Annotated in this window: 52 protein-coding genes (2 of these 52 cut by a window edge); 11 read left to right on the forward strand and 41 right to left on the reverse strand. The window is 47.2% G+C overall.

Going from position 1 to position 57,671, the window contains the following annotated elements; genetic code table 11:
* The 6 genes from KME12_09460 to KME12_09485 form a co-directional block, all read right to left on the reverse strand.
* A protein-coding gene (locus tag KME12_09460) for an NAD(+) kinase (GenBank protein ID MBW4488004.1) crosses the window boundary here: on the reverse strand, positions 1 to 390 show its beginning. It extends 531 nt beyond the left edge of the window; only the first 390 of its 921 coding nucleotides appear in the window; its start codon is at positions 388 to 390; its stop codon lies beyond the left edge, outside the window.
* A 59-nt stretch (positions 391 to 449) separates the two neighbouring features.
* The gene (locus KME12_09465) at positions 450 to 1,187 is read right to left on the reverse strand and encodes a 4'-phosphopantetheinyl transferase superfamily protein (protein ID MBW4488005.1); all 738 of its coding nucleotides are present in this window, start codon (positions 1,185 to 1,187) and stop codon (positions 450 to 452) included.
* A 141-nt stretch (positions 1,188 to 1,328) separates the two neighbouring features.
* A complete protein-coding gene (locus KME12_09470) occupies positions 1,329 to 2,096 on the reverse strand; it encodes an alpha/beta fold hydrolase (protein ID MBW4488006.1) in 768 nt (255 codons plus the stop codon).
* A gap of 33 nt (positions 2,097 to 2,129) precedes the next feature.
* The gene (locus tag KME12_09475; GenBank protein ID MBW4488007.1) at positions 2,130 to 2,819 is read right to left on the reverse strand and encodes a response regulator transcription factor; all 690 of its coding nucleotides are present in this window, start codon (positions 2,817 to 2,819) and stop codon (positions 2,130 to 2,132) included.
* Positions 2,819 to 3,880 (reverse strand): sensor histidine kinase, encoded by a 1,062-nt coding sequence (locus KME12_09480; GenBank protein MBW4488008.1) that lies wholly within the window; start codon positions 3,878 to 3,880, stop codon positions 2,819 to 2,821. Before KME12_09480 ends, KME12_09475 begins: the two co-directional genes overlap by 1 nt.
* A 282-nt stretch (positions 3,881 to 4,162) precedes the next feature.
* On the reverse strand, positions 4,163 to 4,612 hold the full coding sequence (locus KME12_09485) for an SRPBCC family protein (protein MBW4488009.1): 450 nt from the start codon (positions 4,610 to 4,612) through the stop codon (positions 4,163 to 4,165).
* A gap of 226 nt (positions 4,613 to 4,838) precedes the next feature.
* Here KME12_09485 and KME12_09490 point away from each other — a divergent pair, with 226 nt between their 5' ends.
* Positions 4,839 to 5,372: a hypothetical protein gene (locus KME12_09490; GenBank protein MBW4488010.1), complete on the forward strand. Its 534-nt coding sequence runs from the start codon at positions 4,839 to 4,841 to the stop codon at positions 5,370 to 5,372.
* A 133-nt stretch (positions 5,373 to 5,505) separates the two neighbouring features.
* Positions 5,506 to 5,844 (forward strand): ubiquinone biosynthesis protein COQ4, encoded by a 339-nt coding sequence (locus KME12_09495; protein MBW4488011.1) that lies wholly within the window; start codon positions 5,506 to 5,508, stop codon positions 5,842 to 5,844.
* Between the two features lie 120 nt (positions 5,845 to 5,964).
* On the opposite strand, the gene KME12_09500 is transcribed toward KME12_09495, so the two are convergent.
* Positions 5,965 to 6,201, reverse strand: coding sequence for a hypothetical protein (locus tag KME12_09500; protein MBW4488012.1), 237 nt, complete (start codon positions 6,199 to 6,201; stop codon positions 5,965 to 5,967).
* Between the two features lie 258 nt (positions 6,202 to 6,459).
* On the opposite strand from KME12_09500, the gene KME12_09505 reads away from it, so the two are divergent.
* The gene (locus KME12_09505; protein ID MBW4488013.1) at positions 6,460 to 8,040 is read left to right on the forward strand and encodes a phospholipid carrier-dependent glycosyltransferase; all 1,581 of its coding nucleotides are present in this window, start codon (positions 6,460 to 6,462) and stop codon (positions 8,038 to 8,040) included.
* A 235-nt stretch (positions 8,041 to 8,275) separates the two neighbouring features.
* Here the strand turns inward: KME12_09505 and trmB are convergent, their stop codons facing one another.
* Positions 8,276 to 8,908, reverse strand: coding sequence for a tRNA (guanosine(46)-N7)-methyltransferase TrmB (trmB, locus tag KME12_09510; protein MBW4488014.1), 633 nt, complete (start codon positions 8,906 to 8,908; stop codon positions 8,276 to 8,278).
* A 181-nt stretch (positions 8,909 to 9,089) separates the two neighbouring features.
* On the opposite strand from trmB, the gene KME12_09515 reads away from it, so the two are divergent.
* Positions 9,090 to 10,208, forward strand: coding sequence for a metallophosphoesterase (locus KME12_09515; protein MBW4488015.1), 1,119 nt, complete (start codon positions 9,090 to 9,092; stop codon positions 10,206 to 10,208).
* Between the two features lie 7 nt (positions 10,209 to 10,215).
* Here KME12_09515 and KME12_09520 read toward each other — a convergent pair whose 3' ends face one another.
* The 8 genes from KME12_09520 to KME12_09555 form a co-directional block, all read right to left on the reverse strand.
* Entirely contained in the window at positions 10,216 to 11,253 is a 1,038-nt protein-coding gene (locus tag KME12_09520) for a chemotaxis response regulator protein-glutamate methylesterase (GenBank protein ID MBW4488016.1), read from the reverse strand.
* Positions 11,250 to 13,598 carry a hybrid sensor histidine kinase/response regulator gene (locus KME12_09525; GenBank protein ID MBW4488017.1) on the reverse strand — a complete coding sequence of 783 codons (2,349 nt, stop codon included), beginning with the start codon at positions 13,596 to 13,598 and terminating at the stop codon, positions 11,250 to 11,252. Before KME12_09525 ends, KME12_09520 begins: the two co-directional genes overlap by 4 nt.
* A gap of 32 nt (positions 13,599 to 13,630) precedes the next feature.
* A complete protein-coding gene (locus KME12_09530; protein ID MBW4488018.1) occupies positions 13,631 to 14,308 on the reverse strand; it encodes a chemotaxis protein CheW in 678 nt (225 codons plus the stop codon).
* A gap of 432 nt (positions 14,309 to 14,740) precedes the next feature.
* Positions 14,741 to 16,357, reverse strand: coding sequence for a methyl-accepting chemotaxis protein (locus KME12_09535; protein ID MBW4488019.1), 1,617 nt, complete (start codon positions 16,355 to 16,357; stop codon positions 14,741 to 14,743).
* A 22-nt stretch (positions 16,358 to 16,379) separates the two neighbouring features.
* Positions 16,380 to 18,023, reverse strand: a complete 1,644-nt coding sequence (locus KME12_09540) for a methyl-accepting chemotaxis protein (GenBank protein MBW4488020.1) — start codon at positions 18,021 to 18,023, stop codon at positions 16,380 to 16,382.
* A gap of 570 nt (positions 18,024 to 18,593) precedes the next feature.
* Positions 18,594 to 20,303: a methyl-accepting chemotaxis protein gene (locus KME12_09545; GenBank protein ID MBW4488021.1), complete on the reverse strand. Its 1,710-nt coding sequence runs from the start codon at positions 20,301 to 20,303 to the stop codon at positions 18,594 to 18,596.
* Between the two features lie 346 nt (positions 20,304 to 20,649).
* Positions 20,650 to 22,017 carry a hypothetical protein gene (locus KME12_09550; GenBank protein ID MBW4488022.1) on the reverse strand — a complete coding sequence of 456 codons (1,368 nt, stop codon included), beginning with the start codon at positions 22,015 to 22,017 and terminating at the stop codon, positions 20,650 to 20,652.
* Between the two features lie 11 nt (positions 22,018 to 22,028).
* A complete protein-coding gene (locus tag KME12_09555) occupies positions 22,029 to 22,475 on the reverse strand; it encodes a chemotaxis protein CheW (GenBank protein ID MBW4488023.1) in 447 nt (148 codons plus the stop codon).
* A gap of 455 nt (positions 22,476 to 22,930) precedes the next feature.
* Between KME12_09555 and KME12_09560 the strand changes: the two genes are divergently transcribed.
* On the forward strand, positions 22,931 to 24,253 hold the full coding sequence (locus KME12_09560; GenBank protein ID MBW4488024.1) for a response regulator: 1,323 nt from the start codon (positions 22,931 to 22,933) through the stop codon (positions 24,251 to 24,253).
* A 2-nt stretch (positions 24,254 to 24,255) separates the two neighbouring features.
* Here the strand turns inward: KME12_09560 and KME12_09565 are convergent, their stop codons facing one another.
* The 15 genes from KME12_09565 to KME12_09635 all read right to left on the reverse strand — a co-directional run bounded on the left by KME12_09565 (position 24,256) and on the right by KME12_09635 (position 39,671).
* Entirely contained in the window at positions 24,256 to 25,446 is a 1,191-nt protein-coding gene (locus KME12_09565) for a glycosyltransferase (protein ID MBW4488025.1), read from the reverse strand.
* Complete coding sequence (locus KME12_09570; GenBank protein ID MBW4488026.1) at positions 25,443 to 26,606, reverse strand: glycosyltransferase; 1,164 nt, start codon at positions 26,604 to 26,606, stop codon at positions 25,443 to 25,445. Before KME12_09570 ends, KME12_09565 begins: the two co-directional genes overlap by 4 nt.
* A 29-nt stretch (positions 26,607 to 26,635) precedes the next feature.
* Positions 26,636 to 27,892 carry a glycosyltransferase family 4 protein gene (locus KME12_09575; protein ID MBW4488027.1) on the reverse strand — a complete coding sequence of 419 codons (1,257 nt, stop codon included), beginning with the start codon at positions 27,890 to 27,892 and terminating at the stop codon, positions 26,636 to 26,638.
* Complete coding sequence (locus tag KME12_09580) at positions 27,852 to 28,550, reverse strand: hypothetical protein (GenBank protein MBW4488028.1); 699 nt, start codon at positions 28,548 to 28,550, stop codon at positions 27,852 to 27,854. Before KME12_09580 ends, KME12_09575 begins: the two co-directional genes overlap by 41 nt.
* A 695-nt stretch (positions 28,551 to 29,245) precedes the next feature.
* Positions 29,246 to 30,256, reverse strand: a complete 1,011-nt coding sequence (locus KME12_09585; GenBank protein MBW4488029.1) for a glycosyltransferase family 4 protein — start codon at positions 30,254 to 30,256, stop codon at positions 29,246 to 29,248.
* Positions 30,257 to 30,308: 52 nt separating this feature from the next.
* Positions 30,309 to 31,220, reverse strand: a complete 912-nt coding sequence (locus KME12_09590; GenBank protein MBW4488030.1) for an FkbM family methyltransferase — start codon at positions 31,218 to 31,220, stop codon at positions 30,309 to 30,311.
* Between the two features lie 15 nt (positions 31,221 to 31,235).
* Positions 31,236 to 31,928, reverse strand: a complete 693-nt coding sequence (locus KME12_09595) for a methyltransferase domain-containing protein (protein MBW4488031.1) — start codon at positions 31,926 to 31,928, stop codon at positions 31,236 to 31,238.
* On the reverse strand, positions 31,925 to 33,046 hold the full coding sequence (locus KME12_09600) for a glycosyltransferase family 1 protein (GenBank protein MBW4488032.1): 1,122 nt from the start codon (positions 33,044 to 33,046) through the stop codon (positions 31,925 to 31,927). The genes KME12_09595 and KME12_09600 overlap by 4 nt, the downstream gene beginning before the upstream one ends.
* Positions 33,043 to 34,014 carry a glycosyltransferase gene (locus KME12_09605; GenBank protein MBW4488033.1) on the reverse strand — a complete coding sequence of 324 codons (972 nt, stop codon included), beginning with the start codon at positions 34,012 to 34,014 and terminating at the stop codon, positions 33,043 to 33,045. The genes KME12_09600 and KME12_09605 overlap by 4 nt, the downstream gene beginning before the upstream one ends.
* A gap of 10 nt (positions 34,015 to 34,024) precedes the next feature.
* Positions 34,025 to 34,666, reverse strand: a complete 642-nt coding sequence (locus KME12_09610) for a methyltransferase domain-containing protein (protein ID MBW4488034.1) — start codon at positions 34,664 to 34,666, stop codon at positions 34,025 to 34,027.
* 17 nt (positions 34,667 to 34,683) lie between these two features.
* The gene (locus KME12_09615; protein MBW4488035.1) at positions 34,684 to 35,538 is read right to left on the reverse strand and encodes a glycosyltransferase; all 855 of its coding nucleotides are present in this window, start codon (positions 35,536 to 35,538) and stop codon (positions 34,684 to 34,686) included.
* 69 nt (positions 35,539 to 35,607) lie between these two features.
* Entirely contained in the window at positions 35,608 to 36,705 is a 1,098-nt protein-coding gene (locus KME12_09620) for a hypothetical protein (protein ID MBW4488036.1), read from the reverse strand.
* Positions 36,695 to 37,468 (reverse strand): class I SAM-dependent methyltransferase, encoded by a 774-nt coding sequence (locus KME12_09625; protein MBW4488037.1) that lies wholly within the window; start codon positions 37,466 to 37,468, stop codon positions 36,695 to 36,697. The genes KME12_09620 and KME12_09625 overlap by 11 nt, the downstream gene beginning before the upstream one ends.
* A 195-nt stretch (positions 37,469 to 37,663) precedes the next feature.
* A complete protein-coding gene (locus KME12_09630) occupies positions 37,664 to 38,386 on the reverse strand; it encodes an FkbM family methyltransferase (GenBank protein ID MBW4488038.1) in 723 nt (240 codons plus the stop codon).
* Positions 38,387 to 38,432: 46 nt separating this feature from the next.
* Positions 38,433 to 39,671 (reverse strand): hypothetical protein, encoded by a 1,239-nt coding sequence (locus tag KME12_09635; GenBank protein ID MBW4488039.1) that lies wholly within the window; start codon positions 39,669 to 39,671, stop codon positions 38,433 to 38,435.
* Positions 39,672 to 40,157: 486 nt separating this feature from the next.
* On the opposite strand from KME12_09635, the gene KME12_09640 reads away from it, so the two are divergent.
* Complete coding sequence (locus KME12_09640) at positions 40,158 to 40,577, forward strand: hypothetical protein (GenBank protein ID MBW4488040.1); 420 nt, start codon at positions 40,158 to 40,160, stop codon at positions 40,575 to 40,577.
* 57 nt (positions 40,578 to 40,634) lie between these two features.
* Here KME12_09640 and KME12_09645 read toward each other — a convergent pair whose 3' ends face one another.
* The 4 genes from KME12_09645 to gcvT form a co-directional block, all read right to left on the reverse strand.
* On the reverse strand, positions 40,635 to 41,351 hold the full coding sequence (locus tag KME12_09645) for a hypothetical protein (protein MBW4488041.1): 717 nt from the start codon (positions 41,349 to 41,351) through the stop codon (positions 40,635 to 40,637).
* Between the two features lie 67 nt (positions 41,352 to 41,418).
* The gene (locus KME12_09650; GenBank protein MBW4488042.1) at positions 41,419 to 41,829 is read right to left on the reverse strand and encodes a hypothetical protein; all 411 of its coding nucleotides are present in this window, start codon (positions 41,827 to 41,829) and stop codon (positions 41,419 to 41,421) included.
* Between the two features lie 94 nt (positions 41,830 to 41,923).
* Positions 41,924 to 43,951 carry an S-layer homology domain-containing protein gene (locus KME12_09655; protein ID MBW4488043.1) on the reverse strand — a complete coding sequence of 676 codons (2,028 nt, stop codon included), beginning with the start codon at positions 43,949 to 43,951 and terminating at the stop codon, positions 41,924 to 41,926.
* Between the two features lie 352 nt (positions 43,952 to 44,303).
* The gene (gene gcvT / locus KME12_09660; GenBank protein MBW4488044.1) at positions 44,304 to 45,410 is read right to left on the reverse strand and encodes a glycine cleavage system aminomethyltransferase GcvT; all 1,107 of its coding nucleotides are present in this window, start codon (positions 45,408 to 45,410) and stop codon (positions 44,304 to 44,306) included.
* 256 nt (positions 45,411 to 45,666) lie between these two features.
* Between gcvT and KME12_09665 the strand changes: the two genes are divergently transcribed.
* The 3 genes from KME12_09665 (at position 45,667) to KME12_09675 (ending at position 49,208) form a co-directional block, all read left to right on the forward strand.
* Positions 45,667 to 47,895, forward strand: a complete 2,229-nt coding sequence (locus tag KME12_09665; GenBank protein MBW4488045.1) for an OmpA family protein — start codon at positions 45,667 to 45,669, stop codon at positions 47,893 to 47,895.
* Positions 47,896 to 48,120: 225 nt separating this feature from the next.
* A complete protein-coding gene (locus KME12_09670; protein MBW4488046.1) occupies positions 48,121 to 48,759 on the forward strand; it encodes a M23 family metallopeptidase in 639 nt (212 codons plus the stop codon).
* A gap of 101 nt (positions 48,760 to 48,860) precedes the next feature.
* Positions 48,861 to 49,208 carry a helix-turn-helix transcriptional regulator gene (locus tag KME12_09675; protein MBW4488047.1) on the forward strand — a complete coding sequence of 116 codons (348 nt, stop codon included), beginning with the start codon at positions 48,861 to 48,863 and terminating at the stop codon, positions 49,206 to 49,208.
* A gap of 138 nt (positions 49,209 to 49,346) precedes the next feature.
* On the opposite strand, the gene KME12_09680 is transcribed toward KME12_09675, so the two are convergent.
* Positions 49,347 to 50,357, reverse strand: coding sequence for a phosphoribulokinase (locus KME12_09680; protein MBW4488048.1), 1,011 nt, complete (start codon positions 50,355 to 50,357; stop codon positions 49,347 to 49,349).
* Between the two features lie 579 nt (positions 50,358 to 50,936).
* On the opposite strand from KME12_09680, the gene KME12_09685 reads away from it, so the two are divergent.
* Together KME12_09685 and KME12_09690 are read left to right on the forward strand one after the other, a co-directional pair.
* Positions 50,937 to 52,193, forward strand: a complete 1,257-nt coding sequence (locus KME12_09685; protein MBW4488049.1) for a ferredoxin-NADP reductase — start codon at positions 50,937 to 50,939, stop codon at positions 52,191 to 52,193.
* Between the two features lie 171 nt (positions 52,194 to 52,364).
* Positions 52,365 to 53,687, forward strand: coding sequence for a homoserine dehydrogenase (locus KME12_09690; protein MBW4488050.1), 1,323 nt, complete (start codon positions 52,365 to 52,367; stop codon positions 53,685 to 53,687).
* A 133-nt stretch (positions 53,688 to 53,820) separates the two neighbouring features.
* Here the strand turns inward: KME12_09690 and KME12_09695 are convergent, their stop codons facing one another.
* The 5 genes from KME12_09695 to KME12_09715 all read right to left on the reverse strand — a co-directional run.
* On the reverse strand, positions 53,821 to 54,438 hold the full coding sequence (locus KME12_09695) for a hypothetical protein (protein ID MBW4488051.1): 618 nt from the start codon (positions 54,436 to 54,438) through the stop codon (positions 53,821 to 53,823).
* Positions 54,439 to 54,720: 282 nt separating this feature from the next.
* Complete coding sequence (gene gatC / locus KME12_09700) at positions 54,721 to 55,011, reverse strand: Asp-tRNA(Asn)/Glu-tRNA(Gln) amidotransferase subunit GatC (GenBank protein MBW4488052.1); 291 nt, start codon at positions 55,009 to 55,011, stop codon at positions 54,721 to 54,723.
* A 91-nt stretch (positions 55,012 to 55,102) separates the two neighbouring features.
* Positions 55,103 to 55,624 carry a photosystem I assembly protein Ycf3 gene (locus tag KME12_09705; GenBank protein MBW4488053.1) on the reverse strand — a complete coding sequence of 174 codons (522 nt, stop codon included), beginning with the start codon at positions 55,622 to 55,624 and terminating at the stop codon, positions 55,103 to 55,105.
* Positions 55,625 to 55,796: 172 nt separating this feature from the next.
* The gene (bioD, locus tag KME12_09710) at positions 55,797 to 56,513 is read right to left on the reverse strand and encodes a dethiobiotin synthase (protein ID MBW4488054.1); all 717 of its coding nucleotides are present in this window, start codon (positions 56,511 to 56,513) and stop codon (positions 55,797 to 55,799) included.
* Positions 56,514 to 56,629: 116 nt separating this feature from the next.
* Positions 56,630 to 57,671 carry the 3' portion of a serine/threonine protein kinase gene (locus tag KME12_09715; GenBank protein ID MBW4488055.1) on the reverse strand. The gene runs 986 nt beyond the window's last position, so only the last 1,042 of its 2,028 coding nucleotides appear in the window; the start codon falls outside the window, past its right edge; its stop codon occupies positions 56,630 to 56,632.

Genomic DNA, 57,671 nt, shown 5'->3' on the forward strand with positions numbered 1-57,671 from the left:
CACACTTGCTTGCACCATCATCCGGGTCTGAACGGCAAAGCGGTCTTCTAGCAACCGATCCCAAACTCGCTCTGAATCACTCAGCTCCTCCGAGGACTCGGTGAGGAATCCCAAATGCCCACCGACATTCACCGCCAAGATCGGAATACCATCGGCAGCTAGATGCCTGGTCGCTGAGAGTGCCGTGCCATCTCCGCCTAAGACCAGCGCCAGATCGATCGGATGGGTCGCTGAGGCCAAGAATACGGGATAGGGATTGTCCTTGGGTCCACTTGGTCCCATCAGCACTTTACAACCTCGGTCTTCTAGTTGCCGAGCACATTTTTCAGCCCAGCGCCGACTGGTCGCATCTCCTGCTTTATGAGCAATAATGGCGTTTTTGAGTTGCACCTAGATACCAATAAACTTCAGAGGTTAGCGATGCTGGATTTAATCCTATCACTTGCCTTTCAGCCATTTAACCAACGCCAGCACTTGAGGTGACAGCCTGATCCTGCGATCGCGATCGCACCTGCATAGTTAGGTGCAGGGCTGAGGTGCTGCAAAGTCCAGTTATGGGCGTTTTCCCAGGTTCCCCTGACTTCTCGTAAAGCCGCAGGTTCACCAGGGGCAAAAGCCACATCAAACTGATCGAGTGGAATCGACAACCCTTGCCCCAAAGCTTTGATATAGGCTTCTTTACGAGTCCAGGCATTGAAGAATGCTTCAGGCTTGAGGGCGTCAGGCAGCGATCGCAAGATATTTCGCTCTGAAACTGAAAAAACGGATTTGGCTACCTGTTCAAAAGGAAAATCTGTGCGGATGTATTCGAGGTCAATGCCTAGTTCGCGATCGCTCGACACCCCCAACAGAGCCAAACCCTTGGAGTGAGACAAGTTGAAATGTAGTGATGTAGCAGTGCCTAACCGAGGTTTGCCATAAGCGTTATAGGTAAAACGTAGCTGAGCAGGCCTTTGATCGAGGTAGCGACCCAAAATCAATCGCAGTAAACCTCGCGCCACAATAAAATGCTGCCTATCCTTGGGAAAATAAAATTTTGCTGCTCGCTCTTGTTCGTCACTGGTTAAGGTTGCATGGAACTGCTCAATTAACGTCGGGTCTTGATCGAGCGCTGCACACCAGACATGCACTTCATTCTTGGCTAGCTCCAAGTTTGTGGGGGGTGACTCCCAAACTGTACTGCTCACGCTTAGATTTTTCCAGCCGCTAGGCTTTCTGCACGAATCAAGGCCCCCCTAGCCCCCAACTCTGGGGGGAACTTTGAGAGCTTCTCCAAAATTGGGGGTAGGAGGAAGCGATAGAGCATTCAGGCAGAATATTTATTGTTTTCATTCAGGTAGACGGCTCAGAATCTGAGTGAGTTCTTGGGTTAGCAGTTGTAGCAACAAGGTCTGGTCTGAGTGAATGAAAAAGTGATTCCCTGCCAGCATTCGGTGAGAAAAGCCAGCACTGGTTTGAGCTTGCCATACTTGCAGCGCTTCCTCACTCACATCTACGTCCTGCAATCCTCCAAATGCAGTGATTGAGCAAGGCAGAGGAGCTTGGGAAGCATAAGTATAGGTTTCGAGAACGGCAAAATCAGCTCGTAGAATTGGCAGCATCAATTCCATGAGTTCCGCATGCTCTAGTACCGCTTCTGGAGTGCCTTGCAGACGACGTAGCGCGGCGACAAATTCTGCTTGAGGTAACTGATGAATCGGTGGTTTACGGTGGGGTATTTGAGCAGCTCGCGCCCCTGATACAAACAGATGCACGGGACAGGGCTGATGATTTGTTCGTAACCAGCGAGCCAATTCAAAGCAGACCCAAGCTCCCATACTGTGTCCGAAAAAGGCAAAAGGTTGGTCTAGGTGGGGTAGGAGATCTGAGGCGATCGCTTCTACCAACTCAGTCATTCGAGTTAATAGCGGTTCAGTCATCCGAGAACCATGCCCAGGCAACTCGATCGCGCCTAGCTCAACCTCTGAGGGCAAGCTATTCAGCCAAGGGCGAAAGATAAAAGAATTCCCCCCCGCGTAGGGAAAGCAAAATAGCCGCAAACGAGCTTGAGGATTGCGTTTGGGATAAGTTACAGAAGCCGTAGCAGTTGGCACCAATCTTTTACCTAACAAAAACTTGCCAATTTGAGTTTATAAGCTGTCGCTCTCGTTATTGAGTAACGTTAGATAAGCATTGGCGAAGATAGCTGCTTGGGTGCGATCGCGCAAATTGAGCCGATTCAGAATGTTGGTGACGTGATTTTTGACCGTGCCTTCTGAGATAAACAAAGTTTGAGCAATTTCTCGATTACTAGAACCCGCCGCAATTAAGCGCAACACTTCCCGTTCTCTGGGCGTGAGTTCGCTCAACTCCGGAGGCAATGGCAATGGTTCAGCGGGTGGACTAGCATTCGCGGTGGGTTTTGGCCCCATGTGGGAAAGTACTTTCTGAAAAATGCCTGGGCCAAATTGAGCGTATCCCTTATGAACCGCCCGAATCGCAGCAGCTAGCTCCTCCGAAGGCGTATCCTTCAGCAAATAGCCGATCGCTCCCACCCGCATCGCCTCAGCAATATATTCATCATCATCAAAGGTGGTCAACACCAAGACTTTGATCGCTGGAAAGCGCTGACAAATACTTTTAGTGGCGGCAACCCCATCCATTACAGGCATTCGCACATCCATCAACACCACATCGGGTTGTAGCGTTTCTACTTGCTGAATCGCAACTTGCCCATTACTCGCATCTCCCACTACATCCAAGTCTGGCTCTAGCTCCAGCAGAGCTTTCAAACCCTGACGCAAAATACTTTGGTCATCGACTAGTAAGACGCGAATCATTAGGGCAATTTCGGTAGGGGCAACTTGGCTAGAATCCGACAACCCGCTCCGGGCTGGCTGGCAATGGTAAAGTGACCGCCCAACGCCAAACTCCGTTCCTGCATCCCCTGAATCCCAAATCCGGTTGTATTTTCATTCACTTCAAAGCCGTTACCGTCATCTTGAATCTGTAACAGCAAGATATCTTTCGCTGTCCTAACTTGAATTTGTACCGCACTCGCAGCAGCATATTTACAAATGTTAGTCAGGGATTCTTGGACGATGCGATAAACGGCAGTTTTGAGTTCTAGTGGCAGCGATCGCGTCAGTTCAATTTCACAAGTCGGCAAAATGCCCGTGGTGCGATGAAATTCCTGAGCGAGGCGGGCGATCGCCATCTCTAAAGCTTGGCCTTGGAGTGGATCGGAACGCAGAGCGGCTACAGACTGTCGAACTGCTTGCAAAGCTGTTGATCCTAGCCGTTTTGCCTCTGCTAGAAAGGCTTGCGCTTTGGTGGGGTTGGTTTGCCAAAGCTTTAAGGCTCCTTCCAGTTGAATATTCAACCCGGTGAGAGCGTGGCCGAGAGAGTCATGAATATCGCGGGCAATGCGGTTGCGTTCTTGCAGTGTCGCTTGGTCTTCAATCCGCAGGGCATATTGGCGTAGTTGTTCGTTGGCGATCGCCAGCTTTTCTCGGCTCTCTCGCTCCGCCAGCAGCGCATTAATCAAAAACAAGACCAAAATCAGGATCAGCCCAAATAGCAAAGCCGCATTCAACGTCAAATTGAGGATGAGAAACCGGATGCGATCTTGCACCATCGGTCGTCCGGGCAAATTCAGCGTTTGCATGCGGTAAAGCAGCGTCAGCAGGAAGGCAGAAAACGCCAGTCCCGTCACCATCAAGCGTCCGGGCAGCTTAAACAGCAAACAACTGCGAATGACTAAAACCAAATAGAGAAATGGAAACAGCCGAATTCCCCGTGGACTCAAGCCCCCCGCCAAAACAATTAGCCCAAACTCTACCCCCGTATACAGTAGCTTTTGTATGGCAGGTCGGCCTATCGGCATTCGCAGCCCCATCATCCAAAGGCCAGCGATACTTAGCAGCGTTGCTAGGGGAAATTGACGCACACGGGGCATAGGCGTGAGCAGAAGCTCTGACAAAGCTGCAACCCCCAGAAGGGCCCATTCTAGGTACAGCAAAAACGGAAACGGATGAGTTTGAACCTTTGGCAGCTTGCTCACATTCGAGGATGGCGAAAATCAATGGCGCTCCTTCCTACTCTAAGAGCACAGCCTCCTCTTGCACTACTAGCTGGGACTACTAGTTAGGGTTCTAAACTCTGTAGCAAAGGTGTCTAAAAACTAAAGTTCAGTATTCCCTTCCTCAATTTCCTGCTTGAGCCGCCACAGATCTTCGTACAGTTGTCCGTCTGGAGCTTCACCCAGCAAAGTGGCAACCACGGCTCCAGCCATGCCACCAAAGGGGCTGTAGTCCATCGTTACCTTAACTTCTGTGCCAGCTTCATACTCTGAGGTACGAAAGCTGACGCAGCCTTCGTTAGGCACAGTAGCACCAGGCAGCGATCGCCAGCAAATCAGCTCATTTTCTTGATCCTGGGTAATCTCGGCATCCCATTCAATCTGGTTGCCTAAGGGAGCTTTGGTGATCCAATGCGATCGCTGAGCATCCAGCATTTGCACCGACTGGAGATGATTCATGAATCGTGGCAAATTCTCAAAGTTACGCCAGAACTGATACAACTCCTGAGGAGAGCGATCAATCCGAATGCTTCTTTCTACATGGATGCTCATAGAGTGGCTCCTAGCTGAATGACTGGCTGACCTAGTCTGACCTTAGATCCCGATGAGCCAACTTGCACCTACTACAGGAGAGAACTTTACCCCTGAGTCTGGCTGCATCACCCATGACTTTAGTCACGCCGATCTTCATGACCTTCTCCTCAGGCGAAAGCGAGGTCAACTTTCTATGATTGGGTCATCCACGGTTGACTGAGTTACCTTACAAACGATTCCTACTATGAAACTGAAATTGATGCCGCTTTTGGCTGGCGCGATCGCCCTAACTTTAGCAGCTGTTCCCCTCGCCACCCAAATCGTTCAGGCGCAATCCAACACAGGCACGCCAAGCCAAAATGGCCCCCGGATGATGAAAGGCCTGAAGGGGATGAACGCCTTGAACTTGTCTACGGAACAAAAAGCGCAGATGCAGCAAATTCACCAAGAAACTAAAGCTGCAATTGAGCAGATTTTGACCGCAGAGCAACGGCAACAACTGGAAGCAGCCAAGGCCCAACGGCAAGCTGCTAGAGCTGAAAGACAGGCAACCAGACCTGAAGGGCAAGCTAGACCCCAAGGAGAAGCCAAAGAGCGTGGAGGCCGACTTGCCAACCTCAACCTCTCAGCCGACCAACAAACTCGTATCCGGGAAATTAAGCAAGCCTCCCGTCAACGGATGGAAGCAGTGCTGACCGAGGAACAGCAGCAAAAACTGGATGAGCTGAAACAAGCAAGACAAACAAGACGCGAGTCCACCCAACCGCAACAACAGTAGGGTTTAGGAACTACAGCTCCGAAACTTGGACTGTTAAGCGCTCTGAACCGTTAAAGATTCGTTGAGGTCGATTTTGACAGGGGCGGCATTGTTCGCCTCTGACCATTCCGCCTTTGAATCATTAAAACTTGCAATGTCTGGAACACAAACCGTCCCAACTATCGTGAATTTGGCCTTATCGCGATCGCTCCCTACAGGCACTTTTGGTGGAGCTTGGGCAGATTTTCTAGACCAGAACGGGCGATCGCCACTCACCACAGGTTTCCGCCACAAACAACTCCACGACGGCATTCATATCCTGACGGGTTACGGCAGCGACTCACTCGCTGAAGCAGAAGTGCAAGCATTTCTACTTGGAAAAAATTCAACCAACCCCTCTGGGAAAGGCTGCGGCAAGCCTATCAACGAGGCCAGCGATCGCGTCTTGATCCAGACAAATGGCAACCAGAACTGCTTTGGCAATTACCCTTAGCTCAAGTGCAAGCCTTATTTAACCTTTAACCAAAGCCCTCCCCGGATGGAGGAGGGTCTGAGAAAAACTAATTCTCGGCATTAATGATCAATGATTGGCTAAAGGAAGCTTCGCGATCGCCTACATCTTGCCCTTTTGCATCACTTCTTGCAGGTGTTGACGAATTTCTTGGGCTTGACGCATATCTTCTTGTTGCAGCTTTTGGAACAGCTCTGCACAAGGTTGCGATCCAGTCGATTGAGCGTCTTGAATATAGGAATCGTAAGCTTTTACGGCTTCAGACTTATTTTGAAGCACCGTCAGCAAATCGTATTCTAAGTTGCTTACTGCCTGCGCTCCACCATTGCTAGTTGCCATAAATCTAACCTCCAACGAACTTCTGAGTCTAGTGTGGTTCACTCCCTCCAATCCCTTCATCTGTCAAAAAGAGGAGTAAGTCGCTGTGTAATTTTAGTGACTGTTTTTCTCAATCCAGCAGCAAAAATCTGATGGGGTGAAGTAGGAAGAGAGGGCAGCTTTTGGCGTATCGTTGATGGAGCAAAGTTCATTGCGATAGGTTAAGCCTTACAGCAAGGTAGCAAAAGTTAGGCAAGTTAGGGGATTGAGAGTTGGTTTATGGCCTGGTCTAAACAGTTGTCTAAGCGACCTCAGCTTTGGTTTGTGCTTGGCACCGTTGGGATATTCTTACTAGCGATCGCGTTGCGGTTTTGGGGCCTGAGTCGCTTCAATACCCTCGTTTTTGATGAAGTTTACTTCGCCACATTTGCCAACAACTACCTGATCCAGCGGCCTTTTTTTGATGGACACCCACCTCTAGGCAAATACCTGATTGCCATTGGCATTTGGCTCGCTAATCAAACCCCGTGGGGCGCAGACGCAGTCAAAAACTCCCTCACAGGTTCGCTGCTGTCCCCCTTCAGCTATCGCTGGCTCAATGCTCTAGTTGGGTCATTCATCCCGTTGATTGTGATGGGCATAGCCTACCAGCTCACCCGTCGCCGTAGCTACGCCTTGATCGCAGGTTTACTCTCCACCTTAGATGGCCTGTTTCTGGTCGAATCACGCTACGCCTTGGTGAACGTGTACCTGATCAGCTTTGGTTTGTTGGGGCAATGGTTTTTCTTGCGATCGCTAGAGCGACGAGGCGTAAAACGCTGGTGGTGGCTGATTCTAGCAGGGATTAGCTTTGGAGCTTCTGCTGCCATCAAGTGGAATGGCTTGTGGTTTTTGTTTGGCGCTTATTTGTTGTGGTTCACAGCCTGGGGGATGCGCCTAATCGCTAAATTCTGGGGAGGCACACCCGACCCCATCCTTACACCTAGCGGTAAACAATTCATTTCTCCCCTCCGCAAGCTAACTCAACTCAACCTCTTTACCGCCATTACAGCATTGGGAATTGTCCCAGTCCTGACCTACAGTTTGAGTTGGATTCCTCACCTGCGACTCAATCCCACTCCCAACTTCTGGGACGTGCAAAAACGAATTTTGTCATACCACGAGCGAGTTGGCGACGGTCCCAAAATCCACCCCTACTGCTCCGACTGGTACACCTGGCTTTTCATGCAGCGCCCCATCCTGTATTTCTACGAAACTGCCCAAACCACCAGCGACATCGTACCTGCCAAGCCTTCCCTCCCGCAGTCAGCCGTCAAACTGGTGTACGACATTCACGCAATGGGCAACCCAGCCCTCTGGTGGCTATCCACCGCCGGAATTCTCTTAGTGATGTGGATGCTAGGAAAGCGTTTCTACAATTGGGTGCAGCAAACCGACGCTGCCCACGCGATCGCCGCAATCCCAAACCAAGCCCCTACCCAAGCGATCGCAGCCCCTACCCTCCCTCAGCCAGCTACTGGATCGTTTACTGGATCATTTACTGGATCAATCACTAGCTCAATAGACCTGTGGATTGGCGTTTACCTCGTCGCCAATTATGGAGCCAACTTAATCCCTTGGATGCGAGTCAGCCGCTGCACCTTCCTATACCACTACATGGGTGCTTCCGTCTTCTCACTACTCGCGATCGCCTGGCTGATCGATCGTTGGTTGCATAGCCGCCAATACTGGTTCCGAATCGCAGGGGTCACAGCCATCTTTCTGATCATCATGGCCTTCATCTTCTGGCTACCCTTCTACCTCGGCCTGCCCCTATCCCCCACAGAGTGGCAACTGCGGCGTTGGTTGCCGACTTGGTAAAGGATGAAGGAGGAGGGATGAAGGATGAAAAAGTGAGGGGCAAGAAGTGAGGAGTGAGGAGCTAGGAGTCAGAAATTCAAGCCAGTAGCCAACCCCTGAGAGCCAATATTTGACCCCGTTCAAGACTCGAAACACTCACAGCTAGATTCGTTTGGAGGGGGTCTGGGGGACGCAACCGTCCCTCAGCGGGGGTTTGGGGGCAAGCGCCCCCAAGGGCTCGGTTCTTCCAAGAACCTCAAGACCGCACAAACAAAGCCCGATAAACAGGTTCCCCCCGTTCCAACGTCATACATTCCCGCTCCGTTGGCACAGACAAAGGATTCTCACTCAGCCAACCTTCCCCTTGCCGCTGAAACGCTGTGTGCTCCTCAAAGCGATCGCACATTTCCACAGCCACCTCTTGAATATCAGACTGCAAAAACACCATCCCACCAGGCACCAAATAACTCGCCAACTCCCGCACCAACTCCGGTTGCACCACCCGTCGCTTCTGGTGGCGGCGCTTAAACCAAGGATCAGGGAACTGAATCGTCACCCGCTGCAACACCCCCTTAGGTAACGAGTGCAAAAGCGATCGCGCCGAAGTATTCGCATTACAAAACAAGTAGTGCAAATTGGTTAAATTTAGCTCATCCCGCTCTTGGTTGGCTTGATCCACCAAAGTAGCTCGAATTTCTAAACCTAGAAAATTCCAACTGGGTTCCGTTTGCGCCATACTCAGCACAAAGCGCCCCCTCGCACAGCCAATATCCAAATGCAGCGGCTGGGCTAAATCTGCATACACTCGGCTCCAGTCCGGTGGTTTGACTGGACTTTGATATTTGCGACTCAGCGGATTAACGTGTTCTCGAACTCGAACCAGTGACAAAGTTGATGCTTCCTCTCGTAAATACTTAGCAAGCTGTACCGTAATTTCTCCTTAGGATCATCCTTTAGAAGAAATCTGTTTGCGACAATAAAACCAATTTAATCGATTCTTAATTGGGTTCTTCACCCTCAGGTTTGGAACCAACTTAATTGCTAGATCACCCACCTTAAAAAATTATCTTATGAGCCTTCAGTGCCGCTTTGCGATCGTTAGCGACTTGCACATTGCCCTACCCCACACTATCTGGGAGCATCCCAATCGATTTCATCTGGTTGAGGTCAGTATTCCCGCCCTTGAACTCATTCTGGAGCACCTAGAGCAGCTAAACCTTGACTTTTTGCTGATCCCTGGCGACCTTACCCAACATGGCGAACCCGAAAATCATACCTGGTTGGCAGAGCGATTGGCTCAGCTCCCTTTTCCTACCTATGTGGTTCCCGGAAACCACGATTTTCCCAACGCGATCGCCAATGACACTTCGATTAGTTGGGCAGATTTTCCCACTTATTACCACAAGTTCGGCTACGAAGATATTTCCCAGATGTACTACACCTGCAAACTCTTGCCAGGAGTGCGCTTGATTGGGCTAAACTCCAACCAGTTTGATGCCCAAGGCAAACAAATAGGTCGTTTGGATGAACCGCAATTGAGCTGGTTGAGACAAGTGCTGAGCGAAGTTGAAGCGCAAGAATTAGTGATGGTGATGGTGCATCACAATGTTGTAGAACACCTGCCTAGGCAATCGCAACATCCGTTGGGCCGCCGCTACATGTTAGAAAACGCTCCAACCCTGCTGCAAATACTGCAAGATGCTGGAGTGCAACTGATATTTACCGGGCATCTGCATGTGCAAGATATCGCCCAACACCAAGGCATTTACGAGATCACGACAGGTTCTTTGGTCAGCTATCCTCACCCTTACCGAGTTTTGCAGTTTCATAGCGATCGCCAGGGTAGACAATGGCTCCAGGTAGAATCTCATCGCGTCGATGCTGTACCCGATTGGCCGCAACTGCAACAAGCTTCCCGCCAGTGGATGGGCGATCGCAGCCATCCCTTTATGCTGAAGCTGCTCACTCAGCCGCCGCTTAATTTGCGACCGGAAGCAGCCGAAGCCTTGCTGCCAAGCCTGCGCTACTTCTGGGCAGACCTTGCCGATGGGGATGCTTTATTTGACTTCTCCCATTTTCCCTTAGCACCACAACGCTACTTTGAGAGCTTCAGTGCCACCGATCGCCAAAGTCGCCCAGTCCTTATTGACAACCACAGCACCCTACTCCTCCAGAGCAAGCTACCCTAGGTCTGATTTAGGCCCGTCTGGCCCAGCGAGGAATCACTTGTTCCAGACAAGCAGGGGCGATCGCGGGCAGTGGAAGAACTTCTTTGGCAGCCCCCAATTCAACAGCGGCTTTGGGCATGCCGTAAACCACACAAGTCTCTCGGTTCTGAGCGATCGTATGCCAACCAGTGGCATAGAGAGACTTCAGCCCCATTGCCCCATCTTTGCCCATCCCTGTCAACAAAAGTGCCACACCTTTGCGAGGCCAGTGAGCTGCCACACTATTGAAAAAGACATCGACCGAAGGGCGATAAGTTGATTGAGTTGGCTCTGGTGTATAGGCCAAGCTCAGATCGGCCTGTAGAACTAGATGATTGTTGGTGCTGGCGACACAAACAGTCCCTGCTTGCAGAAATTGACCGTGCTGGGCAATTTTTACGGGAAGTGTCGTTTGTTGATTGAGCCATTCCGTTAAACCGGGAGCAAATTGAGCATCTACATGCTGAATCACCACCACCGCTGCGGGGAAGCTGATGGGGAAATGAGACAGAATCGTGCGTAATGCCTGTGGTCCCCCAGTTGAAGCGCCAATCACGACTAAAGGTGGTGTCGGCTGGGCAAAAGTGACTGGCTTGGCTTGATCGAGCGATCGCGACTTTCGGGCAGGAGATTTACCAATCAGCTTGGCAACCATCAAAATTTTAGCCAACAGCTCAGTGCCACTTGCGCCTTGTCCTTGTGGCCCTAAAATGGGCGTGTTCACCGCATCTAAAGCGCCATACCCCATTGCTTCAAAGACCTTAGCACCGTGACCGCTCACAGTTGCCGTAACTAGCACGATGGCACAGGGAGATTGAACCATGATTTGACGAGTCGCTCCTACCCCATCCAGTTCTGGCATGAGCAAATCCATCAAGATCAAGTCTGGGGTATCTTGAGCCGCTTTAGTTACCGCTTCTGTCCCTGTGCGGGCCACCCAAGCGACTTCATATTCAGGAACCGTAGCCACCACACGGCGAAGGGCTTCTACGGCCAGCAGCATGTCATTAACGATGGCAATTCTCATGCGATCGCCTCCCCAATCAGATCGCGCACCGCATGTAGGAGCGTGTCATCGTGGAAACTGCTCTTGGTTAGGTAGTAGTCTGCTCCTACTTCTAACCCTCGCATCCGGTCTTCTTCTCGATCTTTGTAAGACACAATAATCACGGGTAAAGCCTTGAGGGTGGCATGTTGCTTTAGCTGAGCGATCAATTCAATTCCATTCATCCGGGGCATGTCAATGTCGGTCACAATCAAATCAAAATGACCTGTACGAATCGCATTCCAGCCATCTATTCCATTGACTGCAACCTCAACCGCGTACCCTTTATTTTGCAGCAACTTCCGCTCCATTTCGCGCACGGTGATGGAATCGTCAACGACCAAAACCCGCTTTTGAGCTTTGGTCGCTACCTTTTCAGTTTTGCGGCTAATGTGGCTGAGTTGACCATTGGTTAACAAGTGATCAATCGATCGCACCATGTCTTCTACATCGATCAGAAGCACTGGGGAACCATCTTCTAAAAGAGCCGCAGCACTGATATTTTTCACTTTGCCCAAACGCGAATCGAGCGGTCTGACGACTAAATCTCGCTCACCCAGAAATCGATCGACGACCAAGCCATAACAACTGAGGCGATCGCTGATCACGATCACAGGCAGCGCCTTGGCATCGTAGGCAGAGGCAGGTAACTCTAGAACTTGCTGGCCCACCACTAGGCCAATATTTTGTCCATCAATGGTGAAGAACTGGCGGTTTTCGGCTACGGCGATCGCCTCTGGTTCCACCATAGCAATGCGGTCAATGCGAGTCAGCGGTAAGGCATAAGGCTCTCCAGCAATTTCTACCAAGAGCGTGCGAATGACCGATAAAGTCAAGGGCAATTGCAGATAAAAGGTCATGCCTTTACCCAGTTTGGAAACCGCTCGCAGGCTCCCCCCAACTTCTTGGATCATGTTCTGCACAATATTCAACCCCACACCCCGTCCCGAAAGCTCGGTAACAGTGTCGCTGGTGGAAAAACCCGGTAAGAACAGAAATTCAATCAGCTCCGCTTCTGTCAGTTGAGGAGCCATCTCAGGGCTGACCAACTGCTTGCTGACAATCTTGGTGCGTAAACGCTCAAAATCCATGCCTCGCCCATCGTCCGACACAGTGATCGAGAGCATTCCACCCTGATGTACTGCTTCGAGGCGCACTAACCCTTCGGCTGGTTTACCCGCTGCTAAACGCTCTGCCATCGGCTCAATGCCGTGATCAACTGCATTGCGTAATAGGTGAGTCAGCGGTGCTTCTAGCTTTTCCAAAATGTCTCGGTCTACATCCGTGGCTTTGCCCAAGACTTCAAAGCGGATCTGCTTGTCTAACTGTCTACCCAAATCTCGCACCATCCGAGGAAATGCCTGAACCCCATCGGCAAAAGGACGCATGTGGCTCGCCAGCACTTCGCGATAGAGGCGATCGGACAAATTGGCAGAACGACGGGCAAATAGTTCTAGTTCATTCAAGCGATCGCTCAGCATTTCCCGACAACTAGTCGCTTGTTGCCGTACCGCATTCAGATAATTTTCACTGCGCTGGTTTAAGGTCTGCCCAACCAGCGACCCTTGCAGCTTTTCGATTAATGTAGACAGTTCAGTTTGCTGCCGTCTCAGCTTCAGCAGTGAATCGGCAAAGGGCTGCAACCAGTTCGCTTCGACTAGAGACTCTCCGGCTAATCCCATCAAGCGGCTGAGGTTGTCGGCACTGACTCGAACCACCCGATCGGGGCTGTCGGCAATCTGTCCCCCCGCTGAGCCGAAGGGCATGACTTTAGCTAGATCTACAGTGGGCAGATGAGTCGCGATCGCTTCTGCTTCTAGAATCGGCGCGGGGTTAAATTCCTCAGACGCAACAGCCACTACTGGCGTTAACTCTATTGGAACTGTAAGGTCAGAAATTGCTGGTAGTTCGTTAATCTGTGGTAGTTCATTGGCTAGGGGTTGCGGTTGTGGATTTAGTAAAGTGGCGATCGCAGACAACAACGCTTCAATCCCATCAGCCTGTTCTGCCAGCCAACCCTGAAGCTGGGTTTCTGGGACACAACTCAGTCGTAACAGTAAATCAACGCCTTGTAGCAACACATCAATTTGTGCCGCCGCCAAGGTCACAACGCCCATCTGAGCACTGGTAAAGCAATCTTCCATGACATGAGCCAGTTTGACGCCCACCTCTAAATCAATAATTCGTGCGGCTCCTTTGATCGAGTGAGCAGCCCGCATCAGTGATTCCAGCGTCTCAGGCATTCCAGGATTAGTTTCCAGCTCTAGCAGACCGTGGTTTAAGACCGTGGCTTGGGCTTCCACCTCCATCCGGAACAATTCCAGCATTGAGAAATGGCTAAAATCCTGGTTATCGCTCCTCACAGAATCCTCCGATTCAGCGTGTAAAACAGCAACTCGTCATCTAGGTAGCTAACACTATGGTTTTGCCAGTTGATAATGCCTTTGGTGTAGGTGTCTTTAGCATTAGAGAGGGTGGCAGGCAAATTGCGGATTTCGTCTAGGCGGATAGATTGCACCCCATACACTTCATCTGCCGGAAACACCCAACTACTTTTTTGGCTTTGCACCACCACCATCCGTTGATAAGTAATCTGTTGGTTAGTTGCGTGAGCCGTGGCCTGCTCAATGCCAAGCAAATCTCGGAGTGAAACACACAATTGCAGTTCTCCGCGAATGTTTACCAAACCTTGAAAGATCTGATTGCTCCGGTGGGGCAACGTCCGTACAGAAGTAATCGGTGTAATTTCCTGAAATAAGAGTGCGGGTAGGGCTAACCACTCACGACCCAAGCGAAAGATGACTACTGATAGAGTGCCCGCTGTGGGTTCCGTTTTCTCTTCAGCTAAAGAGCTAGTCCACTCCAGCAGATAATTAGCTGGAATTTCTCGCTCTAGCAAACTGCGGCCCGCCTGAGCATAGACAGAGCAGTTGCGGCAATGGATCATTTCTAAAAGTTCTGGACAGGAGCGATCGCCGGAGACACCAATGTTATTCCAGCAACGTTCCGAGGAAGAGGGTAGGTTGGGTTGATTCATGGGGGCTGAGTTTACAGAAATCGCCGTAAAGCCCACATGCTGTCTTCGGTGGGATATAAGGCGGTGAGCTTTTAGCGAACGAATGAACTATGTATTCTGATAAAATTCAGGTAAGTTCTTCAACATACTTGGGTTTCGGCGGGTTCTGAACAGAAGTTGTTCGGGTAAAGACTCAAACGTACCGTAGGAATGTAGGCTTGGCAGTTTAATTGGAAAACTTGAATCGCTAGGGGTAAAATCCAGGATAAGCCTTCGGCACGCTTCGCTACGCATTGTCTGTCAGTCCTAAAGAGAGAAAACCAATTCTGGTTGTTTGAGAGCAGTCCAACTAGGCAGGGCGTTGTCTAGAGCGAGAGAGCAAGTCAGACGGGGTTCGCCTCGCATTGTTCGCCAGTATCGCTGAATCCCACGTGCTTTAGCCGTGGGAGTGCGTCAATAATCGCTGACCTGAAACCGAGCAATTCCTTGATGTAGGCCTTGCGCCACTGCGCCTAGCTGGGCGATCGCTCGATTAACTTCTTGCAGTGAATCTGCTGTTTGCGTCGATACCTCACTGAGCTGGCTCATCACCTCACTAATTTGTTGTGCCCCTTCCGCCTGAGTTTCCATCCCCTGAGTCACGACTAAAAATTGAGGGGTTAGAGTCGTCACTTGCTCAATAATCTGTCCCATCTGCCGACTCATTTCACTGACTTCCTGAACCCCCCGTTTCACTTCCTGGTTAAACTTATCCATTTCCATCACCCCAGTAGAGACAGAAGCCTGCATCTCTTTAACGGTCTGCTCAATATCTAAAGTTGCCACAGCGGTTTGGTCGGCCAATCGACGAATCTCTCTAGCCACCACCGCAAAGCCTAACCCTTGTTCCCCTGCCTTTTCGGCTTCGATCGCGGCGTTTAAGGACAGTAAGTTCGTCTGGTCAGCCACTTTGGTAATAGTGCTAACCACCTGATTAATACTTTGAGCCTTCTCTCGAATGACTTCTAATCTGGAGGTTATGGAGGCAGTTGATGTCACCAATTGATGCATCGTGTTAGCGATCGCAGTGAGATTGGCCTGGCTCACAGTGGCGCTGGTAGCGGTATCTTGCGACTTAGCAGCAACGACTTCCATCGTTTGTACCAAGTCTCCAGAAGTCACTGCAATTTGTTTTGCGGTCGCTACCACTTCACGGGTAGAAGCAATTTGTTCAGTAGCCGTCGCCTCTAGTTGCTTCCCAAAAGCCGTCAGTTTGGTGATTGAAGCCGTCACTTGAATCCCAGATTGTTGAACTTGTCCAATAAATCCACTGAGACCCTGAATCATCCTTTGAAAGGCGAGGAGAAGCTGACCAATTTCATTGCGATCGCTAATATCAGTTTTTAACTTTACTGTTAAATCACCGACAGAGATTTTCTCAGCAACATCTACAATTTCCGCGATTTGAGACTCCACTTGTCGAGAGAGCCAAAGCCCAACAATGAGATTAAAAACAATAGATATAATTACGCCCAAAATAACTGAAATAACAACTAGTCTTTGGGCAGATTCAGATTCTTGTTCCAGGCGCTGTAACGCAGCCTGCTCTACCTGAAAAATCTGTTGACGGGCTTCGTCAATATCATCCATTCGGAGAGATTGCATAAGAGCTTTAGCTTCAACTAATTGCCCTAAGTCAATTAGCTCAAAAATTTGTTGAGAAATTGCTTGATTTTGATTGATCTTGTTCGCAAGATTCGCTATTTGCTGCTGGCGTTCCAAACCCTGCGTTTGCTGACTAAGATTTCTATAGGCTTGATTAAATAGTTCCAAACCTTTTTCATAAGACCGGATATAGCTTTTATCTTCTGGAAATAACAGATAGCCTCGGACATTTCTGACCATTCTGGCAACACCCAGCACCATTTGGTCAACCTCAACAATAGTGGTCTGAACTATCTTTTCTTCTGCCTGTCTCTGGAAAGCATTGCTTGTGTTGATATGAACAACTCCACCCAGCCCCACTAAACACAGAATGGGCAGGGAGTATCCTATCAAAATACGGTTTCTTAGCCTCTTATGCTTAAACATAGGCTTGATGCATAAACCCAACTCAACTAATTTTGAAGCGCAGAATTTCTTGATTTAATTTTTGAGCTACATCTTGCAGTTGCTCGATCGCGTGATTAATTTCCTTAAGAGAATCTGCCGTCTGCTCAGAGGTATCTCGCAGTTGGGTCATGGCTTCGTTGATTTGTTGAGCGCCTTGAGTCTGCCCCTCCATGCCTTGATTGACCATGATAAATCTGGGTGCTAGAGCCTCTACTTGCTGAATAATTTCTTTCAGTTGGCAACCAATGCCATTAACCTCTCCTACGCCACCTTCTACTTCCTTCATAAATTTGTCCATTTCCATGACGCCTGTGGAAACAGCTGACTGCATTTCATGAACGGTCTGTTCAATATCTAGGGTAGCCACCGAAGTTTGATCCGCAAGACGGCGGATTTCTCTAGCAACTACGCTGAAACCTCGGCCAGATTCTCCTGCTTTTTCAGCTTCGATCGCGGCATTAAGGGAGAGGAGATTGGTTTGATCAGCAACTTTTGTAATCGTGGCAACAACGTTGCTAATGTTATTTGCCTTCTCACTAATTGTTTCTAACTTGCCAGAAATCGTAGTGGTAGCATTGACCAATTGCCGCATTGTAGTTGCCATCTGGGTCAAGCTCATTTGGCTTTTGGCCGCAGCACCTGTAGTAGTCTGCGACATGGCAGCAACTTCTTCCATTGTGTGAGTCAAGGTGCGAGAAGTTGAGGCAATTTCTTGGGTAGTCGCGACCACTTCACTCGTAGCTGCAATTTGCTCGATGACAGTGGATTCTAATTGTTTGCCAGAAACGGCGATCTGGGTGGCTGAAGTTGCGATCTGCAAGCCAGAGTTTTGTACCTGACGTACCAAGGCGTTTAAGCTTTGGGTCATGCTCTCTAAGGCAGCTAGAAACTGGCCAATTTCACCTTGGCGGTCTGTACCTTCAGCGATTTGAACTGTTAAATCACCTGTAGCGATTTCTTCTGTGACACCTACAAGATTCTTGATGGTCAAAATGTATCGCATGAGCATGCGTAACACACTGCCCCAGAGCAGCAACAGCAGCAGCAAAGCAATAATAATGATTGCTGTAGCCCAAAGAGATTGCTGAGCTTGAGCTTGAAGAGAACGCTTCACAAATTGCTGCATCGCCGTAGTTAGTTCTTGCAGTCCTTGCGCATAAATTTGCTTTTGGCGTTCGTATTCTGGGCTAAACAGCAGAGCCGCAGCGGCGGGTGATTTGCCTTGGCGGACTAGATTCAGGGCTTGGTCTTCTATTTGGCTCAACTGAGCATTGGCAGTCGTGGCTTTTGTCACCGCTTCAGTGTCAAATAACTTAGGCAGAAGCTGCATCGTCTCTTGCAAATTAGCTGCTAAGGTTGGCTCAAACTGCCGATAGCGTTCTTCCCAACGGACATCGCCTGTGGTGGTGGCCAGACGAGCAGACATGGTTAGAACTTCATCTAAATAGATCATGCCGCCACTCAGCTCTTGCACTCGTTGATTGAGAACTCTAGTTTTTTGAGCGCTCTGAGCAGAGAACCAAACGTACCAGCCGATACCTCCTAACAACGTAATCGTCGTGCATAGGAGAACAATCCAATTTTTGAGATGAGAAACTCCCTCAGTTTGGGCTTTGCGGGGGTTGATGTGGGTAATTGGAGTCATGGCTGGACAAAACTTTCTATTTAGCTAGCGACGGAAGCCCCGCACTGTACTTGAAAAGACAGCGTCGGGATAGGGAGTCCGGCGATGAGGAGTCTCACCCCGAACGATGCCATGGGCGGGTGGAGTAGGTGAGCGACGAATCGCCAACCTATCGAGCAAATAAAAAGCTTGAAATCTTTCATGGCAAGGGTTTCAGGGTATAATACAGATGGTTTAACAACCCACCTGACCGCATCGAACAGACAGGCAAACTTCAAAGTAGAGGTTCGACCCTTGCCGCAGACAGATCGGTAGCTCAGGGAAGCTGTTTTCTCCAACTGGTCGCCATGGCGTAAATCCAAGAGAAGCAAAAGCAAAAGTTATCAACCTGCGGAAGGCGGGTTGCTGCCTGGGTGGTAGGCAACTATCACGGGAGTCAGTGGGATGTGCTGCGAATGCAGGCATGACCAAAACCTCCAGAAGCTGCGTCAGACCAATACTTTGCTTGCAAGGTGGAGGCAGCGGCTGTTGAAACAGGAAGCCCGTGCTGTATTGCTTGCAATCAGCGTCGGGTACTTCACTAGCTATAGATTAGTAGCTATAGAGCGGTTGTGGTTCCAAGGCGATCGCCCCTACCTTAAAGCGAGAAATTTCTTGGCGCAAGCCTTGAGCTGCTTGGTTTAACTGATCGATCGCTCGGTTGATTTCCTGCAAAGCGTCAGCCGTCTGCACGGAGGTTTCACTTAACTGCACCATTGCTTCGCTGATTTGTTGTGCTCCCTGAGATTGAGCTTCCATTCCTTGATTTACCACCGAAAATCGGGGAGATAGCGCTTGCACTTGCTCAATAATTTCTCCTAACTGCTCACTAATATTGCCCACATCTTCCATACCTCGGCCTACCTCCTTGGTAAACTTATCCATCTCCATGACTCCGGTGGAGACTGAAGATTGCATCTCTTTTACCATCTGCTCAATGTCGAGGGTAGCCACAGCGGTTTGGTCAGCTAAGCGTCGGATTTCTCTCGCTACCACCGCAAAGCCCAACCCGTATTCTCCTGCTTTTTCAGCTTCGATCGCGGCATTGAGTGACAGGAGGTTCGTCTGGTCTGCCACCTTCGTAATGGTATTGACCACACTATTAATGTTGTTGGCTTTCTCGCTAATGACTTCCAGCTTGGCAGAAATGGAGTTGGTCGCTGCCACTAGCTGGCGCATGGTTGTTGCCATCCGGATCAAATCTTCTTGATTGGCAGCTGCCGCTACAGTCGTTTCTTGAGACATGGTCGCGACTTCTTCCATCGTGTTGGCAAGTTCTCCAGAAGTAGCCGCAATTTCCTTTGCAGTCACAACAACTTCATTAGTGGCAGCGACCTGTTCTGTCACCGTGGCTTCCAATTGCTTCCCAGAGGCCGCAATTTTCGTCGCAGAAGTTGTGACTTGAATGCCAGATTGTTGCACCTGACGAATTAAAGAGTTGAGATTGTGAGTCATGGCCTGAAAAGCCATAAGTAGCTTGTCAACCTCATCATTACTGTTAGTCCCAGCCTCAACTTGAGTGGTTAAGTCTCCGGCTGAAATCTGCTCTGCCACAACTACGACATTGGCAACTTTTGTACCTAAAGGCTTCGCGATCGTGCGGCTTAGGTAAGTTCCTAAAGCGATCGCCACCGTAGGACCCGCAATCAATGCAAAGAGCACCCAAAAAGATGCCTGACTACTATCTTGAGCTGCTGCAACCTGAGCAACTCTAGCAACTTCAGCATTGATATCTAAAATTCTCAACAAATCTTCTGTAGCTATATCAAATGACTGACGTTCTTCAAAAGCTAGAAATTGGTTAAGATTTTTGACCTCAGCTTCAGTTAAACTATTTTGCCTTGCAGCCTCGTAAAGTTGAAGGAACTTTTCATGATCTTGCTTCCAATCATCCCAATGAGGTTTAAACTGACCTTTATAGAGAACTGCCTCCTCAGATGTTTGGGGAGCTGACTCATATTCTTTAAACCCATCATCAATTTGCTTCCACGCACTCTTGATGCGGGTCATTTCAGTTTGTTTATTTTCTTCACTAATCTCTGGATTGACTAAAGCTCGCATGGAGGACTGAACCTGAGTCTGCCCCTCATTAACTTTCCAAATGCCAGCAACGCTAGGAAGGCTAGTTTTACTCAAGGTATCAATGTGTTTACTCAGCCGAGAGATGCCCATCCATCCGACTGAGGACGCTACTAGAACAATGACACTCATTAGACCAAAGGAGCCAATCAGTCTACTCTGCAATGACATGTTTTTAAGCATTTAGTTCTCCAAGACAAGAATTAAAATAGCCTCTTACAATCTCTTGCGATCGCACTCAGTCAAAGATGCTGGCAAGAAATAGATAACTTATGTTTCCCAACTTCAGCTCAAACTCACTAACTTTTCATGGCTAATAGAGGTTGTTTTCAAAGATAAATAATCTCTTCAACCAACCTCTACAAGAAAGATCACATTAGGTTTTAATAGTCCTAAATTCAGCAGTTGTAAACTTGTAATATTTCTGAGTACATGGTCTTTGTAGATGTCACTCAAAATGACTACTCTTGTACCGCTACTCCAATTTTCAATTACAGTTTTTCAGGCAGAATTTAAGATGAGTTGAGGCTCAGCCTTGAGAAACATGAATTCGTTGTAACCGCTGCCGTAGAACCTTTGCGCTTGCTACATCCCCTGACTGTTCTTTTAATAAAGCTAGATGTAACAACGCTTCTTCGTGTTGAGGTTGCAAGTAAACCGCTTTACGAAAACATTGCTCAGCGGCTGTTTCTTGCTCTACTGCCTGGTAAAGCTGTCCCAAAAGACAATAGGCTTCCGCACAACTCCGATTGTGGTTGAGGTAAACTTCACAAGCAGCCACAGCCTCAGTCAACTGACCTTTATCTGCTAATGCTTTGGCAGCTTTTAGAGAAGATTTTACAAAAGACTTTTGAGCAGTAGGTTTAGCGATAACCTGCGAACTGGTTGCGTTTGATGCCACCTTGGAAACGATCGTCTCAGGACTCGCTGGCAGTAGCTCCGGAGACTTACGAATTAAGGTAGAGGTTCTGCCTAGACGGGGCTGAGCTGCTTGACTGCGTTTTTGGCTAGATGGACTGTAGGTTTTTAAAGGTTGAGCTTGATCTGGAGGGCAATGGTCCAGCTTACGGAAAGCAAAGGCGAGTGAATGTCGGACTGGGCTAAATCGAGAGGAAGGTAGTTGCCCCATTTCAGAATGGCCGACAAAGAATAACCCCTGCTTTACCAGCAATTGATCTAAGCGACAAACGGTTTGTTCTCTAGCAGCCTGATCGAGATAAATCAGCAAGTTGCGGCAAAACACCACATTATAGATTGATTGGCCCCCTAAAGTCTGAGATTCTAAAACATTTCCCTGAATAAAATTAACTGTTTTCCGCACCGATTCATGGAGTTGGTAGCCATCTGTAAGGCGCTGAAAGTATTGCTCTTTGAGAAAACTGTTTTTTTCATTTCCCTGAGCTTGAGTCCCTGTTTTTCTACCGATCGCAGCATTACCTCGAAACGAGTACTCGTCGTAAACAGCTTTTTGCGCTTTTTGCAGTGCTTTTTGGCTGATATCTACTGCATCAATCCGAAATTGTGGAGCTGTCAACCCTGCTTCCAGCAACGCGATCGCGATCGAATAGGGCTCTTCCCCTGTAGAACAAGGCGCACTCAAAATTCTCAGGACTTGGTTAGGGTGAGCAGGCAACCACTCGGACATCACATAGTGAGCCAAGAGCACAAAGGGTTCGCGATCGCGGAAAAACCAAGTTTCGGGCACCACAATGGTTTCAATCAGTGCTTCTAGTTCTGCCGCTGAGGTCTGTAATTGGGTGAGATAAGTTGCAATATCGTCTAGGGCACACTTAGTCATGCGATGTCTTACGGCTCTAGCGATCGTATTAGAGCCAATGGCAGCTGCATTCAACCCAATTTTTTGTCTGAGTAAATTCTCGATTGCAGCCTGGATCATTCTCAGCTACCTTATTGCACGACTGGCAGACTAGCTCGTTGTTCTGGAGACAACAAATGTTCTACGTGAAGACACTGGATGATGCCTTGAGCATCTAAAACTCTATTCCCTAAATAAGCCGCTGTATCTACAACCATTCCGATCGGGATCGGCGTGGCATCTGCGGCATCAAAGGTCTGAGTGACTCTCTCTGCCAGTAAACCCAAGACTTGGGTCTGGTGATCTGAGGTAAGAAAGCGAGCCACAATAATCCGGGTACTTAAGAAGGAGCGGCAAGGACGGCCCCGAATCAGTTGGCATATATCAACAACAGGAATCATAGAGCCTCGATAGTGTAGGAAGCCAGAAACACAAGGGGGCGCTTGATGCGGTTTGGTCAGGCTCACCAAGGGCAGCACCTCTACTACCTGCTGACCCTCCAAGGCATAACGCTCATCATCAATTGCAAAGAGCAGCATTAACATAGGGGAGGCTAACGAGATCAAATAGAATTTCAGGCATCTCAGCCAGTGACCGGGGGCGATCGCTGAGAATTACTTCTAGAATGACCAAACTAGAGCAAAATTTATCCAGTCACTTGATGGAAGAAGATTAGCCAAAATACGGATTAGGGAACTATAGCGTATAGGCTAAACTATCAAATTATAACTTTCACTACTTAGCATTGCTAATCAACCAATTCCTGATCGCCAACTTTGCCACCTCTAGAGTGGACTCGAATGCAATCTCCTAACAAATTAGAAGCGATTGAATCCTAAGGTTGAATCCTAAAATTTAGTCACTTAAACGGTTCAACGGGTTATCAAAGTCACCCCACAATCTAGATTCTTTAATCCTTCACTTCCAGCCTTTATATTTACACAGATTCATGCATTAAACCCTAGCCATCTCATCAACCTGGCTTATGCTCTCAATGTCACAAGAAATTGCTACTGACAATCTAGAATGCTTGAGTGAGCCGACCTCACTTGCCATAGCTCATCAGATTGTAGTTCTACTAATTGATGATCAAATTATTATCGGGGAAGCCATTCGACGCATGCTGGCTTCTGAACCAGACATTGTCTTTCATTACTGTAATGATCCTGGGCAAGCTATTCAATTGGCTAAAGAAATTGCGCCTACGGTAATTTTGCAAGACTTGGTTATGCCTAACATTGACGGGTTAATGTTAGTGCGGCATTTTCGCTCTAATCCCATTACCCTTAATATTCCGCTCATTGTACTTTCAACTAAAGATGAGCCGAAGGTGAAAGCAGAAGCCTTTGCTTTAGGGATTAACGATTATTTAGTGAAGTTGCCTGACAAAATTGAACTCGTAGCTCGGTTGCGATATCACTCCAGAGCTTATCTAAATCATCAAGCTCAAACGGCTGCTCTCACTGCTCAAGCACAAGCTCAAAAATTAGAGCAAACTTTGCAAGAGCTACGTAAAACCCAATCTCAGCTAATCCAAACCGAGAAGATGTCGAGTTTGGGTCAGATGGTGGCAGGGGTAGCGCACGAAATCAATAATCCTGTTAATTTTATCTACGGCAACCTTAAACATATTGAAAGCTATATTCAAGAACTATTAGACCTAGTTAATCTTTATCAAGAGCAGTATCCTGAACCAGGACCAAAAATTCAAAATTATATAGAAACCATTGACCTAGATTTTGTTACCGACGATCTACCTAAGACATTGTCTTCCATGAAAATAGGGACCGATCGCATTCGGCAGATTGTGCTGTCGTTACGCAACTTTTCTCGGCTGGACCAAGCTGAAATGAAGCCAGTCAATTTACACGAAGGGATTGACAGCACGTTATTGATTTTGAATCATCGGATTAAGCAAGGTATTACCATCATTAAGGAATATCAAGATTTACCTCTGGTGGAGTGTTATCCTGCTCAGCTGAATCAAGTATTCATGAATATTCTGAACAATGCGATGGATGCGTTGCTAGAAGACTCGGAAAAACCTAATAAGGAAATTAAGATTCAGACAGAGTTGCTGAATCCACATCAAGTGCAAGTGCGAATTCAAGATAATGGTTTGGGGATTCCGTTAGAAATTCGAAGTAAGTTGTTCGATCCATTTTTCACCACGAAGCCTGTGGGTCAGGGGACAGGGCTAGGACTGTCTATCTGCTATCAAATTATTGAAAAGCACCAAGGCGAAATCGAAGTTGGTTGTACTCCAGACGGGGGAGCAGAGTTTATCATTCGATTACCTGTGCAACACTTTTCGTAAAGCTATTTTTCTCCTGGTAACGGCTGCTTCTGTAAAATAGCGGTGTAAGCAGCTGCCAATTGCTGAGCGATCGCATCCCAAGAATAATGAGACTGGGCAAATCGACGACCATTTTCTCCCAGTTGCTGTCGTAATTCTGGCGAGTTGAGAAGTTGGGCGATCGCCGCTGATAAGGTTTCGACTTCACCTTCAACAACCAGCCCTGCTTTAGCCCTCGCAATGTCTGGGGCAATTTGGATATCGGGTGTAATGATGACAGGTAGCCCTGCGGCCATTGCTTCCGCCACTGCCACCCCAAAGTTTTCGGAGAAAGACGGCAGGACAAAAATATCGGAACCTTGTAGGAGTATCTCTTTATCTCGGCCAGCTACAAATCCAGTTAAGGAAGTTTGAGCGGTTAGCCCTAAGGAAGCAATAAGAGTTTGTAGATGTTTGAGGTAATTTGGCTCTCCAGCACCAGCTAGGCATAGATGGAAAGGATGCCCTGCTTTGGCAAGGAAGCTGAGAGATTGCAGGAGCAAGTCTGGGCGCTTTTTGTAATGTAGGCGAGACAGAAACAAGACGATAGGGACATCAGGGCTAATCCCGTATTTTTCACCTAGCACTTTTCGCGCTTCGGGGCATGAGTTTGGTATTTCAACTCCTAAGGGAAGGGTGATGGTAGGAGTGTGAATGCCAAATTTTCGGACATCTTCAGCTTCACCAGGAGCAGTACAGTGAATTGCTGAAGCTTGTTGGAGATTACGCTGTTCAATTAACTGAGTATAGAGCCGTTTTTTGGTGCTGCTTTGAGCCAGTGCCCAGGGAGATAGCTGGCCCATTGTACGCACTGTGTAGGGGATTTTATGTTGACGGGCGATCGCACCTGCACAGGTTGAGGCGTAAGAAAACAAATAGTGAGTCTCTAAGGTGTCATACTTAGCAAGATTTTGCCACAACCAACGGGTTAATTCAGCTGAGAAGAGAAACTCCTTCATTCGCAGTGGAAAGCGAGGAAAGAACCAAATAGGTACTTGCTGATACTCAGTTCTCTGCTGGAGCGGCACATCTAGAGTGGTGTCGCCATTATCATTAGTTGTCGCGATCTCAGCTTCTATCCCTAAATCTCTCAAAGCTTTGACTAGATGCAACACTACATGAGTGGGACCACCTAACAAGGGACTGACAGATGGAAGCACATGTAGAACCTTCATCTGGAAGCCTCCCAAATATGAGTTGCGATTAAACTAGTGAGTCTTTGTTGAAAAGGTTCAATTCCATAGATATTGATTACTCGCTGTCGCAAAGTTTCTGACTGGTACAGGAGGGGGTTAGGGTAAGTCTGCTCCAGGAGTTGAACAATGGTATGGGCAATTTGAACTGCATCATCTGGATCAACTAGAGCTCCTAATTCGCCTTGGCAGAGCGCATCAATGGCTCCATCTTGATTTCCTCCCAGCGTGGGTTTACCACATGCCAGGGCTTCTAGGTACACAATGCCAAAGCCTTCCCCTTTGCTGGGCATGGCAAACACGTCACAGAGATTGTAATGATCGCAAAGTTCCTGATCGGAAACGAAGCCTGTTAAGGTTACACAGTCTTGTAGGCCAAGCTGCGTAATTAATTTTTCAACCCGTGGGCGATCGTCTCCTTTACCTACTAAAACATAATGAACGTTAGGGATACTTTGACGGATGATAGGCAGTGCTTCCAGGATCTTGTCGTATCCTTTGTAGCGCTCAGCTCGTGATAGGCGGGCTACGGTGAGGATAGTGGGCTGTGTTGGCGCGAGATTGTATCGCCTGAGTAAATAGTCAGGTTTAGAAGCTGGTTGGAAGCGATGAGCATCGAATGTGACGGGTAATAGGGAAAATTGGTTGGGGTCTAGATGTTGTTCATCAATGAGGCGATCGCGAGTGTAGTGGCTAATTGAGATGATTTTTGCGGCAGCTTGAAGGGCTCTTTTTTTCGTTGAATTTTTGATTTCCCAAGCATCAACGCCATAAACCAAGATCCAATAGGGAATACCTGTAAAACGGTTTAGCCAGTAAGCAACGGGAGCAAAGTTAAGATGACCACAGAGAACTAACTTTGGTCTTTGTTTTAATGCACTTATGGCAATACCCAAAGCAAAGTGCAGGGTTTTCAGTCGATTGGGTTGATTGCCATACATGACAAAGGAAACGGGATGTTGTTGCCAATCTTGAGTAGGGTAAGAGCGATCTAACTTGTCGTGAACCGTAATGTTGAGTGTGGGGAAGGCTTTTGTTAAGGCTTGGAGCAGATCGCCTAGATAAACCTGAATGCCACCTTTGAACTCAAACAGATTCGGAAACCAGAGATGTAGCGAATTTGGTTCTGAAGATTGAGACATAGGTAGCTGAGTTGGGAGGATATTAATATTTAGGAATTATGCAGGAGCGATCGCACTTGGTTGGCTAAGCGCTGACGATATAACTCCCAAGTGAGTTGCTCGGCTTTGCAACGAGCGGCTTGGCCCATTTCAGCTAACTCTTGGGGATGACGGTAGCACCAATCTAGTTTTTCCTGCAATGCTTCTACATTCCGGATAGGGATAATAAAACCTTCAACACCATCGGTGAGGATGTCAAGACCAGCGGTGTTGGGAGTGGTGATCACTGGAATGCCACAAGCCATTGCCTCTAGAAGGACCAATCCAAAACCTTCGACCAAGGAGGGAAAGACTAAGACATTGGCGGAACTATAGTATTGGTTGAGCGCTGTGTGCGGTACGGAAGGAACATGACGGCAGATATCTTGATATTGCGTTAGCCAGCCTGAGGGGAACTCGTTGACACCTACTAACAGTAGCTCTGCATCGGGCAAGTTTAATGCTTGCCAAGCTTGTAAAAGATAGTGAACGCCTTTACGCGGCCCAACTCGACCCACAAACAACGCACGAAACCTAGAGTCTGGTTTTGGTTGAGGTTGAAAATATTCTATGGGCGCACCGTAGGGGATTACACTAATCCGCTCTGCTGGGACACCAATATCTAGGAGCGATCGCTGAGTCATGGAAGAAGCGACAAAGATATGATCTGCTAGTTCTATTTCTTGGTGCTTGCGCTCAATTTTCCAGGTAGGTTCGTGAGCTGCTTGCAGCGCTGGGGCTAGTTCTGGAAACTTCTGAGCCTCCTCTAGCTGAATCTGGCGACTCGTCTTATAAAAGGGAATAGGTAAATCGTATAAACACAAAATGCCCTGCTGTTTTGCCGTTTCAAATGTGGTTGCTGCTCCATCTTCATAGGCATAAATAGCATTCAGGTTTTGTAGATGATGCTGAGCCACATGGCGATCGAGACTTTTGTATACCCAAGCAATCGGACCTTGAGCACCGAGTCCTAGGGATTGGCTTAGCTTCGTCTTCACCAACAGCATCCGTAATGTTTCTTGCCAAGGATGGGCTTGCAGTGTAGTTCCTTGGGGTGGAACCCAAGTTCGCCTTGCCAGCTCAGTAGTAATAGTTTGCTTAACCTTGCTAGGTAACGCTTGTAAATACCAGGGTAAAGAATTAGTTGGATTGTAGGCCGCTGTTGTAATAACTTCATGCAGCACCCCTGCCTCTGCTAGCGCGGTAGCGGCATTGCGAGAAAACGGGCTACTGGTGGGATGAACCAGGGAGGTAAGGGGATGGAGCATGGTATCTCATCACTCGTTCAGCACGATATCGGTTTTCAAGTTGTTCTAATCGGGGTAACAGAAATACGAAGCTGCTGAAAAACCAATAGTAGACCGAAAAAGTATGGTGAAAGACGAGGAAACTTGTAATCTGAATCGCTTGAATGAGAGAAGCGGCTAAGGCTAGGTCACGTAGTAAAGGGCTTTTTAAGCGCCAAAAGACCCGCCATAGCGCCCAAAGAATACTCAATCGTAGCCCATACCAAAGTAGAGAACCGAAAGGGCCTAGCTCTAGAGCCACTCTGCCAACTTCTCCTTCGTAGTAAGTAGGAATAGACTCTCCAGCGGGTAGGTCGAAGGCTCGACGTAGTGAAGGCGTTGCTTGGTGAGTAGCACCCGGCCCATAACCATCCAGCTCCTTATACGCCGAAAACTGAATAGGCTCCGCTAGAGTGCTAACTACACGACTAGATAGATCTTGGTTGGATGTGGTGCGTAGCCAAAAAGCATCAATCGCTGGCTGAAACCAGAGCGTGGCAACAGTTATTGCGATGATGGTGGGTGGAAGAAATTGCTTGAATAAGCGCAGGGTAGTTTGAGGTTGAGTGAGTACTTTGATGCTTAAATATCCGAGTAGAAATAGTACTTCAAAAATTATCAACCCACGCGCACCTGTCATCAAAGAATTAACAGATACTAAGCAAAGTTCAAAGATTAGGATCAGTTTCCATGCGTAAGACTGCCTATTAGACAGCAGCGGGATTAAACAGCCAAAACAAATTAGTAGGTAGATAGTGTATCCACTAATATATGAAAAAGTTCCTGTAACTCGAACAATATTAGCTACCCCAAAGGTTGCGACTGCTAAATCCCCAGGAGTATAGATATTAAGGGGGCTGGAAGGAGGGCTGAAAAATTGGGCAATTCCTAGTAAACCTACTGGAATAGTTAGTAGCAAGTGCGATCGCAAAAACTTGTGTAAAGATTCCTGTGATTGGAAAAGGATTGGAACAATCCACATTAAAGGAATATAAAGAAGGTATCCTCTCAGGCCAAACAAACCAACTAGAGGCGAGCCTAGGCTGGGATTAAATATCTGAAATATACACCAACCAGCAAGAAGCAAAACTAGGGTATTGATCACTGAAAGCTTGAATACCAATCTTCTACGTTCCGATACAAGGAAGTTAGTATAAGCAGCGATTAAAACAAAGTCTTTCAGGAAATACATTAGATCACTCGCTTGAGGAAGCACCCATTTTCGGAGAGCACCTTCAATCACAAGTAGAACAAACACTAGTTGTATACTACGACGCCAACTAAAGCATGAAATACCAAAGAAACCTATAACTGCCAGTAAACCAAGTAGTAGCTTCACTGAAGAGCCCTCTCAAAAACCTTTAGATATGCTTTGGCAACTTCTGCCTTTTGATGTCGTACTAGGTGTTGCTTTGCGTTTTCTCGATACGTGGACAATTTACCGGGATGATTCAACAAATCAGCTAATATTTTTGTTAAAGATTTGACATCGCTGTTGGGGAAGGTGACTCCACAAGGCCCAATCGCATCTTTTAATCCGCCTCCTTCCGAGCCAACTACAACACAACCACAGGCAATACCCTCTAGAGCCACAACTCCAAATGGCTCTTGCCAACGGGATGGAACTACTAAAATTTGGTGTGCATTGAGTAAGCGGTTGAGTTCTATTTCAATCTTTGCACCAACAAATTCCACCTGTGTTTCAATACCTAACTCAATTGCCTGTTGCCGTAGTTTGCTTTCTTCTGGGCCATTTCCAACAATGGTTAGGCTTGGTGTTAATCCCTTAGCTTTAAGCTGGGAAAGAGCCTCTAGCAGTAAATCTACTCCTTTATCAGGGACGAGCCGCCCTAGAAAGATTAGTTCGCGATCGCGAATAATTTCTGGGATCAGATAAAAAGTTTCTTCTTGATAGGGATTAGGAATCACTGTAGAGGTAGCTGATAAGTGTGCAGCAACAGCAGAGCTAGCTGAGATATTAGTGGCAAAATGAGTAACAAACTGCTTTAAATAGTCTTGCCAGCCAGGTCTTCCATTAGAGCGGAGATACCAAGTCTGATGAGTAACAAATAGTGGTTTAGGAACCATTAGCAAAGGAAAAATTCCTTTTAAGCTGATACAGCCCTGAAAAAAAATATCGCACCAAGAAGTTAGGTATAGAAGATTTTTAAGATTGGGCTTACGAATAACTTCAAACGGAAAATCTTTAATATCTTTGGTTGGGGTTTGTGAAACTAATTTGACTTCGTGTCCTTGTGCAACTAACTCATAAGCAAGGATGGATACTACAGTTTCCAAACCACCAATTCTTGGATAAAAATAAGGGGAGTAAATGAGAATCTTCATCTCAATAGAGCTCTACTTAATTTGTAGAGAATACTTAAAACGCCTTGTCAGCCTAGGATGTACGGCAAGATCTCCATCCCCAGGTGCTAAGTAACTGCAACGCACGATTTGGATTAACCGTCGCAAGGTAATTAGGTGGTTCCCAGGGATGATGCCATTGTTGTTTCGGGGACGTTAATAAGGGCTTACAGAAGCCTTTGCGAATTCTAAAAATTCTATAGCCATGAGATTCCAAATACTTGGTGACTTTGGTGGGATACTGACCGTGTTCTTCAAAAACAATGTCACGAATTCTTTTGCCAGAAATCCACTCTCCTGCACCCTCTAAAACTTCAAATTCATGGCCCTCAACATCAACTTTAAGTAGATCGATTCGGGAAACTTTTACAGATTCATCCAATCTGGTTTTAGGGACTGAATACATCTGCAAAAGACCTTGGGCACTTAGCTTGTGAGAGTCATCTTTCGATATAAGGGAAGCTTCTCCTGAGTTGTTTTGAGGGATTACCAATAAGCCTTCTCCAGACTGATTAGAAAGAGCAAGCTGTAGTAGCTCAATTTGACTCCATCCTTGCTCGTGCCGCCAAGTATCGAGAGTTTCGCAAAATTCCCGATAGACTTTGGGATTAGGTTCAAAAGATATAACCTTACCGGACTTGCCAACTTTGCTGGCCATCAGGCTTGTAACATATCCAATATTCGCCCCTATATCCAGTGCTGTCTCTCCATGCGTTAATAAACGCCAAATTACTTCTGTTAGGCTTAAGTCATACATACCCTGCAACCATATAGAGTAAGCAACTTTATCATCAGGATTTGAGCCTACTCTAACTTTCACGCCCCAAGGCAATAAAACATCCTTAGGATTGCTCTCTATTTTCTGTAGCGAGAGTAAGGCGCGATGATAGATTTGTTTAGGTCTAAAAAGATATTCGGGGCGATTTAGATAATGAATGACTTTCATAACTATACTTTGGCGTTACTGACTTAACTTTTGAGCCATAACTAGTACATTGTCACTAAAACGAACTCCTTTTAAGAAATTACCTGATATACTTTGCCACGAGATGCCAGGTAGTTTAGGAATACCTCCTGAGTCTGTGAACCTAAATTCCAGTTTTTTAAAACCTACTTCTTGCAAGATGCGTTCAATATCTTTTTGTAAAAGAGCAGTGATATGTGCTGGATAACATGTATCACTAAAGGCAACAAAATGACCTTGTAAAATCAGGGCTAGTAAAGCTCTCCAGCTTTCATTATTGGGGGTACTGAAAAGTAATCGTCCCTGAGGACGGAGTAGACGGAACCACTCTCTTACTACTGCCCTTGGGTTTTCTAAATGCTCAATGATTTCTGCTGCAATAATTACATCAAATGATTGGTCAGGAAAGTTTGTACTTTCATTGAGATCCCAACTAATCCATTTAATCACCTCCTCTAATTCGGAGGGACGAGGGAATAGATCGATTGCGGTAATTGAATTAAATAAATTGCTAGATTTCAATCTACAAGTTAAGCTGCCTGTTCCAGCTCCAAAATCTAAGACATCACCTTTAAGCTCTAATTCTTTTATTGTTTGCTCAAAAGTTGCGTAGATTACACCACTACTAGTACCTCTACTTGCCTTAGAAGCAATTTGTCGTCGAGTTTTAAGAGACTGTAAGGTATTCAATGTCTATCTCCAGAAGACAACTCTGGGTTGGCTATGCATAGATCTGCAAAGACTTTAGCTTGCGCCTTTAGATTGTGGGCTTGATACCAATTGTAGGCGTTATCTGCGATCGCTTGCATTGCTGTTAAGTCTTTCAGAGCAGCGTTAGGCATATCAGGAGCCCAGTAATATTTTCCAGCTTCTATACCATCTGCTGAGTGACCTTTTTTGGCGGAATTTATAGTGAGGATTCCATGTGCACAGTAGGCTGCAAAGATAGTTGATTTGGCTAGAAAGCCAGGGGAGTAGTTGAGAAAGCCTGCTAGAGAGTGGGACAGGATATGGCTAATTTCTGCTGCTGGTAATGCACCTCTCTCAATGACTGCAACTTCTTTAATAAAGGATAGATTTAAACCTGTGGGTGGTCCTATATCTAAGATTTTCTTAATGCCTAAGCTTTGACAAACTTTTATTAAGGTATCGGCTGAGTCTTGATACACTCGCATTCTAGAAGCACGACCACCAAATACTACTAATTGTGGCGATCGCTCTGGCAATGGTAAAACTTGCCTTGGTTCCCCTACTGTAGAGAAAACAGGTAGAACTGGGATTTCTGAGTAGCTTTTAGGGTTTAACTCCTGGAGTAAATCTGCATAGAGCTGTTTGCTAGTAATGCAGCGATCGCTCAGTTTTGCTAGTCGAGTTGCTAAATTTCTTTGTAGAGGTGAAAGCCAGAAAGTACTAGTCCAAGGAGGTCCAGAAGCGTAAACCTCATGAAACATCGTGACTAATCGTACACCCGGATTCTTAGCTTTCCAGTTTTCCAATCCTTCTATCAACCATATAGGGCAACCCCGCTTAGCATAACCATAACCAACGTAGTGTAGGAAAACTGTTGAACTACAATCTTTCGATAGCAAGGCAAAAAGATCACTAGCTGAATTTATGGTTAATCGAGTAACACAAAATTCATTAAGCTGTCTACTTGCCATCCAATTCGGATCAGTAACAATAAAGTGGGTTTCTATGCCAAAACTGCTGCGTAGGTAAAGAGCTAGATGCAAAGCGTAATCTCCTACACCATCAACTGCCGGGGGGATACGAGGAACAATACAGGTAACGGATAGAGGGCTCTTCATTTCAAGTGAGCATGATGTTTAACTTGATACCCTAGCTGATATAGTTGGCAACCTGCAAAAGATGGTAGTGATGTACAAAGGGCCTGTAGCCACCCCATAGGACGTACACGTTTTGCATAGGGATAATACTTGCTTGCAAAAAGTCGTCTAGCTTGGTAGTGTTCCTTCTGCAACAAACACTGACTGACAGCATTAACCATGAATGAGGATAGTAGTTCTTCCTTATAAGGTTCGATCGTAGGGTGTACTGGAATAGTTAATAAATAACTGACAAGCTTTTCGATCCGTAACCCAGCCCTTGTAGCTGACCGCTCGTGGACACGGTACTCAGATACATAATGAGGGACAAAGGCAAAACGTCCTCCCGCCTGAGCCAAACGAATAAACAGCTCAATTTCAGGAGTATTGAGATCCTCTTTAAACCGTAGTTTTTGCACGTCTTGCGTACGGATTAGAGAAGCAGACATTGGTATAGAATTTTGCCATATTAGGACTTCGGGGTACTGCACCTCACCTGGAAGTAAAACATCACGATGATAGTGCTGAGTGTACTGATAGCTTTCGGATTCTAGACGAACTCCTTGGCTATTAATGATGTAATGATTGGCGAAAGCTAGATTTATATCAGAATTTATCGCATTTACCATAAGCTCGGTAAAGTTTGGCAAAAGGCGGTCATCATCCCCAGGAATCACTAAATACTCACCTTCAGCAGCATCAGCGAGAGCATTCCAATTGCCTGCCAAACCTAAATTATATGTATTAAATCGATAACGAACTTTAGAGTTTTGATTGGCTAGGGCCTCACTCCAAGTGTTTATAGACTCATCTAAGCCATCAGGACGAGGATCTTGACTAATAAGAACTTCAACATTTGAGTATGTTTGTGCGAGAGCCGAGGCTACTGCTTCCTTTAAATAACTGAGACGGCTATAGGTAGGAATAGCAATTGTTACTAACGGACCCATTTGAATAGTCTTATTTTAGACGACAGCAAAAAATAAACTGAAAACCAAATAATCCTGGAAACATGCGGACAGTAGTTCGGTCAAGTAAAGAGCTGATTGAGTGAGGTAAAAATCTACGGATTACTGGCAAAGGGAAATTACCATCAGCTTCAGCTTCAATAACTTTGTAACCATTTTGCTCCAAAAGCTCTTGACCTGTTTGCCAATCAAAAAAACGAAAATGGGTTTTATCCATTAGGCCTCCATCGGTATATCTGAATCTACCTGTCAAAAATTCCCAACGCTGCTTCCAATACAAAACATTTGGCAAAGCAACAATCAAAACTCCATCGACAGTCAAATTACCATGCAATTGACTTAACAATAAGTGAGGGGAATGAAGGTGTTCTAAAATATGACTACAAACAATACAATCGAATTGTTTTAGATTTTCTAAGGAGAGGTTGTTTAAGTCATCTACTATTACCTGATCTAAATGAGTAGAAGCTACTTCTGCTTCCGTGTTCGAGTAGGTGACTCCTACAACTCTACAATCAAAAACTTGCTTGATTTGCTTACCGAGAGATCCAGAACCACAGCCAAGATCCAAAAGATGTTTAGTCGTCTTTGGAATCTTCTTCAAAACTGGATAATTTACTGCTTCATATAACATAATTAGGATTTGTGAATTTACTCTAATTTAGTTTCAAGGGGATACTTTTGATACCAGTAACTTAATTTTCGTAAGACATAAAGTATCTCAAGCATCAAGGAAGCAACCGCTATCACAGAGTCCCAAGACAAAGAAAAGCGAAGAATTGTTCTTACACGTACTTTAATAAGCTGAAACAGAAAAAGGCTCTTTCTGAATTTTTGCTTTCTCTTTCGATGCCAATAATAGATTTCACATTCATGTAGCTTTCCAATTTTATTATTCAACAAAAATTTCTTGACTGGATGTTCAACCACAGCATTCTCAATAAAATTGAACATATAGCCAGCAAGCTGAATTCTATCTCTTAAATCAACATCCTCCATGTGAGGATGAGGAAAATTTTCGTCAAAACCATTCAACTCTTGAAACAATTTTGTTTGGACCATCATATTACATGACCAAAGATAGCCACCTGTAAGATTAATAGGTGCATGCTCTAAAGGCGAGTGTATGCCAGCCTCACATATAGTTCTACCTTCATAAACATAAGTATCTGGAACGATCGCGGCTGCAAAACTTGAGAGCCATCCTGAATTGGGTAAACAATCATCATCTGTAAAGACAAGCCAGCTACCTTGGGCGTATCTAGCACCATTATTTCGATTTGCCGCTGGACCCTTGCGAGGACCCATCACCCACCTTACCCAGTGATAGCCCTCTAAAATCATCTGCTCTGCTGTTGTTGTAGAGCCATCATCTGTAACAATCACTTCGTATTGATTGGCTGGCAGAATTTGAACTTCAGGAGCAAGACAATCTAGGCATTTCGCTAGAAGATTGTTGCGATGGTAAGTAGGAACAATGACAGAAAAAAGTATGCTGTCGCTCATTTTCTAACCTCCACGCCAACAAATGTAAATTAGAGCTTAGTAACAGAAAATTCGCTTTAATACAATAGTTTACTTTCTTTTTAAGACCTTATCAAATATATCCATCACCGCATTAGAAAAAGATAGTGAATTCATGTAAGTGTCAGCAATTTTCCTGGCTCGCTTACCCATTACTATTGCCTGTTCAGGATTGTCTTCGAAAAACTGAATTGCTTTGCGCCAGCCATCAACATCACCTACATTTACCCAAATCCCAATTTCTTCTACTTCAATATCCAAGTCAATAAAAGGCTGTTTAGTCATAATTACAGGTTTACCCATTCCTAGAGCATCCATCAAGCTAGTAAGCCCTGATAAACTGTTACCTCCAGATAACGGAATTGCTATTACTCTTGCTTTTGCATAAATTTCTAGCAGTTCGGGGTACATCATGTGTTGCTCATCTGATTGCACTATGACTTTTACATTCCCTCGAAAGGCTTGGAATTCCTTTCTAAAATCACTTTGTAGACAGATAATCTTAGTCGGCACTTCTGTCAAAGATGCTGCTTTGCCAAAAGTAGAAAAATCTCTACCTGTTCTTCCTGCTGCTACTATTCCCGTTCCCAACTCTGAAGTTTGAGGATAATAGCCTGGATCAGGCCCCCAAGACAGGATCTCAGACTGGCAAGAAGTATCACTTAATTGCAATATTTGTTCACTAACCTTTGCACTCAAGCTTGGAAATGCATCAGTGCCTTGAATTTGAAGTTTAAAGAATGGAGCCCGAAATTTGTCTAGCCTACCACCACGATCTAAAGGATGGTGTGCTACACAAACTATTGGAACTTTAATAAGTCCTAAAGCTCGGAAATAGGTAAGTAAATGGGTTTGCGTTTGGCAAGGTGCATAGATCAGATCTGCCTGAGCTAGACGCTTCAAGCAAGCCCACTGCTGATCGAGGCAACCAAGAGGTACGAGTGATGGGAGTTTTCCAAGAGACTTATCTACAAATTGGAAAAATGGCAAATTTTTAAATGGAATCAATTTAACTTCATAACCTCTCAAGTGGAAGTAGTTAATTCCATAAAGATGATGGTTGGGTTTCTCCCCACGTCTTACTTGTTCCCAAACATATTCGAGAGAATAGTTGTTAACGACAAATACCTGGGGCATTTCAGTTTTCAACGTTTGGAAAAATTACTTGGCTCGAATAGCGAATTGCTCCTATACCTAAGCCATCCTGAGCGGAATCTTCAACAAACTCATAACAAGAGTAGAAACATTTGATCTCATCCCAGAATTTGGGGACGCCTCCAACCCATCTATTAGTTTTCGTACCATAGCGAGTGAGATAATCCGGTACAATGTCGTGGAATACAATAATTCCTTCCTCACGTACGAAGTGCCTATATTTTAGAAAATCCTGTTTGACTCCCTCATAATGATGGTCACCATCAATAAATAGTAAATCTAGTTTGCGATCGCCAAGAATCTGCTTCACTTTGTCTACAGTATTCTGTTCATAAGACGAGCCGCTCACAAATTCAATCTCCTGTGAAGGCTTAGAAAAGTAACAGAGTTTAAATTGATTCCTGACAAACAAATCTATGCCAACCATCAAGCGTACAGAGGGTAGAGCTTGGCTTAGCAAAAAATTTGTTCCTCCATCGGCTGTTCCAATTTCACATACGTATTTTGGGCTTTCGTTCTTTGCAAATTCTAAAAAGCTAATAATTTCAGATTTAATTTGATGAGGGCCAAACTCCTTAGAGGAAAATTCAAAAAATTCTTCTAGAGTAGAGCATCTAGCAAAGCAGCCATTTTTTCGCTGCTTATCTTTCGTCTGAGTCCTAAATAAAAATTCTTTTCGTCTCTCTTCCACTACCCAAGATAATTCCTTAATTAGCGGAAAACGCAAAAATCTACGCCGCGCTCGACCAATAACCACAATTAGCTCCACTTCAAATTAGTGTTGTTTTTTATATAAAACTTAAATCTATAGCCATAGAGTATGAATTCGCCAATTACGCTTACTTGCAAAAGTAAAACTTTAAAGTTATCTACTGTCAGCATTTTTTGCTCAAACCTAACCAACTCCTTGAATTTTTCCAAAAACACAAAACAATCTATTTTATCCTCAGCTCTATTCATTTATAGAGAGGTAATCTTTTTGAACTAAAATAATGGAGAAGCCAGACTTAGTCACAAATTCATATCCGAACTGCTCTAAGTATTTTACGATACTGCTGTTGATAGCATCTTGAAAAGATACTTTATGTTTTTCAAAAACAAGTATTTTAGGCTTAAATAAGTCCCAATCATTAGACATCAAGACTATTTCATCCATTCCCTCAACATCAATACTCATAAAGTCAATTTCAGTATCTTTAGGCAGGTATCGTTTTAAAACACTCTTTAAAGTTAGAGTTTTTAGCTTACAGCTGGAAACTAGTTTTACGCTTCCTGAGGAAATTAGTTGTTCTGCCGTTTCCTGATTGCATGTATCAAAAGGTGATTGTTCGAAAGTGAAGAAACTAACATCTTCCTCCTTATCGGATATACAAAGCTCCAAATTAATATCTCTTGGCCTTAAAACTTTAAACAAATCCATACTGCCAGCTCTTGCATCAACATTAATACCTTGCCATCCCTTGCAATAAAAATGATAAGTATTGGAGAGAAGAACAGGATGGAAAGCCCCAATATCTACATAGAACCCTTTGTTCTTATCATGAGTGAGGAATCTAACAATCATGTCCTCAGCAAACTGTGAATGAGAATAATAAAAGCTAGGGTATATATTTGCCTTGAACTTTGCCCACACCCTAAACCTTATTAGTTGTTTTATAACTTGTAGTATGTTCACGATTCTATTTTCAAAAATTACAGTTATAGATAGGTAGTCTAAAGCGTTATTCTAATTTAATTTTTAAGCCTTGGTTAGCTATCCACCCCATCAGAAATACAGATGGAATAGCAGAAAAAATACCAAATACAAGTACTCCTTGAGTTGAGGATACGTCTAGCGATAACAAAAGAATTATCTGAATGCCAATTTTTAGTGGTATATCCATCCACATATTTTCTATCCATCCCCTTGCGCAGCACAGCCCCCAAATCACACCTCCTACATTTGTCAAAGAACCTAATATCACTGCTAATACCAATTCGCCTTTTAAGTCATAATATTTGCTCCCAATCACCCATAATATCTGAGTAGCAAATAACAAAGAAAATGCAGTTAATAAACAAGCAAAAGCTAAGTTACCAACAACAATTCCCCAATAGCGTCGTCTCAATAAATCTACATCTTGACAACGAGAAAAAGCAGGATAAACAATTGAGGCCATCACAGAATTAATTAGCGAGAATATGATAGAGAAACGACCTAATGCTCCAATTTCAGCAACATTTTGAGTGCTTCCAAAGATACTGATCAAAAGAATAAATATTTGTCCTTGAATAATAGAATAAATAGTATTTGGAAAATATTTTTTTACTATGTTGAATATGTATTGCCGATGTACAAGGCTAACTTCTGCTTTGGCGTCTATCTTTCCATGTATAGCTCTTCTTAACAGAAAGGATTTTAAGCATGATGCAACAGTAGATATAAACGCTGCTACAGCAGCATTTAAGTAAATTAGGTAAGCAGTACCAAGAAGCGTAAGACGAGATATAGCAATGAATAGATCTAGACTTTGAAGGAGAGTAATATTAGATTGGAAGCGAGGAATAGTTCCTAGAACTGCAATCTCCAAATAGAAATGCAGTTCAATCAAAATTGCCACAACAATAAGGATAGTGTAGGTAATTGATGCGTGGTTACTTATCAGCATCCAAAACATAATTGGAGTAATAATAATAGTTGCTGCTAGAGCAAACCACTGCCGCAATTGCATAGCGGTATTAATCAACTGTCCGAATTGATATTGATCTTGCCAGACTTTGCCACCAATTGCCGATAAACCAATACTTACTCCACTGTCAGCTAAACCGTTTATTGCTCCTTGCATCGAGTTAGCAATCGTAAAATAGGCATAATCTTCTTTATTAAGTGTTCTTATCAGAATTAATCCACTTACAGTGCTCAGAATTTGAACTAATATCTGTATTGATACGAAATGGCTAAGCTTTTTTATCCAATACATACTTTAAGAATATACAAAACTTTTTATCTTTTTTAGATTGCTGACTTTTTAAGTTTATTTGATGCTCTTTTGTGTAGGTTCTATAATTTAACTTACTCTCTTGCATAGCATCACCGTCTAAGCTCAGTTTCTGTTTGCTCTTAATAGTCTTCCGATCCCGCCAGAGACACCCGGAAATTAAGCATTAATTAATCTAAATTCACGCTTTAAAACCTTCTCTCAAAGAATAGTCATAGAAGCGATTTAAGCTAGAGGGAGACAGCCCTGTTCAGTTCTCCTTTCGGCCTGGGCTAGCATCTCCCGGCACATCTCCCCATAGCCCCAAATAGAGGCAGCCAAGACTCCGCTCAACATACAGACACCAGCCTCCGTAGCATCCCCCAAGCCAATCAACAGAACCCTAATCAATCAGCAATTCTGCCCTGACAAATCTGCGATCGCCCTCCTTATCCTGTGGAGAGTTACAGATCTCAAAACTCAGCCATCATGTTTAGCAAACTCTCTGGGGTAGGAATCGCGATCGCCCTTTCCACCATCACCCTCAACTCACACACCCGCCCAGCTCAGGCAGTCACCTTAGTAAGTTCATCCTTCAGCCCTACCGCCACACCTCCAGATTCATTAGCCAAGACAACCCTCGCCAGCTACCTCACCCAAGCCAACATAAAAGTGTATGGTGCCTACAATTGTCCATTTACGCTGATGCAGCGGCAACTGTTTGGTGAAGAGGCATTTAAGCAGGTTCACTACATTGAATGTCACGCCAACGGCAAAAATGCCCAACCCAACCTCTGTCAATCTTTACAGATCAAACAAACGCCTACCTGGGAAATCAACGGACATTTTTACTCTGGCGTGCGCTCTTTAGAACAACTAGCCCGGATCTCTAAATATCGCCGTACCTAGCCCCCCTTCCCTGGCAGACAAGGGGTCGGGGGTTAGGTCTCATGGAAACGGGCTTTACTAGCACTTGGGGTTACTAGCAGTGTTGTCAGATTTAAGCTGGGATTGCTGCTGGCTCGTCGTGGCTCCATAAGGACAAGCCAAGTGTCCCCCAGCCCGCACCAAAAAGTCGTCAAAGTCGCGGTCTTGAGCATTGGGCTTCACGATCACAGAACCCGTATCGTCCCAAATAATCGTGATCCCTTGGTCAGCCAGATTCCCTAACCCTCCTTCAAATCTCACCAATCTGCTGCCATTGGTTTGGTTTTGGAAATTGGTGGAATAAAGCACGCCAGCGGGTCGTCCCTGAAAACTAGACTCCAAATAGAAGGCATAGCGAGTATTGGCCTGAAACTCAAACTCGGCCAAAGGCTCAGGCACCGTATTTCCTGGAGTTCCTAAAAAGTCATCATTATCGTTAGTACCAAGATCAGAGCTGTAATCGGAGGGTTCCATCAACGCTTGAGGATTATCAGAAGATTTCACTTCCGTAAACAGCGGTGTTCTTTCCCCCGTTTCCAAATTCACTATCCCAAAAACAGACTGGTATGCCCCATTCGATTCAATAAACTCAAACTCTACAATCGTATTGGCATCAAAGCGAATCCCCTCAGCCCCAAAGATTTCCTGAGCCTGAACTGGAGCCGCCAAACCTCCTAACAGGAAACCACTGGCGATCGCCCCCAGCCACCACGGCAAATTTCTCGCGTTCTTACTATCCTTTCGCTTCGCTCGCATCACCATAGCGTTCCTCCTCACTTAGACCACTGCTACTAAACCACTGCCCTAACCGACTGCAAAAGCACTACCAGATCTTTAAGTTAGAAGTCCTTCTCAGTTGTTCCACTTGAGCACTACTTAAACCACTGAGAAATTCTTCCGAAGCCCTAATCGCCTCATTCAAACGTGACAGAGCTGGATTGACACAATCTCCACCAGGGCCACGAGCAAAACGTCGAGGGACCCGCGTCGCCTCCTGCTCAGTCGTGGTATAAGCATTGCGAGCATTGGTTAATTCTTGAGATAGACGAGTTGCCGTTGCCAAGGTGTCAGGACTCAAACCAGGTGTAGGGAACCGAGGAGCAGTATTGTTAAACACATTAGTCCCACTCGTATCCGACTGATTATTGATTTGGGCGTGAGCTGAGCCTGCAAAACAACTCCCTCCCACTAAAGCAACGCCAACGATCCAACTAGCCCACCGCTTACTACGCATAAAGTTACTCCTGACTCCATCATCAAATTTTGGGGTTCAAAAGAAGGTAAAAAATGGGTAGCTCCTCATCTTCAGCCTTCTCGGATTTGAGAGACTAAAACTTCCAGGAATATCCCACTCCTAATACAAAGCGAGTTCCATCCCCTGCACCCGCAATGTCCCGCAGCGCTGGAGTGATCACCAAGCTTTGGTTTCTAAAGGGCACAATCGAAAGACCTGCCGCTAAATCTTCCCCTGTCCATTCCACCAAGGCACTGACAGGCCGAGCAACTCTAACAGCCACACTACCGAAGACGTTGAAATTATCTTCATCCTCAAACACATCGTCTTCAGTCCGGAAACGACCATTGCCGATCCCTCCGGTCAGGGCCACTCGGCTCAGTGGCGTATTCAAGTCTGGTCGAGTCCGAAAGATTTTGGTTGCGACTCCATAAATCGAGTCTTTGAAGTCATCATTGAACTCGTCGCCAATCGTGATGAAGCCATCCCAGCCTAAAGCCACAGCGAAGTCTTCAGAGAAAGCACGGTGAAGTTTCACATTAAATCCACCCGTACCAAAGTCTCTGTTGCCCCCAAAGCTAGCCAGTGTATAGGACAACTCCACGCCGACATTTCTCCGGGCATCTCCCAAACCAACCCCGAATGCCACTGCCGCATCATCTTTGTTGCTGTAGCGAGTGCGTTCTTGATAGGTAGCACTGATAAAACCAGTGCCATTGTCGGCACCAAAACCCACGGGATTGGCGATGCTGAGAGCGGGCGATCCTTCAAAAACATTGCCAAAGTTTTCTGCCTCGGTTTCCAGAGCTTGCAAGCGAGTCTGCAAGTCTTGAATCGTCTCCTCAGAAGGAGCTGCTGCCGTGGTGGGTGTGGTTGGCAATGTCTCTGTAGGCGAGGTCGTAGGGGTCTGAGCCGTAACAGTGGGGCCAGCAATATACTGAGAGGCGATCGCACTAGCATCCAGAGCCGAGACTTCCCCACTTTGCACCAAAGCTTGGTAAATAGAAGCTGCTACTTCTGCTCTCGTCGCCAGTTGGCTAGGGTTCAACGACCTCACATTTGGGTAACTCACCACCAATCGATTCTCGGTAGCGATCGCCAAATCATTGCGTTCGGCGGCTGCTACTTGGGCCGCATCTTGGAAATAAGTTTCCAAAATGTCGGTGCTGTTGGACTCAGAAGCTAGCTGCAAGCCATTAACTAAACCAACTAGCACCTGATTGCGGGAGATGCCTTGGTCTGGACGAAACAGATTGTTGCTGGACTCAGAGACAAACCCAGAACGGTACGCTTCATCAATAGCGCTAGATGCCCAATAATTAGCCGATACATCTGAGAATCGTACCGAAGTCCGCACGGGTTGCACTTGGAAGGCTTGCCGCACGATCGCCGCAAATTGGGCTTTGGTCACTGTCACATCAGGCCGAAAGGTGCCATCGGGGAAACCGCGCACCACATCTCTCGCTGCCAATGCTTCAACCACACTTTGCGCCCAGTGGCCTTGAATATCCGAAAACGAACTGACTTGAGCCAATTGATACTCAGATTTAGGCAGAGCTAAAGGTGCGATCGCAGGTTCGGCCTCACGATTGCTCACGGCAAATTCAGGCTCTACAGCTTCCGGTGCAGTTGCCAGTCCTGTTGCGGCTGATGCGCTAGGTGTGAGTTGCTTGGGCTGTGCTGCCACAACCTGAGCTTTGGAGCGATCTGAATCAGAGGCAACCGCAGTGGGTTGAGGGTCGGAGGCTAGCACAGCCTGATCAGTCGTACCCAGTTCGTTAGCAGCGACTTCTGGAGCCAAGTCATTGCCTGTTACCGTTGACTCCACTAAAACAGGCGACCAATCCCGCTGAAGAGCTGGGAGGGAGGTGGCTGTAAACTCTACTGCTAAAGAACTTTCTGGAGGCGCGATCGCGGGAGTGCTTGTCAGGTCAGCCGCGCTGGTTGAAACCACGGAACTACCAGGTTCTGGCACCGATGCCACCGGAACAACTACATCCGCCTTCGCCTCTGACGTTAAGCTACCTGCCACTAGGGTTAATAAAGTGCAGGCCGCTGCCGTGCGGACATAGGTCAGCGTTTCTTTTCTCATCCAATGTTGCCAAACAGTCCGCCACAACATTCGCTTGTGATCTTGTGTGGTGATGCTATTCGGGCTGTGAAGAAGCCTGCGATCGCTCGGTATCATGACTGAACCACTCCTACTACCCACCAGAAAATCTCTTATCTACCGTGAACATTGCTTAGGCAACATTTACATGTTTTGCCAACTGGCAACCAGCAACCGAATGTCTAATCTCGCTTACAGGCTGTCAGGTTGAGTATCCGCATAAAACAGGCTCAACTGGCAAAAAAGCTAAAAAACTTCTCCTAATCATGAGCGAGGCAGAATACTATGGCAAGATTTTTCGGAAATATTAAAGATCCTGGGTGGAGTCGGGAAAATAGCAGCGTTGTACCTTGTCAATCAAGTATTACAGACTGATTTGCCGCCGATAGAAGGGCCGTTTCACCACCTCTCCCAGATAGAGTTTGCCACGGATCTCTATGTCAAGTTGCTGCCCCACTTTGCTTAGAGTGGTAGGGACATAAGCCAGGGCGATCGCCTGCTCTAAAGTTGGCGACCAACTGCCACTCGTGACCTCACCCACCATTTGCTCCTCATACAGGACTGGGTAGCCATGCCGCGCAATATTACGTCCTGCCATCTTCAGCCCCACTAAACGCCGTTGCACGCCTGCTTGCTTCTGTTGCTCTAACACCGATCGCCCGATAAAGTCACCTTTAGTGTCTAGATGTACGAGCCAGCCCAGACCTGCTTCTAAAGGTGTGGTTGTTTCGTCAATTTCTTGGCCATACAAGGCCATTGCTGCCTCTAAACGTAGGGTATCCCGACAACCCAAACCGCAAGGTGTCACCCCAGCCACCAGCAGCGATCGCCACAGTTCTGCACCTGCCTCAGCATCTACCATGACTTCAAAGCCATCTTCTCCGGTGTAGCCTGTCCGTGCTAAGAAACCGAGTTGACCCAAAACAGGAGCCACCAAATGCCCAAACGGTTTTACTATGCTCAAGTTTGCCTCGACTAAAGGCTGTAAACAGGCGATCGCTTGTGGCCCCTGCACTGCAATCAGGGCTTTGTCGGTTGAAATATCTTGAAAGTCAATCTGGTTTAGCCCAAGATGCTCGGTCAACCAAGTTTTGTCTTTTAGCGTCGTGCCCGCGTTGACAATTAGCACCACCGTGGGTTGTCCTGCCGCATCTTCTCCCTGGTAATACACAATCAAATCATCCACAATGCCCGCTTCCGGTGTGAGCAAAACGGTGTATTGAGCGGCCCCAGGTTGAAGACGGCTTAAATCTGAAGGCACTAAACGCTGGAGCTGCTCGATCACCTGCTGGCCCTTTAGCACAAACTTGCCCATGTGAGAAATGTCAAACATGCCTGCTTGCTGCCGCACCGCTTGGTGTTCTTGAGCAATGCCGACGTACTGCACAGGCATTTCCCAGCCAGAAAATGCAGTCATGCGAGCTTTCAGAGCGACTGCATGCTCAAACAGGGGAGTTCGGGCAAGGGGCAGGGGAGTTGCAGCATTGTTTGCATCACTTTTTGCATCGCTTAATGAGGCCACAGCTTTATAGTTCCGTTTGTTTGAGTGAAACTGTTTTGATCCTACGGGAAACTACTACCCGTTGCGTTACCCGTTGAGGTGCCTGTTTTAGATAAGCTCCTGAGAATCAAGGTAAGCTCTTGAGAATCAAGGTAAACTCTGAATCACTCTGTTGCTCGTTACCTTTGCTCGTCGCCTGCCAATCGTCACTTTCCATCGCTTGACTATGCCTGCATCCTACCGCTTCAAATCGGCTATCCTCCTGGGACTTTGGGTTGGACTCACAGAAATCGCGATCGCCACTAGCGTCACGGCAGCTCCCAATCCTACCAACCGGGCTGCAAATCAGACTCCGCCTGCGCCAAGCCTACAGGTAGTGGTCAACAGCAACCAAGATGGGCCGATCCAACCAGATGCAGCGCTGACCCTGCGAGAAGCGATCGCCCTGACCAGTGGCACTCTGGAGCGCGATCGCTTAAGTGCCGAGGAACAAGCTCAAGTGACTCCGCTCAGCGCTGATGCCCCTTCTCGTATCGAGTTCAGCTTACCTGCCGAGCAAACAACGATTCGCCTCACCTCAGTCTTGCCCCCGCTGGATCGCCCTGGCTTAGTCCTAGATGGCACCACACAACCTGGATACGATGCGGAAAAATCGGCCACGGCTGAAATTAGCATCCCGATCCCAGTCGTTGCCATCACCCCTGCTGAAGGACAGGAAGTGTTTCGTGGTCTAACTGTAGTCGCGGATAATGTGACGATTCGGGGTCTCAGTCTCTACGGATTTAACTCCCGTCGTCAAGTGCCAGCCAGCACTCCTCCGGCTGATATTTTTATTGCTCACCGTCTACCACCTCCAGACACCAGCCAGCAGCAACCGCCCAATGCCAACTTCCCATTTGGCGCTGAGGACAAACCGCCGCAGAACGTCACGATCGAGAACAACTGGCTAGGTCTAACCACCAATGAACAGATGCCTGCTAATCCATCGGCGTTTGGGGTGTCTGTGTTTAATGGAGTCGGCACCGTGATTCAGCGCAACCGAATTGCCAACCACGAAGGCAGCGGCATTATTACTGCGGTTCGAGCAGAGAACACACGGATCACAGAAAACATTATTGTCGGCAACGGCATTGCAGGGATGCCAGATGCGATTCGGCTCGAAGGTGTGATCGATCGCTCCCAAATTACGGCTAATTTGATTTGCGGCAACGATGGCAGCGGCATTTATTTGTTTAAACCTGATGGGGCAGTGCAGATTCAAGCCAACCAAATCAAATTGAATGGACGGCGGTTGCGGCGAGCCGCAGTCTATTTGATGGGCAATCAGCATCAGGTAACCCAAAACCAGATCAGTGATCAAACTGGGCCTGGAGTCGTGGTCACGTCCTACCCCAAAAGCGATCGCAACTTGATTCAAGACAACCAATTTGCTGCCTTAGAAGGACTCAGCATTGACCTGAATACTCAGCAAAATGTGGGCGTGCAAGACTACCAGCGCGGCGATGGCCCCAACCCCCCCCGCAATTCAGGCAATCGGCGCTTGGATACTGGCAACTCAGCCATTAATGCTCCTAAATGGCTCAGTTCAGAGTTTATCCTGCTCAACAATCAAGTCAATGTAGATGGCAAAGCCGATCCGGGTGCTCAAGTGGAGATTTATCGAGTTGAGGGTAGGGGTCAGGAGATAGGAGCCAGGAGACTGGAGACTGGAAGCAGGAGTAAAGCCGTTGAGTTATTTCCGGGTTATGCGCCTTTAAGTCAAGCGATCGCTACCACAACAGCCAACGACGCAGGCCAATTTAGCGCCACCTTGACCAATTTGCAGCCCGGAGAACAAGTTAGCGCGATCGCCACCGATCCCCGTTATGGCACCTCCGAGCCAGCGGCCAATGCCATCATCCGCACCACTCAAGGGCCTGCTACAGATCCCTCAGCCCCCGCCCCAGCGCCCAACCCAGTCACAGAAGTGCCTCGTTGTACCACGCCGCCTGTGGCTCAGGTTCCGCCCACGCCTCCCGTTGAACCCATCCCCACCCCACCTCCGATTCGGCTGCGAGTGCCGAGAAACATCCACTTTGCCCTCGACAAAGACATCGTTAGCCCAGAGAGCGCGGCGGTGCTCGACCAAATCGCTGAAGTGTTGCGGGAATATCCTTTCATCGTGGTCGATATTCAAGGTCACACCGACCCTCGTGCTAGCGATGCCTACAACTTAGATTTAGGCCGTCGCCGCGCCTTAGCCGCTAGAAACTATCTGCTCCGCCAAGGTGTAGCACCAGAACGCTTAACAATTCGTTCTTTGGGCGAAACCCAACGTAGAACCACTGGGGCCAGTCGCGTGGATTATGCCCGCGATCGCCGAGCCGAATTTACCTTCCGAGATGTACGGGGTGTAGACATCATCTTCGAGGCTCAAGAAGAAGACTTGCAAATTGAACCTGCGGGTAGCAGGTAAGTTACATCCGCAAAATCTGTCAAATTTCTAGGAATAATGAAGAAAATTTTGCTGGCGAGATCCGTGTGAATGCTAGTTAACTTTCCATGCGTTCCAGGCAAAGTGAAGGCTATGCGATTTGCTAGCCATTGTCGCTAGGTATTATCACTAGCTCTGAGAGAATCGCGCTTTGGTGTGAAATAGGGTGTCCCCCTCGGTCCTATATCCAATTGAACAAATCAACGCATGACTATCCCTTTCTCAAATCGCCGTCCCCTGCAATTTCTACTGACTGCATCATTAACTGTGGGTAGTTTAGCCATCGGATTGCGAACCCCGGCGATCGCGACTCCCCAAAACTACAGGATTCAAGTTACCACCTCCAACTCAGCCCCTGGATTGATCAGACTGATTCAAGTAGCAGTGCCAAGCCCTCCCATCGCGACCTACAGCTCATCCAGCTCGAACCACAATTTTGCTTGGCCCACAGACTCCTCCATCCAGGCAGGGTATATTTGGCCTGTCAAAGGCGTAGTCACCTCCGGATTTGGCCCGCGTTGGGGTCGCATGCACAATGGCATTGATATTGCAGGTCCCGTGGGTACACCCATCCAAGCCGCAGCAGCTGGAGTCGTGATTAGTTCTGGTTGGAACGAAGGAGGCTACGGCAACCTAGTCAAAATTCAACACCCTAATGGCAGCGTCACGCTCTATGCCCACAACCAGAAAAATTTAGTCCGATCAGGCCAACAGGTACAACAAGGTCAAATCATTGCTGAGCTAGGCAGTACAGGTAACAGCACTGGCCCTCACTGCCATTTCGAGATCCGTCCGCAAGGACAAACCGCAGTCAACCCGATCGTCCTACTGAGCAAATCCTACTGAGCAAAACAGCGGCTCAACAACCCATTCGCTGACTTTTGGTACTTAAAGGCGCTTAAATAAAAGTATCTACTCAAAAGTTGGATACTATTCCAAAAGATACTATGGAGCCTCAAGCCGAGAACCACGATCGCGCCACTTGTGCAGTGGAAACCACTCTAGCTGTGATCGGGGGCCGCTGGAAAGTTCTGATTATCCGCGAACTATTTCCTGGCGTAAAACGTTTCGGGGAGTTACACCGCGCCTTACAAGGCATCACCCAAAAAATGCTGACTCAGCAATTGCGAGAAATGGAGCAAGATGGCTTAGTTTATCGCCAAGTTTACCTGCAAGTCCCCCCTAAAGTGGAATACTCCCTGACTCCTTTAGGCGAAACCCTGAAGCCAATTCTGAACTCCATGCACGAATGGGGAATTGAATTTTTAGAGGGCCAGGAGTCAGCTCAACCTTAGCATTAGCTTTGCGATCGCCATAACGCCATACGCCATAACGCCATACGCCATAACGCCATACGCCATAACACCACAGAAAAAGCGCGAGACCTCAGCCTCGCGCCCCAGTAATACAGCCGGTGATGGAAACAAAAAGCTTTAGACGTTAGCTGCTACTTTGGTCTTAGCTTCTTTAGCCGTCAAACGCTCGTAAGTCGCCCGCATCTTCAAACCCGTTAGCACTTGGAACAAGCCAGTGCCATTGTTCGAACCAGGATACTCACGGTGCTGCAACAACAGATGAGTCACTTCACCTTCGTACTTAGCGGAAGTCTTGCTGAGGTGCTTCTCAATGTAGATTACTTCCTCTAGCTCGTCGAACTGACCATCCACTTCCAGGACGGAAACGCTGTGATCGTAGTAGGTATCAGGACCGTAGAACATCTTGATACCGGGGTAGGAGCAAGTCAGCTTACGGCCACAAGGAGTCCAGTCGATGGTAGAGCCTTCATCAAATAGATAAGCAGGCTCAAATCCTTCAATCCCATCTCTCTGCACCATGCGAACGCGCAGAACTTTGCGTTCCTTGTCATCTTTAATCAGGTTCGTGGGTAGTACCTGAATCACAACGTCAGCGTGCCCTTTTTGGGGATCAATGTAAGCTTCGAAGTCGGGACGACGAGCATTGATGGCCGCCATGACATCGTCATAGGTGTGACCACGCTCAGCCATATCTCGCTGGACCTTCCAAGCGATCTTCACTTCGTCACTGATGTCGAGGTAAACGCTGAAGTCGAGCAGCGATCGCACTCGCTCATCATGGAGAGGATGCAAGCCTTCAATCACAATAATGTGGTTAGGATCGATCCGCTCTGCGGGGTCGAGTGTCCCCGTTTCATGGTTGTAGATAGGCTTATCAATAGACTGGCCGTTCTTCAGAGCTTTGACCTGCTCGTACATCAAGTCAAAGTTGTTAGCACGGGGATCAAGGGCGGTAATCCCAGTCTCCTTACGTTGCTTCCGGTCCAGACTGTGGTAGTCGTCGAGGCAGATTACGGTAACAAAATCTTCCCCAAACAAATCTGTCAATCGGCGCAAAAATGTAGATTTACCGCACCCTGAGTCTCCGGCAACGCCAATTAAAACCACGCGGTCTGGCTTACTGGTCATAGATTCCCTCTAACGATCGTTAAATAGACTGTTCACTAACTGAGTTTTGAGCAGATTCACTCTAGAGCCCGGAATTCACGCCCGGAGTGGGTAGTGCGGCTTAGAAAGCTAGCACAAAGGCAGATACAAAGCAAGCATGCAGCAAAAGAGCTACCGCTTAGCCTGAGGAAGCTTTTCTAGTAAGTATTTAATACTACTTTAGCAGTTCATCTTACCAGAACATGATCCCCTCTACAAGTTCAGCCTGAATTGAAAATTAGCTCGATTCCTATCTATGCTAAGGTTAATTGCGCATTTTAAAGAAATGAAATTGGCTCGACATTGACATTCTTTTGCTGACTAACCTTTTATGCTTTGGGTAGCCATGAGAAAGAGGCCGAGATATTCCGGTCTTCCTATACTCTATTAGAAGTAGGCATGGCTTCTATAGCTGCGTGATGCGGATTTGATGATTGAGTCCTTTGAGGCTTGCAATTCTTTGAAGCTTGCAATTGAGGCGTAAGGCTAACATTAAATGGGAGCCAACAACGCTTTGTAGCAGAATGTTAAGTTAAGTTGGGTTCGGAGATATCTATAGCAATGTTCAATCCAAGTGCAGCGGGCAGTGCTGGCAACACGGCTTCCGGTAGCCGTCTCTTCCGCTATGAAGTAGTCGGTTTGCGTCAGAATTCGGAAACAGATAAAACGAACTACCCTATTCGCCGCAGTGGTAGCACATTTATCACAGTGCCTTATAACCGCATGAGTGATGTAATGCAGCGCATTTTGCGAATGGGTGGCAAGATTATTGGTATTGAGCCCCTCAATAGTGAAACTCTCACCAATGGGAATGCGGCTCCTAGCACTAGCTCGCAGGCCACACAATCTACGCCTGCGGCTCAACCTGCCAAAATGCAAGCAGATTCTGCTCCTGCAGCAGGCGCAAAACACGAAGCTCTATTCGAAGAAAACGTTCCCGTTAATATTTACCGTCCCAATAGCCCCTATTTAGGTAAATGTGTTTCTAACAAAGAATTAGTAGGCGAAGGCGGAATTGGCACCGTTCGTCACCTAATTTTTGATGTTGCTGGCGGTGACTTGCGCTATTTAGAAGGCCAAAGTATCGGTATCATCCCACCTGGTATTGATAAAAAAGGTAAACCAGAAAAGCTTCGTCTATACTCGATCGCGTCTACTCGACATGGCGATCGCGTTGATGACAAAACTGTATCTCTGTGCGTGCGCCAGCTAGAGTACAAACACCCCGAAACGGGTGAAACCGTTTATGGAGTTTGCTCTACCCACCTCTGCAACCTCAAGGAAGGCGATGATGTCAAAATCACGGGGCCAGTCGGTAAGGAAATGCTCCTGCCTACCGATCCCAACGCTAATGTGATCATGTTTGCGACTGGAACGGGTATTGCACCTTTCCGAGCTTACCTGTGGCGCATGTTTAAGGACGCTGAGCGTCAAGCTAATCCTGGCTACCAATTCAAGGGCTTCGCTTGGTTGATCTTCGGCATTCCCACCAGCCCCAACATTCTCTACAAAGAAGAGTTGGAAGAAATTCAGCAACACTATCCTGAGAACTTCCGCCTTACTTGTGCCATCAGTCGGGAGCAAAAGAACCCCTCTGGCGGTCGGATGTACATCCAAGACCGAGTGGCTGAACACGCAGATGAGCTGTGGAAGCTGATCCAGCAAGAAAATACCCACACCTACATTTGTGGTCTGAAGGGTATGGAAGGCGGCATCGATGAAGCCCTGTCTGCTGCGGCTGCTAAAGATGGTGTCACCTGGATGGATTACCAAAAGCAAATGAAGAAGAAGGAACGCTGGCACGTAGAGACCTACTAAGCTGCGATCGCCTCTCTCAATGACTCCTCTGAGCTGAAGTCTCAGAATGTCAACAGTTACAGTTACACTAGCCCTAGAGTCTGGATCTGCGGGGAAGCTTTTCTTCCTGAAGATTCAAACCCTAGGGCTTATTCGTTTGTCAGAACTTATTGGAATTTGGGATTAACGGTTGTGACCTTCAAAGTCGGTTTGCTAGGACTGGGAACAGTAGGAACGGGTACCGCACAGATTTTGCTCGATCCCACGCAGCGCCACCCCCTCTTAAAAGCGCTAGAAATCCATCGAGTGGGGGTGCGATCGCTCGATAAATCTCGTGAAATCGACCTACCAAGTCACCTACTGACCACAGACTTAGAATCGATTGTGACTGACCCAGACATCGATATTGTGGTTGAGGTCATGGGCGGTTTGGAGCCCGCGCGATCGCTGATTCTTCAAGCCATTGCTCATGGCAAGCATGTCGTCACAGCCAATAAAGCCGCGATCGCCCGTTACGGCGCTGAGATTTTTACCGCTGCCAACGAAGCCGGGGTGTACGTACTGCTAGAAGCGGCAGTAGGTGGGGGTATTCCAGTCATTCAACCCCTGAAGCAATCTCTTGGAGGCAATCGCATCCACACGGTTATGGGCATTGTGAATGGCACTACCAACTACATCCTGACCCGGATGCAAAACGAAGGTGCTGACTTCGCTGAGGTGCTAGCGGATGCTCAACGGCTGGGCTATGCCGAAGCTGATCCCACGGCTGATGTGGACGGACTGGATGCGGCTGACAAAATTGCGATTTTAGCTTCACTTGCCTTTGGGGGACGAATCAAGTTAGCCGAAGTGTACTGTGAAGGCATTCGTCAGGTCAGTGCTGCCGATATTGCCTACGCTGAAAACCTCGGTTTTGTGATTAAGCTGCTGGCGATCGCTAAGCGCAACACAGTTTCTACTGACAGCGAACCAGAACAGCTCCAAATTCGGGTACACCCAACTCTAGTTCCCAAATCTCACCCCCTCGCTAGCGTCAACGATGTCTACAACGCCATCCTGGTAGAAGGCGACCCGATCGGGCAGGTGATGTTCTTTGGTCGCGGTGCAGGTGCAGGGCCAACCGCTAGTGCAGTGGTGTCAGATGTTCTCAACATTGCTGCTGTGCTGCAAGCTAATTTAGCCCCACCCACACAGCAACCTCAAGCCGCACATCCCCTGCTAGCCTGCTCTCACCAACACTACAGCGCGATCGCGCCAATGGCAGACTTAGTAACCCGCTTCTACGCTCGCTTCCTCACCCAAGACTACCCTGGCGTGATTGGCAAATTGGGCACCTGTTTCGGCAACCATCAAGTCAGCTTGGAATCAGTGGTCCAAATTGGCATTCAAGACGGCTTGGCAGAAATCGTAGTCGTTACGCACGACGTCTCAGAAGGAAATTTTCGCCAAGCTTTAGAAGAAATTCGTGGCTTGTCATCGATCAGTAACGTTTCTAGCGTGCTACGAGTGCTTTAACTGCCTACGATAAAATCCAGCTCTAAGAGAAGCTTGATCACTTAGAGCTGGATAGTTCAAATTTTAGGGTCTTGGTATGAGTTTGAAACGCTAAAACTCAGGGGTCTTAATTTTACTGGGAACCTGACAGCATTTAAGGGGTGACTGGATCTGAGCTAGGCTCAGCCTCAGGAGCCGTTGAACCATCTGGGGCCGTGCCGGGGTCAGCCTCAGGAGTCATAGAACCATCTGGAGCCATGCCGGGGTCAGCCTCAGGAGTCATAGAACCATCTGGAGCCATGCCGGGGTCAGCCTCAGGAGTCATAGAACCATCTGGGGTCATGCTGGGGTCAGCCTCAGGAGTCATAGAACCATCTGGGGTCATGCCGGGGTCAGTCATAGTGCCAGAATCATCTGGGCTAGCAGGATCTACTTCAGGTACAGTACCGCTATCAGGGCTACCTGGAGAACTGGGTGGACCCGCAGGCCGAGTTGTATCTGTTTCGGTTGTGTCTGTGGTGGTATCAGCAGGCTGAGTCGTATCGTCAAGCTCTCCAGGGCTAGTTGGAGCAGCAGTTGGACTCGTAGGGCTACCGCCAGGGCAGCGAGAGTTTAGGGGGAAGATTTCACACAGAATCCTAAAGCCTTCTGGGGAAAGCTTGATTTCTGCAGCAGAGGGGGCAGTGGTGCCACTTGATTGGGCAACAGCAGCACCACCCGTGAGAGTCAGGGCTAGGGCTGTCCCAAAGAGGGTAACGTATTTAGCCTTCACAAGACTTAACCTCAACAAAGGACTCTGCCAATTAAATCAGAAGGTCATTTTTTAGAAATCTGCCTTAGTGGTGGTGTAAATATCTTCCTACAGAGAGTAGACCATTTTGCACCCAGCTCTGTAGCATCCATCCACAGATAGACTAGCGCTGAATGTCAGAGTTTACTGACCTTTTCCTGGGCTTACAAGCACTCATTACATCCATGAATTGAAAAAGGGACGCAAATCTACATCCCTCCTCTAGCGCTCTCTGATTAAAACTATTAATTTTTCGATGGGTGACTAATCGGCATTAATAATTTTAGGCACTCTAAAAAAGTTGTCATCCCGCTCAGGCGCACCCTCTAGAATGGTTTCGCGATCGCCATAAGGCTGCAACCGATCCGATCGCGTCACATTACTCAAATCGATCGCCCGTGTCGTTGGTTCTACATTACTTGTGTCTAGCTCACTGAGCTGCTCAAAGTAGTCCAAAATACTGCTTAGTTGGGTGGCAAATTTTTCTTCCTCTTCAACCGCTAATTCTAGACGGGCAAGGTGAGCCACTTTATGAACTTGATCGCGATCCAGCATGGGTCAGTAACTCAGCACTAAAGGTTGGAAAAAGCACAGCTAACAGTAACAAACTATTAGCTGCTGAAAACTAATTCACTCAGACTATCAACTAGAAGTACACATCAATTTGTGAACGGCCTGTGGTTTTGAGCCAGTTTTGCGCCTCAATATAGTTGTTAGGAGCCATCCGAATGGCGCTTTTCCAATATTGAGCAGCTTGGTCAAACAAGGCTTCAGCGGCCTCATGATTACCCGCTTCTTTTTCCTGCTCACCTCGATAGTGGTAAATCACTGCCACATTATTGAGGGCTTGAGGTAAACGAGGGTTTAGTTCGATCGCTTCTAAGTAGTTCTTTAAGGCTTCTTCGTGTTCACCATTGTTGGTACGAATTAAGCCAATGTTGTAAAGAACATAACTGCGATCGTAAGGATCTTCTTCCAGCTTCAGGGCTTCGAAATAGTTTTCGAGGGCTTCCGCATACTCGCCATCAGCCTGAGCAGACATGCCATCCCGGTAGTAAGCAAATGCTTCCTTTTCCTTTTTGGTGGCTGGCAGGACTTTCAGAATCATGTCTGCCATGACGGTGAAGCTTTTATCGATGAAGTTGTCGTTTCTTTGAAATCTTGGCATGGTCGCCTCTGCGAATGGGGGCCAGTGGCTCAGGTTAACCGCTGGGCAGGTCACTGCTAAACGCTTATTCAACTAATTTAGCGCCGATTGGTCACTTCCTGAGAGTTGAGTAGGATGCAAATAGATAAATAGTTTCAGTAAAACTTTAGTTAGAATCAGTCGCGATCGCTTACTACTCGCCTACTCCTGAAAATTCCCCGAGTGGGGTAAAAATTGGCATCAGTCGCTCTAGGTCTAAATTAGCTGCCACTTGAGTTAACTTTGCCAAATCTGTTACATCGCTCAAGTAAGGAATAACGCCCAAAACTGGCACGTTAGTTAAAGACTGAATTAAATCTGTAGGTGCCCAATCCTCTATTTCTTGTTGTGTCCGAGGTTGAGTGCAATTCAACACAATCCCTTTAAGGTGTACCCGCGTTTGGCGTGCTAAAGCGACATTGGCTACCGCTTGGGCGATCGCTCCTAAGCGCACAGGCACCACTAGTACAGTCGGCAGTCGCCAATCCCAAGCTAAATCTGCCACAGTGGTTTCGTGAGTTACGGGAGAACCCAAACCGCCCAAAGATTCTACTAACACCCAATCCCGTTGCTGTCGCAGCGATTCTAAGCCTTTCCAAGCCAGTTCTAGCTCAATGCGACGACCTTCTCGATCCGCAGCCAGGGGTGGCGCTAGAGGAGCTTGAAAGTAGAGCGGGGTAATTTCGTCAGCCGATTGATTGAGGTTGAAGAGGCGGATATAGAGTTCGCGATCGCCCACACCCGATTGAATCGGTTTCATGATCCCTAAACTGCGTGAAGTGCAGTAAGTCTGCCAATAAGCAGCAAGGGCACTGGTCAGGACAGTTTTACCTGCGTCAGTATCAGTTCCAGCAATAAGTAGTGCGTTCAAGGGAAGTGAAATAGTATCTCTATTAATTACAAAGTCAACGGCAGTCTCAAACTATACTTTACCGCCCCTCCCTACAGACAGTTAGTTTGCGCCAAACCTCGTCATCTCGACAACAGCTAGGGCGATGGTTCCGCATTCTGGGCACTGACAGCGAGCGTAAAGTTAGTATCACGAGCGGCGATCACATCAATTTGGTAATCCCCATCGGTCGAAAGCTGAGATTGCCAGGAAACAATGCCAGAAGCGTCCTCTACCAATCGGCCATCCGGGTAGCGAATGTCGAGTGTAGCTGCACCATCGACAATTTCTACATTGAGTACTTGTCCTGCTTGAGCTGTGACTAAATAGCGCTTGATTGTCGTGGGATTAGTCTGGCCCGACACTTGTGTCGCTGTTGCACCTGCCGGAAAACTGACTCGTTCCACGTCAACAGTGGCAGGAGTAGGACTGGGGGTAGGGCTAGGAGTAGGACTGGGAGTTGGTGTCGGCTCAGCCGGGTTACTTATGTTTAACTCCAACTCATAATCGGCCTGAGCAATACCTCGCACTGGGCTCAGTTGAATGTAGTAGTCTCCGGTATAAGGCAGCGTTCCTTCCCACGCCGAAACCCGTCTGGCGCGATTATTAACTGGATTCTGATTTGGGCCTAACACGCTCATCAAAATCCCTTCACCCCCTAAATAAGCACTGAGGGTCTGATTTTGCTGCCCTGGCACGATGTAGCTAATGGTTTCGTTGGCTTTCAATCCACCTTGAACCGTGTTCTGTTCGCCAGGAGTAACATTTAACCGTTGGCTGAACTGTACGGGGCTAGGGGTGGGCGTAGGGCTAGGCGTAGGGCTAGGCGTAGGGGTGGGCGTGGTAGGCGTGAGGCTAGGCGTGGGACTAGGGCTAATGGCAACGGTAGGAGTTGGGGAAACCGGATCTTCAGGAGAACGAAGTAGAGAAGTGACTAGAGCCCAAGACCCTAGCCCTGCTGCCAAAGCTAAAGCTGTTCCAACTGCTGCAATCGCCCAGGGATTTTCCCAAGACGGACCACTCGAAGGAACTGGAATTACAGGATTGGTCCGGCTGGGATCACTATTGGGATTGATGGCATTAGGATTGACCGGATCTGGTCTCCGACCCACTGCCACCGTTGCCACCTGAGACAGGTTG

The sequence above is a fragment of the Trichocoleus desertorum ATA4-8-CV12 genome, assembly GCA_019358975.1.
Classification (GTDB): Bacteria; Cyanobacteriota; Cyanobacteriia; order FACHB-46; family FACHB-46; genus Trichocoleus; species Trichocoleus desertorum_A.

What these genes read in the sequence shown, in the direction of transcription:
- KME12_09475 (MBW4488007.1), bottom strand. Translation starts at nt 2,819, where the DNA reads ATGATTCGCGTCTTACTAGTCGATGACCAAAGTATTTTGCGTCAGGGT.
- KME12_09480 (MBW4488008.1), bottom strand. Translation starts at nt 3,880, where the DNA reads ATGATGGGGCTGCGAATGCCGATAGGCCGACCTGCCATACAAAAGCTA.
- KME12_09485 (MBW4488009.1), bottom strand. Translation starts at nt 4,612, where the DNA reads ATGAGCATCCATGTAGAAAGAAGCATTCGGATTGATCGCTCTCCTCAG.
- KME12_09490 (MBW4488010.1), top strand. Translation starts at nt 4,839, where the DNA reads ATGAAACTGAAATTGATGCCGCTTTTGGCTGGCGCGATCGCCCTAACT.
- KME12_09495 (MBW4488011.1), top strand. Translation starts at nt 5,506, where the DNA reads ATGTCTGGAACACAAACCGTCCCAACTATCGTGAATTTGGCCTTATCG.
- KME12_09500 (MBW4488012.1), bottom strand. Translation starts at nt 6,201, where the DNA reads ATGGCAACTAGCAATGGTGGAGCGCAGGCAGTAAGCAACTTAGAATAC.
- KME12_09505 (MBW4488013.1), top strand. Translation starts at nt 6,460, where the DNA reads ATGGCCTGGTCTAAACAGTTGTCTAAGCGACCTCAGCTTTGGTTTGTG.
- KME12_09515 (MBW4488015.1), top strand. Translation starts at nt 9,090, where the DNA reads ATGAGCCTTCAGTGCCGCTTTGCGATCGTTAGCGACTTGCACATTGCC.
- KME12_09520 (MBW4488016.1), bottom strand. Translation starts at nt 11,253, where the DNA reads ATGAGAATTGCCATCGTTAATGACATGCTGCTGGCCGTAGAAGCCCTT.
- KME12_09525 (MBW4488017.1), bottom strand. Translation starts at nt 13,598, where the DNA reads ATGCTGGAATTGTTCCGGATGGAGGTGGAAGCCCAAGCCACGGTCTTA.
- KME12_09530 (MBW4488018.1), bottom strand. Translation starts at nt 14,308, where the DNA reads ATGAATCAACCCAACCTACCCTCTTCCTCGGAACGTTGCTGGAATAAC.
- KME12_09535 (MBW4488019.1), bottom strand. Translation starts at nt 16,357, where the DNA reads ATGTTTAAGCATAAGAGGCTAAGAAACCGTATTTTGATAGGATACTCC.
- KME12_09540 (MBW4488020.1), bottom strand. Translation starts at nt 18,023, where the DNA reads ATGACTCCAATTACCCACATCAACCCCCGCAAAGCCCAAACTGAGGGA.
- KME12_09545 (MBW4488021.1), bottom strand. Translation starts at nt 20,303, where the DNA reads ATGCTTAAAAACATGTCATTGCAGAGTAGACTGATTGGCTCCTTTGGT.
- KME12_09550 (MBW4488022.1), bottom strand. Translation starts at nt 22,017, where the DNA reads ATGATCCAGGCTGCAATCGAGAATTTACTCAGACAAAAAATTGGGTTG.
- KME12_09555 (MBW4488023.1), bottom strand. Translation starts at nt 22,475, where the DNA reads ATGCTGCTCTTTGCAATTGATGATGAGCGTTATGCCTTGGAGGGTCAG.
- KME12_09560 (MBW4488024.1), top strand. Translation starts at nt 22,931, where the DNA reads ATGTCACAAGAAATTGCTACTGACAATCTAGAATGCTTGAGTGAGCCG.
- KME12_09565 (MBW4488025.1), bottom strand. Translation starts at nt 25,446, where the DNA reads ATGAAGGTTCTACATGTGCTTCCATCTGTCAGTCCCTTGTTAGGTGGT.
- KME12_09570 (MBW4488026.1), bottom strand. Translation starts at nt 26,606, where the DNA reads ATGTCTCAATCTTCAGAACCAAATTCGCTACATCTCTGGTTTCCGAAT.
- KME12_09575 (MBW4488027.1), bottom strand. Translation starts at nt 27,892, where the DNA reads ATGCTCCATCCCCTTACCTCCCTGGTTCATCCCACCAGTAGCCCGTTT.
- KME12_09580 (MBW4488028.1), bottom strand. Translation starts at nt 28,550, where the DNA reads ATGACAGGTGCGCGTGGGTTGATAATTTTTGAAGTACTATTTCTACTC.
- KME12_09585 (MBW4488029.1), bottom strand. Translation starts at nt 30,256, where the DNA reads ATGAAGATTCTCATTTACTCCCCTTATTTTTATCCAAGAATTGGTGGT.
- KME12_09590 (MBW4488030.1), bottom strand. Translation starts at nt 31,220, where the DNA reads ATGAAAGTCATTCATTATCTAAATCGCCCCGAATATCTTTTTAGACCT.
- KME12_09600 (MBW4488032.1), bottom strand. Translation starts at nt 33,046, where the DNA reads ATGAAGAGCCCTCTATCCGTTACCTGTATTGTTCCTCGTATCCCCCCG.
- KME12_09605 (MBW4488033.1), bottom strand. Translation starts at nt 34,014, where the DNA reads ATGGGTCCGTTAGTAACAATTGCTATTCCTACCTATAGCCGTCTCAGT.
- KME12_09610 (MBW4488034.1), bottom strand. Translation starts at nt 34,666, where the DNA reads ATGTTATATGAAGCAGTAAATTATCCAGTTTTGAAGAAGATTCCAAAG.
- KME12_09615 (MBW4488035.1), bottom strand. Translation starts at nt 35,538, where the DNA reads ATGAGCGACAGCATACTTTTTTCTGTCATTGTTCCTACTTACCATCGC.
- KME12_09635 (MBW4488039.1), bottom strand. Translation starts at nt 39,671, where the DNA reads ATGTATTGGATAAAAAAGCTTAGCCATTTCGTATCAATACAGATATTA.
- KME12_09640 (MBW4488040.1), top strand. Translation starts at nt 40,158, where the DNA reads ATGTTTAGCAAACTCTCTGGGGTAGGAATCGCGATCGCCCTTTCCACC.
- KME12_09645 (MBW4488041.1), bottom strand. Translation starts at nt 41,351, where the DNA reads ATGCGAGCGAAGCGAAAGGATAGTAAGAACGCGAGAAATTTGCCGTGG.
- KME12_09650 (MBW4488042.1), bottom strand. Translation starts at nt 41,829, where the DNA reads ATGCGTAGTAAGCGGTGGGCTAGTTGGATCGTTGGCGTTGCTTTAGTG.
- KME12_09655 (MBW4488043.1), bottom strand. Translation starts at nt 43,951, where the DNA reads ATGTTGTGGCGGACTGTTTGGCAACATTGGATGAGAAAAGAAACGCTG.
- KME12_09665 (MBW4488045.1), top strand. Translation starts at nt 45,667, where the DNA reads ATGCCTGCATCCTACCGCTTCAAATCGGCTATCCTCCTGGGACTTTGG.
- KME12_09670 (MBW4488046.1), top strand. Translation starts at nt 48,121, where the DNA reads ATGACTATCCCTTTCTCAAATCGCCGTCCCCTGCAATTTCTACTGACT.
- KME12_09675 (MBW4488047.1), top strand. Translation starts at nt 48,861, where the DNA reads ATGGAGCCTCAAGCCGAGAACCACGATCGCGCCACTTGTGCAGTGGAA.
- KME12_09680 (MBW4488048.1), bottom strand. Translation starts at nt 50,357, where the DNA reads ATGACCAGTAAGCCAGACCGCGTGGTTTTAATTGGCGTTGCCGGAGAC.
- KME12_09685 (MBW4488049.1), top strand. Translation starts at nt 50,937, where the DNA reads ATGTTCAATCCAAGTGCAGCGGGCAGTGCTGGCAACACGGCTTCCGGT.
- gatC (MBW4488052.1), bottom strand. Translation starts at nt 55,011, where the DNA reads ATGCTGGATCGCGATCAAGTTCATAAAGTGGCTCACCTTGCCCGTCTA.
- KME12_09705 (MBW4488053.1), bottom strand. Translation starts at nt 55,624, where the DNA reads ATGCCAAGATTTCAAAGAAACGACAACTTCATCGATAAAAGCTTCACC.